The following is a 57671-nucleotide window of genomic DNA, read 5'->3' as shown; positions in this document are numbered from 1 at the left end:
CAGAAGCGTCGCCGCGAAGTTCGACAAATATTTCGAAACAGGAAAAGCAAGGCATTCAGTAGCGGTATGAGCGCCGGGCCCGGTCAGAAATGCTCGCCGACCTTGAACGGCCCGATACGGGTGCCGGCCGCGATCAGATAGGCGGTCGACCAGCCGATGAGCAGAAACCCGTTCACGCCCTCCAGCGCCGCCAGGACCCGCCACGCATGAGCGGGCACGATATCGCCATAGCCGACCGTCGAGAAGGTAATGGTGGAAAAGTACAACGCCGTTTCGAAATCGGCGAAGATATCGAGCAACCGGTATAGCCCGGCCCAGAGCCAGACCTCGGCGGTCATGACGGCAAAGAGGCCCATCACCACGCTGATCATCGCGACGATGCGGCTGCGGCGCCCGTGCATGCGAAACCGAGCGACCAGGTGTCCCATCGCGTGGGTGATGGCGATCAGACCAAACGTGTGGATCAAAACCGTCAGACTTATGACGACGGTGCCGATGAGCAGATTGATGATCATCTTCGGAAGGTAGAGATTGCCGCGGCGCCTTCCTTGCTCGAAATCAAAACCGGCAGATTTCGCCTATACGGCGCAGATCGTCGACCGCGTCAGGAACCGCTTCTCCCGTCCATTGTCGAGCGAGAACATGCCGCCGCGACCAGGCACCACGTCGATGATGAGATCGGTATGCTTCCAGGTCTCGAATTGCGACGCCCCCATGTAGAAGGGCGTGTCGCCGATGTGGCCGAGCAGCACATCCTGGTCGCCGACGAGGAAGCCGGCACGCGGATAGCACATGGGCGAAGAACCGTCGCAGCAGCCGCCGGATTGATGAAACAGCACCGGACCGTGCTCGGCGACAATCTCGGCGATCAGTTCGATGGCCGCCGGTGTTGCTGTGACCTTCGCTTGCACGGTCTCTTCCGATCTCCAATGTGGGGACGCGGCCCCTCGCGGAGCCGCGCCTGCGCGTCCAAGATACGATCAGAAGAAGCCGAGCTTCTTCGGGCTGTAGCTGACCAGCATATTCTTGGTCTGCTGATAGTGGTCGAGCATCATCTTGTGGGTCTCACGGCCGATGCCGGACTGTTTGTAGCCGCCGAAGGCCGCATGCGCGGGGTAGGCGTGGTAGCAGTTGGTCCAGACGCGGCCCGCCTGGATGGCGCGGCCGAAACGGTAGGCGCGGTTGCTGTCGCGTGTCCAGACACCGGCGCCGAGGCCGTAGAGCGTGTCGTTGGCTATGCTGAGTGCTTCGTCATCATCCTTGAAGGTCGTGACCGAAACCACCGGCCCGAAGATCTCCTCCTGGAAGATGCGCATCTTGTTGTGACCCTTGAACACCGTGGGCTGGACGTAGTAGCCGCCGGCCAGATCGCCGGGCAGGACATTGCGGGCGCCACCGGTCAGCAGCTCGGCGCCTTCCTGGCGGCCGATGTCGATGTAGGAAAGGATCTTTTCCAACTGCTCGGACGAGGCCTGGGCACCGATCATCGTCGCCGGATCGAGCGGATCGCCCTGCACGATCGCCTCGACGCGCTTGAGGGCACGTTCCATGAACCTGTCATAGATCGATTCATGGATGAGCGCGCGGCTCGGGCAGGTGCAGACCTCGCCCTGGTTCAGCGCGAACATGACGAAGCCTTCGATTGCCTTGTCGAAGAAATCGTCGTCCTCGGCCACAACGTCCTTGAAGAAGATATTGGGCGACTTGCCGCCCAGTTCCAGGGTGACGGGGATCAGGTTCTGGCTGGCATATTGCACGATCAGCCGGCCGGTCGTGGTTTCGCCGGTAAAAGCGATCTTGGCGATGCGCGGCGACGACGCCAGAGGCTTTCCGGCCTCGAGGCCGAAGCCGTTGACGATGTTGAGGACGCCTGGCGGCAGCAGATCGCCGATAAGATCGGCCCACAGCAGGATGGCGGCCGGGGTCTGCTCGGCAGGCTTCAGGACCACGCAGTTTCCGGCGGCAAGTGCGGGAGCAAGTTTCCAGCAGGCCATCAGCAGCGGGAAGTTCCACGGGATAATCTGGCCAACCACGCCGAGCGGCTCATGGAAATGATAGGCGACCGTATCGTCGTCGATCTGCGAAAGGCTGCCTTCCTGGCCACGCACGGCGCCGGCGAAATAGCGGAAATGGTCGATGGCTAAAGGCAGGTCGGCGGCGGTCGTTTCGCGGATCGGCTTGCCGTTGTCCCAGGTTTCGGCGCATGCGAGGAGATCGAGGTTTTCCTCCATGCGGTCGGCAATGCGGTTGAGGATAAGCGAGCGCTCGGCAACGCTGGTGCGCCCCCAGGCGTCCTTGGCGGCATGGGCTGCGTCCAGGGCTGCTTCGATGTCCTGGGCATCCGAGCGCGCGACTTCGCACAGCAGCTGACCGTTTACCGGCGAGAAGTTCTCGAAGTAGCGGCCGGAGCGGGGCTCGGCCCATTTGCCGCCGATGAAATTGCCGTAGCGCTTGTCGAAGGGCGCCTTGACCGGGCGCGAGAATTCTACCTTGTTCATGTGTCTTCCTCCCAAAGCTGACGTCGCGGAATGCGACGCGTCGGAAAGAGACTTGCGATCTCCCATCGCTATTGCAATGCGCGGGGGATAGTGGGCGGGCGGGGTGTGTCGCAGAATTGCGACACTCATGCGCCGGTTCGAAGGTCAGTGAGCCCTGTGGACGTCCAGGCGGTTGAGCTTGCGGTGAAGCGTGGCGCGGCTGATGCCAAGAGCGTGGGCCGCGGCCGAGACATTTCCGTCTGCCCGCGCCAGCGCCCGCTGCAGAACGCCGCGCTCCGCCTCGGCGAGGACTTCGGGGCCGCTCTCCGCCCAACCAAGAAGATCGGCCGCAGGCATCGGCCTGTCGAGACACTGTTGCGTAATTCCTAGTGCCAGGCGAGCCGAACGGGTCGCGCCGACGACGAGGTCGTCCGCATCAACCGCGATCAGCGCGCCCGAACCCTTGTCAGGCACCGGCGCCAGCAGAACGCGCGCTTTGGGGAATGCCATCTTGAAGTTCTCCGCCTCGATCCGACGCGCCGCGTCGACCACGGCCATGGAAATAAGGTTGGAGAAGACCTCGGTCAGATCAGCCCGGCAGGAAGATACGTCAAGGGCAGCCACAAGATCTCCGCGGTGATCATAGATCGGCGCCGTGGTGCAGCTCAGCCCGGTGTTGCGCGTGTGAAAATGCTGATCACGGTGGATCGTCAGGACGCGCTGTTCCACCAGACAGGTGCCAATACCATTGGTGCCTTCGCTCTGTTCGTTCCAGACTGAGCCAGTCCACAATCCCCAGGAATGAAACGTCTCATCATCCACAGGCGCCCCGCGTCGCTCGACCGGCACGCCGTCGCGATCGGCGAGCAAGACGCAGCAACCGACGCCGCCCACGGCAAGATAAAGCCGGTCGAGGCTCGACTGGGCAGCCCGGACGAGCGGTTCGATCCGTTGTCGGGCCCCATGAAGTTCGGGCTCGGTCAGGTACTGCGGCGGGTTCCGATCAGTAGGGTCAAGCCGATGCAAATTTGAAGAACGTCGCCAGGAGGCGACCAGCGCGGATTTCGCCGCCGCGTCCGAAGCAATTGCGGCCTGTATGCGATCGGCATGATGACCGGATAGATCCTCGCCCATGCTTATCCTCCCAAACCCAACTCTTTCCTTTCGGCTACCGGACTGCGGCTGTTTCAGACAAGGCACCGCGGGTGTCGTATCAGATTCCGCTTTCTATGGTCGTCTAGGCAGCAATTAGTTGAATCATCTCGCTTAGCCACCTGACTCAGTCGATCCCAAACACCCTACCAACCCGAAACCCGGACATTCATTGATCGAAAGCAAAGTTCGCGCGGATTCCCCTTGGTTCCGCCGATTGGTTGCTAATGCCGCTGGCAAGCTGAGGAGCAGTCGCTGGGGCAAAATATTGAACGCTGTCATACAACTCGCGCGGCGTGAGGCGGTCCGATGGTTTCGGGGACTCTCATCGCCGGATATGACGCAAGAGCCCCGAAGCCCTCGAAATTGCGATGCAACTCAGGCCGCCATCGTCAGCATTTCTATCCCGTGCTGCTGCATTGCCGCGCCGATCCGCGCGAAGTCGGGCTGCGTCTGCGGCTCGGCCGTGCCGATGTCGCGGAAGAAGACGACCATAGAAGATTCTATGAGCACGAGCATCCGCACCGGGTGGCTGCTGTCGTTCGAGTAGTTATGCGGCTCTCTGGCCCCGATGCGCACCGAAGTTCCGGGGCCCGCGATCGTCACCTCGGGCGGGCCGCCCGCGGCAAAGTGGCGGACCGTAAGTTCGCCGTCGATTACATAGAACTGTTCGGGCGACGCGTGGCTGTGCGGCGGGGTGCCGGAGCCCGGCGGGACTTCGACCTCGACGAGTTCGAGGTTCGAGCCCACGAGGCCGCCCAGGAAGCGGATGCGATCGGCGACGACCCAGAGGGTCTGGCCGTCGTTGGGGTTGGTGACGTCAATCTTCATTGCGTGTCTCTTTCATTTGCGATGCAACGTCCGCGGGAGAGTGGCCCGAGGTGACTGCGGACAGAATCACCTCAAGCGCCCAAGATGCGGTCTCGCCAGCTTCGGTTCCGGTGAGACCGCCGTAGTCTTTCAGGACCTCCCAGGCAGAGGCCGAGAAGAGAAGATGGGCAAGCGACTTGATCTTCTCGGCCTCGGCGGGCGGAAGGGAGGCGGTGACGGGAGCGAGTGCGCGAGCGAAATTGGCACGCCGCTTCGCAACCGTACCTGTCCGCATCTCGCGGCCGGTCCGGGAATGTAGCGAGGAGCGGATCGCCGCTTCGTGCGTGTCGAACTTTGGGAAGGCTTGTCGTGGGCCATCGACGATCTCCTTCAGGTTCTCAGGTGTCGCGGAGACTCCTATCCGGGCATTCAGCCAAGGCCAGAAGGTGGCCAACAGATCGTCCTTGGTCGCGAAGTGGCGAAACACGGTCCGCCGCTGCACTCCGGCCCTCAACGCGATGGCTTCCATGCTGATCTCGTCAGCGGCGCTCGCCGAATCCATGAGTTCAAACAGTGCGGTTAGGATCCCCTCGCGTGTCTCACGCGCTTTTTCTTCGCGCACGGGGCTGTTGTAGGCACGGACACTAGACATGCGGCTCGTTCCAAATTTCACGACACTATCTGTGTCACGAAATTCGACCGCCGTCAATTGGCGTCACCATAAGTGTCCCTAAATATCGCAGTAGTACGTGAGACCTTCGGTCGAACGCGGTTGATCAGCGCTGCGCACCATTCTGTCAGCCCCTTAAGGTTGACCGAAAACTTCGCTGCCGACCGCACGCGGGATGATCCGGAGCGCAAGGCAAGCGCCAGCGATATTCAACCTCGGGGACCACCACTCTTTGAATTCACGCCCTCAAGCAAGGCGAGCAGGCCTTTCAGAATTTCGACTGGCGGTGGCGGGCACCCCGGAATGTGCAGGTCGACAGGCAGAACCTCCGACACGCCGCGCATCACGGCATAGCTACCGGCGAAGCAGCCGCCATTCCTGGCACAATCTCCGAGTGCGACCACCCATTTGGGATTGGGAGTTGCATCGTAGGTTCGCTTCAATGCCTCTCGCATGTTCTTGGTCACCGGCCCGGTGACGAGCAGTACATCGGCATGGCGCGGCGATGCGACGAAGCGGATTCCAAAACGCTCGATGTCGTAGAAAGCGTTGCCGAGCGCGTTCATCTCAAGCTCGCAGCCATTGCAGGAACCGGCATCGACTGCCCGGATCGACAGGCTTCGCCCCAATCGTTTGTGAGCAGCGCCATCAAGGGCACGCGCGAGCTCATCGAGGGCCGTGTCGCTCGCCACCGGCGGACGCTCTGTGAGCGGGGGATGTATCAGGCTTTCAAAAAGCAGCTTGCGCATGACAGCGTTCCCTCAGAGATCATGGCCCGAATAGGAGCAGTTGAAGGATTTGTTGCACAGCGGGAAGTCGGCGACGATGTTTCCCTCGATCGCAGCTTCAAGGAGGGGCCACTGAAACCATGACGGATCGCGCAGGTGACAGCGCTCGACCAAGCCGCTTTTGCCAATGCGCAGCCAGGCCAGAATATCGCCCCGGAAACCTTCGACGAGGGCCATGCCCTCGCGCGGCCCGTCTGCCACGACGAGATCAACGCGGATCGGACCGCCGGGCAGCCGCTCCAGGATTTGCTCGATGAGCGACAGACTCTGTTCGACCTCGCGGATGCGGATCCAGACGCGGGCGTTCACATCGCCCTCCTTAAGGACAGCTACGTCGAAAGTGAGTTCATCGTAAGGGGGGTAGCTCGGACTGCGCCGCGCGTCGAACTCGCGACCAGAGGCGCGGCCGACATAGCCGCCGGCTGCGTATTGCCGAGCGAGTTCCACCTTCAGTCGGCCGGTTCCGACGGTCCGGTCCTGCAGCGACGCGGTGTTGTCGTAGAGTTCAATCAGGTGAGGAAAGCGTTGCCTGATTTCCGCGATCACCGACCGAACCGAGCGCTCTCCCTCCTCGCGTAAATCGCTTGCCAGCCCTCCGGGTACGATAAGGTCACGCATCAAACGGTGGCCGAAAGCAGCATCGCTCGCCCGCAATACACGCTCACGCAGCACCCCGCAGTGGGCATGCATGAGCGCGAATGCAGCATCATTGCAGATGGCGCCGATGTCGCCCAGATGATTGGCCAGGCGCTCCAACTCGGCCATGAGCGCTCGCAACCAGACCGTGCGTGATGGAACCTCGATACCCAGCGCCGCTTCGACCGCGCGGGCAAAACCAAGGGAGTATGCCACGGTGCTGTCGCCCGAGATTCTGCCCGCCAGCTTGGCGGCGCGATCGATGTCGGACCCCGCCATCAGACCTTCTATGCCCTTGTGGGTGTATCCGAGGCGCTCCTCGAGCCGGACGACCGTTTCGCCGCTCGCCGTGAACCGGAAATGCCCCGGCTCTATGATGCCGGCATGCACGGGCCCGACAGGGATCTGATGCAGGCTTTCCCCCTCGGTAGGAAGGAAGGGGTAGGCGGACGCTGTCAGGGCAGATGTCCGGACGCGGGTGCCCAATGGATAGCTGACACCCCAGTGGCCATGATCAAGCCACCGTCGTGTATCGGGCGCGCCTTGTGGCAAGAGCCCAAACAGGTCAGCGGCCGCGCGTTCGAGGCGCAACGCGGGCGGATGAAGCCGGCCGACCGACGGGTAGCGGCCATCCGCGCATTCCAGGCTGACAACGCCGACGTCCTTGGCATTTTCATCGAGCAGCGCCATGTGGACGGTGCTTGGCTCACCCCAGAGACCCAGCAAGCTCCAGTGACCCTCGACCAGTTGCTCAACGGCAAAGCTCCATTTTCTCGCAGTCACCACAGCACGAGGCCACGGCGCATGATCTTCGACGCGTTGGCCAGCGAGGATGAAGTCGATCAGTGCGAGCATGCTCTTTTTCCCGTCCGGCTCATCCCAGGATACTTGCGACATGCTGGAACCATGTGACCAGTGGGGGTGGCAGATAGATGCCGGCGGCAAACACCAACGCCAAATGGGAATACATCGGAATGTAGGACGCCTTGGCTGGCGCCGTGCTGCCGCGCGGTTCGCCGAAAGCGACGCCGGTCAACCGAAGCAGCAAGGCTCCGAAAGCGAGCAGAATCCCGAATACCAACGGCATCGCCAAAAGGGGGTGTCTCGCGAATGTCGAACTCACGACCAGGAATTCGCTCATGAAGATGCCGAGCGGGGGGAGGCCGGCGATGGCGACGACGCCGATGACGAGCGCCCAGCCAAGCCCTGGATGCGTCTCCGTCAGTCCCCGGATCTCCGCTATGTTTTGCGTTCCCTTGACCTGCGCAATGTGTCCGACGGTGAAAAAGATCGCCGACTTGGTCAGGCTGTGCATGACCATGTGCAGCAGGCCGGCAAAGTTGGCGAGCGGACCACCCATGCCGAAAGCGAACACGATGATGCCCATGTGCTCGATCGAGGAGTACGCGAACAGGCGTTTGATGTCGCGGCGGCGGTAGAGCATGAAGGCCGCGAAAACGAGCGACGTCAGCCCCATCGTGATCATCAGTGGCCCAGGCGCGATCGCTTCGGGGCTTGCCGCGAGCAGCAGCTTGAAACGCAGCACGGCATAGAGCGCCACGTTCAACAGCAAGCCCGACAGCACCGCGGAAATCGGTGTCGGACCCTCCGCGTGCGCGTCGGGCAGCCAGGCATGCAAAGGCGCAAGGCCAACCTTCGTCCCATAGCCGAGCAGCAGGAAGACGAAGGCGACATTCAGCAAAGCCGGGTCGAAATGCGCCGCGTGCTCGATAAGCACTGTCCAGACCATGGCATTGGTGCCCTCGCCGACAACTGGCTGTGCGGCCATGTAGACGAGGATGGTGCCGAAGAGCGCGAGTGCTATGCCGACGCTTCCCAGAATGAAATATTTCCAGGCGGCCTCCAGTGCTTCATGCGTGCGATAAATGCCGACCATGAGCACGGTGGTCAGCGTGGCAAGCTCCACCGCCACCCACATCAAACCGATATTGTTCGATACGAAGGCGAGGTTCATGCCGAACATCATGATCTGGTACATTGCGTGGTAGAACCGCAAATTCGGCGCGGTCAGTCGTCCGGTGTGCAGTTCGTGCGCAATGTAGGAGGCGCTGAAGACGCTGGTCGTGAAAGCTACGAACGTGTTGAGCACGATGAATACGATGTTGAGATCGTCGACGAGCAGATACTGGCCAGGCTCTGGCCGATCCATCATGAACAGTGACAGCGCGGCAAGTAAGGTCAGGAAGCTCGCAGCGACATTCAGGCCGGCCGTTAGCCGATAGTTCGGCAGCGCCGCGAGAAGCCCGGCCGCGACGACTGGTATCACCAAAATGGCGGCCACGGCATCGAAGGAAAACGCGGTCATCGACGTTCGCCCCGGTAGTCGTCGAGCGCGCCGACATCCACGGAGTCAAACCTTTCGCGGATGCGGAACAAGAAGACGCCGATGACGATGAAGGCGATTAGGATCGAGAAGGCGACACTTATCTCGACAACCAGCGGCATGCCCTTGGCTCCCGTGGCGGCCAGCACCAGACCGTTCTCGAGCGACATGAAGCCGACAACCTGGCTGACGGCATTGCGGCGGGTGACCATCACCAGGAGCCCCAACAATATGATGGACAGGGCGAAGGCCAGGTCCTCACGGGCGAGGGGGTCAGCCTCGGGAGTGACCCGCAGCATCAGGACCATAGAGAGCGTCACCAGGCCTATTCCGGCAAGCATGGTCGGACCGATGCCGACGGCGGTCTCGATGTCGCGATGGATGCCAAGCCGCTGAATGATGCGATGAAGCCCAACGGGAATTACGATCGCCTTGAAAACGAGAGCGATCGCCGCAGTGACATAGAGATGATGGGCGTCCTGAATGTATGCCTGCCAGGCCACGGACATGGCGAGGACGATCGCATGAAGCGCAAAAACGTTGATCAGTGCAAAGAGGCGATCCTGATAGAGCATCATGAAACTGACCAGCACCAGACCGCCGGCGAGCAGGTGGGCGATGTCGAATGTGAGGCTGTGCATCACAGGCTCCGCGAGACGAACAGCAGAAGCGTGCCGAGCAGGGCCAGCATCAAAGCGGCGCCCAGGAAATCCGGGACGCGGAAGACTCGCATCTTGGCAATGGCAGTCTCAAACAGGGCGAGGAGAGTGCCGCTCACGGCAAGTTTGCCGATATAGAAAACGACGCCCAGAACATAAGATCCCGGTTCGGCTCGGGCGGTCACCAGCCCCCAAGGCAGGAAGACGCAGGAAATCAGCGACATATAAAGCAGAAGTTTGAGGGAGGCCGCGAACTCGATCATCGCCAGATGGCGACCGGAATATTCTAGCACCATGGCCTCATGAACCATGGTGAGTTCGAGGTGGGTCGATGGGTTGTCCACCGGTATGCGGGCGTTTTCGGCGATCGCCACCATCACGAGAGCCATGAGCGACATCCCGAGCGATACCCGCAGGCCAACCTGCGGCGAGCCCATGAAGGCAGCGACTGTGGATAGCTGCGTGGCGCCGGCGACGAGCGCCAGGCTGAACACGATCAGCAGCATGGCGGGCTCGGCCAGGGAAGCGATCATCACCTCGCGGCTTGCGCCGATGCCGCCAAAGCTCGTGCCGACATCCAACCCCGCCAGCGCCAGGAAGAACCGTGCGCTTCCAAGCAGTGCGACGATGGCTATGAGATCGGCCGTCCAACTGAATGTGAGGCCGGTGGCGAATGTCGGGATGAGTGCGGCGGCGACCCAGGTAGCGGCAAAGATCAGATAGGGTGTCACGCGAAACAGCCAGGATGCATTGTCCGCCAGAACGACTTCCTTGCGCATCAACCGCAGGAGATCGCGGTAGGGTTGGATGAGGGAGGGCCCCTGGCGGCGCAACAGTCGTGCCTTTGCCTTGCGCACGAAGCCGGTCAGGAGCGGTGCGAGCAAAAGCACCAGCGCCATCTGCGCACCTTGAACGCCCAACTCAAGGATCAGGGCCATAATGCGAGCACCAGAAGCAAGGCCACGAGAAAAAGAAAGACGAGCGTCAGGTAACGCCTGATCGTCAGGAACTGCAGATGGTTGAGGTGGTCGGTCGCAAAGTCGATGCCCCTGGCGATAGGCTGATAGACCACCTCCCAGATCACATCATGCATTTCGACATTCAAACGAGCTGGGCCGATCTCGCCAGGGGTCGGCATTTCGACCGTTTCCCTCGCCCGGAATACGAATGTACCGAAGACGCGGCGGATAGGCTGTGCGAAGCTGACGGCCGTGTATTGCGAGCTTGGAATCACATCCGGAAAACCACAACCCCAGGCCGGCCCCCGGCGGACTGCATGCGACGCGAAGCGATGGATCACATATGCCGCGGCGGAGGCGGAAAAGGCGATGAACAGGAACACCAGCAGGCCGTTGTAGGAACTGCGGCTCGCCGCAATCGGCACTATCGACAGCCAGGCCTGCGCCATCTGCACAGGCATTCGGCTGCCAACCAGCGGGAGCGTCACCGACGAGAGGCCGTCTATGACAAGACCTGGAAGTATTCCTGCAAACAGGCAAAGTGCCGCGAGGGCGAACATTGCCGCCAGCGAGTACCGATCGACCTCGTGCGCGCGTTCAACTGCGGCCGAGCGTGGCCTGCCGAGGAAAGTGATCCCGAACGCCTTCACGAAACAGGCCGCGGCCAGCGCCGCCGAGAGTGCCAGCAGACCACCAACGGCAGGCACCATGACTTTCAGCCCCCATTGTGGCAGATCGGGGCTCTGCAATATGGCCTGGAAGGCCAGCCACTCGGAGACGAACCCGTTGAAAGGTGGAAGTGCCGAGATGGCGACGCAGCCGACAAGAAAGGCAAAACTTGTTAGGGGCATGCGATGTATGAGGCCGCCAAGCTTCTCCATGTCCCGCTCGCCGGTTGCCGTCAGCACGGCGCCCGCACCGAAAAACAGCAGGCTCTTGAAAAAGGAATGGTTGAGGACGTGGAACAGCGCGGCGGTGAGGGCCAACGCTGCTGCCGATGGCATCGCGTTCGCCTTAAAGGCCAGTGCCAGACCAAGGCTTACGAAGATCACGCCGACGTTTTCGATGGTGCTATAGGCAAGAAGCCGCTTCAGGTCCTTTTCCATCAAGGCGTAAAGGATGCCGAGAACCGCCGTCAGGCCTCCCAGAAAAAGCACTGCAACGCCCGACCACCATGCCGGCTCACCGAGCAGATCGAAGGTAACGCGTATGAAGCCATAGATGGCGACCTTCGTCATGACGCCGCTCATCAGAGCCGAGACGTGGCTTGGCGCGGCCGGGTGAGCGAGCGGGAGCCAGACGTGTAACGGGACTAGTCCCGCCTTGGAGCCCGCGCCCAGCAACATGAGAGCCAGGACGAAAGCTGCGACGAACGGGGTGGGAGCGGCAGCGCGCATCGCTTCGAACGTGTAGTTCCCGCCAGGGCCTGACAGGAGGCCGAACGCAAGCAGCAGCGCGAGTGTGCCGAAGCTCGCCATCACGAGATATATGTACCCCGCCCGCGCATTGTCCTGTTCGCGATGGTGCGCCATTACGAGCGCCCAGGAGGCGAGTGACATGAATTCCCAGGAAAGCAGGAAGGTGAAGGCATCATCGGCCAACACGACAAGATTCATTCCTGCGAGGAAAGCCGGGAAGAACGGCAACACCCGATGTGGCGCGGATTCATGCGTGCCGTATCCGAGGCCGTAGAGACTGGCCATGGCGCCGCCGAAGTTGACGACTGCGAGGAAAAAGGTGGAGAGCGCATCCAAACGGAAATGAGCGCCGATCCATGGCAACCCAAGAGGCAACGCGGCAGTCGACGGGGTGACGGGATCATCGATGATGCGGCTGGCGAGAACCAGGAGCGCAGCCGCCGAAATACCGAGCGTTAAGCTGTAGATCAGGCGTGTTCCCGAGCCCGACCTGCGGCTTTCCGCAATCGCAAGCACCGCAGTCCCCAGGAGCGCAGCAACGCTCCACAGGAGGACCGCGGCCCCCGAAATCACGCCACGCTCCTCACGGGAATTTTGGCGCCCGCATCGACCCCGCCCAGAACCTTGGCAGGATCGAAGTCTGCCTTCAGCCGCACGCCACGCCCGCCCATCTGGCTAGAGGCGCCTTCAGCGATCAATTCGACGCCGGCGAGATCGAGTGCCCCGATCAGTTTCATGAGGGAATCGACATTGCCTCGGATAATCGACTCGCTGGCTTCCATGCGTTGAATTGTCGGCACGGAAAGGCCGGACAATTCGGCAAGCCTGCGCTGATCGATGCCAAGGAGCGCCCTCGCGGCACGCAACTGTGGAGCAGTTATCACGGTCGCATCCCCTTTTAACCAGCTTGAGATATTATCTCTCCGAGTTGCAGCGTATATTAAAATGTGAAGCATTCAAATAATGATGCGTGACGCATCTATCTTGCCGCTGCACGGGCTTTGCTCATTGGGTGCCTAGCCTGTGCGAAGCGGCACATGACGAGGGCCCCCTCCAGGTGCTCGGAGAAAGAAAGTTCGTGAAGCTGGTGGAGCAGCGCTGCCAAATCTGGCGCACGGCAAAATCCGGCGTGTGGCAGAGGTCTGTCGAACTACCGCCAGAGCCGCCTCACGCGAACGGACACATCCTCCAGGACGGGCATGGAGGCAAGCACCAGCAGAATGGCTGCGAGAAACAGCGTCGCCGCAAAGCCGACGTGTTTGAAACCCACAGCGCCGATGACGCCGCCGATGAAGAACAACGCAACAAGCGACGCAAGCAGTCTCAGTTTCCTTCGATCGGCCTTCACGAACAGTTCGTTCGAGTCGTTGCCTGAGATGTTCCAATAAAGCAGCTTGCCAAGTTCGATGCCCATGTCAGTCACCAGGCCAGTGACATGCGTCGTTCGAATTCTGGCTTCCGACAGCTTGGTGATGATGGCGTTCTGCAAGCCCATGATGAAGCAAAGCAGTATCACCGTCATTGGCACGAATAGGGCTTCGTGGCGCGCAAGATGGCTGCCGAGCAGACCGAAGCAGATCAACAGGATCGCTTCCAGGACCAGCGGAAACGCATATTCGCCCTGCAGACTCTGCCGCCTTCCCCAATTGACCAGGACTGCCGAACAGGCCGCACCTGCGACGAACGAAGACAAGGCCCCCAACCCGGAAAGCGCCAGTTCGACGTTGCCGAGCGCCAAATGATCAGCCATCGACGAAACGATGCCGGACATGTGGGACGTGTATTGCTGAACCGCCAGAAAGCCGCCGGCATTGGCAGCCCCTGCGACAAAGGTCAGGAAACGGGCGAGATGCCGATCGGCTCTTTCGCTTCGTTCCTTTCCGGTCAATCGGCGCAGATACATGATCATGGGCGAACCTTGCCTTTCCAAGCGGAAAGGCGGGACCGCAAGCTGACGTGCCGGGAGAGGCTCATTGGGTGTTTCTGGAAGAAAGGAGGACGAAGGACGGCGAATGCGTGGCGCCAAGGGCTTTGTATGATCTAGTTTGGCCTGCCCAACCGCGTATCTGCGTGCCGGAACCTGACGCCGCCGCTATCGCCGCTGCACACACGTTCTCTGAGAAGTTCGATGCCGGCGCGGTTCAGCGCGTTGATCACTTTCATCAAGCGATCAACAACGCCTCGCATGCCCTGGCTGGCTTCCATTCGTTGGATGGTCGGCAGCGAGACACCTGCCATTTCAACGAGAGTTTTCTGGGCGATGTCGAGAAGGGCGCGCGCGGCACGAAGCTGGGAAGCAGTGATCATTGAGGTATCAGCGGCTGAATATGATAAATGACATTCCTCATGGTATCATTGACGTTTGAAACATCAATACAAAACGAAAAATAGTGATCCGTCCTGGCATAGGGAACCTCGGCGATCGTGTCCGGACGACTCGACGCTACGAACCTTGTCACGAGCTGACTGGCACCACACAGGCGTTGGACGAGGAACAAAGGTCGGGGCCGCTGCCCGGCCATCTCGCATGCTTGGGCCTGTGGTCTCATCCTAGTCGGATGAAGTCTTCGGATGAAGTCTGGGGAGAAAGCTCCTGGCAGCAGAGCGGGCACCCCTGAGCGGCCGGCTTCGGCATTTCGAGAACGCAAAAAGCGGCGCGGAATGTTGCAGAGCAAATCTTCGCAGCACGGTCGCCAAAGCGCGTGGTAAGACCGCGACGGCCCAACCAGCGGAGTCTGATTTGACCATGCCTTCTTCTACCGCCACGTAGCCCGGGCAGCGAAGCTCCTCGAAGATAATGATCTGCGTCAGCAACTCACGCTGCGGCTTGGCCACATTCATCGACAGCAGCGGGTCCAGCTTCTCTCGCCAGGCGGAACTCGTCTCATCCGATCGCAGCGCCAGGATGCTTCAACTTGCGCCGAGTTTCGCAAATCACATTGCATCGGGGTTAGCGTTCGAAGGGTTCGCCGAGCGAGGCGACGCCGTTTAGCCTGAGCAGGCGGCGGTCCGCCGAGATGACACCGAGCACGATGATCGTAACGAGATAGGGAAGGCTGGAAAGCAGTTGCGACGACACGTCCAGGCCGGTCGCCTGGGCGGCGAGGCTCATCAGCGAAACCGCGCCGAAGAGGCAGGCACCCAGGAAGATGCGGCCAGCGAGCCAGGTACCAAAGACAACGAGTGCGATCGCGATCCAGCCACGTCCGGCAATCATACCGTCCGCCCAAAGCGGTGTGTACACCGCCGCCGCATAGGCGCCGGCAAAACCCGCCATCATGCCACCAAAGGCTATCGCCGCGACACGGATGGCGATGACCGGATAACCGATGGCGTGGGCAGCCTTGGGATTCTCGCCGATTGCCCTCACGACAAGGCCGACCCTCGTATAGGCAAACATCGCCCAGATCGCGAACGTCACGGCAAGGGAAAGCCATACGACGATGTCTTCGACAAACAGCCTGCCGACTACCGGGATTCCGAGAGGCCGGGAAAGGCAAGTTTCGGGAGCCCCTTGACCGTGAGGCTCTCGTAGCTGCCGAACAGCGCCGAAAGGCCCTGGCCGAGGATGCCGATCGCAAGGCCCGTGGCGACCTGGTTTGCCCGGAATCCGAGTGCCAGCACTGCAAAGACGAGGGACAGGACGGCGCTGCCGAGGCCGGCGGCAACAAAGCCCAGCAGGTGTCCACCGCCGTGGTAGACGACGATGAACGCAAGCACCGCGCCGAGGGCCATCAGGCCCTCCACGCCGAGGTTAAGGACACCGGCGCGCTCGACCACCAGCTCGCCGAGCGCGGCAAGGAGAAAGGGGGTTGCGGCTGCGAGCATGCCCGAAATGATGAACTCGACGGCGTTCATGGCTGGCTCCGGTGATGGGGGCGGCGCCACTCGACGCGGTAGCGCACGAAGGCCACAGCGGCGAGGTAAGCGAGCAGCAAGCTGCCTTGGAAGACGCGGACGGCGGCGATCGGCAAGTTTGCCGACACCATCGCATTGTCGCCGCCGATGTAGAGAACAGCCATAAAGAGCGCGGAAAAGATTATGCCGATCGGATGCAGGCCGCCGAGATAGGCGACAATGATGGCCGCATAACCGTAGCCGGTCGAGATCGAGCGGTGTCAACGGCTGCATTGGTGACCTGTTGCGGTGTTGGTGGATTCAAAACTACTTCCCAGAGGTGGCCTCGGGCACGTTTAGTGGGGCGGCCGATCTGGTTCTTGGACCGCTTCGGATCAGAACGGAACGACCGCTTTGGACCAATTGCTCCCAATAGTCGACAGTCAGCTTCCGGCCTCAGAATGTGCGAGTCTGCAAGGCGCCTCATGTCGGCCGTAGAATAAGTTCCAATCCGCAATGGTCAGTCCGCGTTCGGCCCGATGCGATAAGCCAGGATGGCTTCTCGTGGCCAGATACGGTCGAAATCTTCGAATAAGGCCAGGTTCAGCGGCTTCCGACACCGGCTCGATCACCTGCTCGGAGCCGCAGCGGCCGTCCGGTATCTGTCGTCGTCGTGATGCGCTTCAGGATTTCGGCAGGGGCCGATCCGAGAAGGTGATGTCGGTCGAATTCTTCGAGGCTTTCGCCGATCTTCGCGACTGCTCTATCCAAGCTCTCGTCGGTGCGTCCTATGAGGAACGACGTCGATATGGAAGCTGTGAAGCCTTCGGCGATTCATGCCCGGTAACCCCTTTGCCGATGACGGCGACCGTCTTCAAAGGAAGAATGCTGGAACCTCCCATACCCATCTGAGACCTGCGATGGGCTTGGTCTTGAATGTCGCAGGGGGCCCAGGCAGCCCTCTCGGGGTGGCCGAAAGGGCTGCCTTATCGGTAGACTACTCGATGACGCGAGCTTCGCCGACATTGGCGGCCGAGGGGTCGAGACCGTATGCCTTCAGCGCTTCGGCTATGGCGCCGTCCTTGCGGTAGGCTTCGACGGATTCATCTACTGCCTTCACGAGCCCTTCGTTGCTTTTGTCGAGCAGGAACGCGGTCTGAGAAGGATTCAGTGTAGCCTCGATCCGGGGATCCTGCTTCAGGACCTGGACCTTGTATTTCTGGCCCTCGTTCTGGATGACTGCGGAACCGAAGCCGTCAAGCCCGGCCTCGATGCGACCCGCATGAAGGTCCTGCGCCAGGTTGAGCGAAGACGGGTAAGTCTTGGAGCCTTCGTAGAGCTTCTCCATGTCCTGGACCCAAAGGTAGCCCTCCACGGTGCCGACCTTCTTGCCAAGGAGGCCGTCGACCGTGTCGATGCCGTCCGCGGAAGTGACCGAAAGTTGGTCGAGGTAGACCGGGGTCGATAGGGCAACAACCTTGCCGCGGGCGGCCGTGCGGTAGAACCCGCCGATGGCGATGTCGGCACGACGGGACTGAACGGCCGAGACGGCACCCGGATACGTGAATATCTCGTAGGTGATCTCGATGCAGTTCTCCTTCGCGAAGCGCTTCACGAGATCCCCGTCGATTCCGGCGACTCCGCCGTTCTTCTCGAGGGAGTAGGGGGCGGTGTTCGTCAGGGCAACTGTGAGCTTGCCAGCGGACACGGTCTCGAAAGTGTGCTGGGGCTTGCAGTCCTGTGCGGACGCGGCGCCGAGGCTCAGTGCCGTAGCAACGGCGGCTGCCGAAGTGATCTTGTACCAGTTGTTCATTATGCTCTCCTCTGATGCGAATTGATTTTGATCGCCGTTCAGCCGAGATGGCTGCCCAGCCTACGTTCGGTGTACGAGACCAGCCATCCGAACGGGACGGTGATGGCGAGGTAGAACAAGCCCGCCAGAATCAGGACATCGAGGTAGAGGTAGGTGGCGGCACCCACTCGGTAGGCGCGCGCCAGAAGCTCGGGAATGGCGATGGTGTAGGTCAGTGCCGTCGCCTGGAAGATCAGGATCGCGAAGCCCATCAGGGCAGGGACTGCGAACAGGATGCCCTGCGGTATCACCACGAAACGAAGGATATCGTTGTAGGTCATGCCAAGCGCCCGGCCCGCCTCGATCTCGCGATGAGGTACGGCGTTCAGTCCGGCGCGGAGGATTTCGCTCGAATAAGCGCCCGTCGTCAGCGCAAGTGCGATCGCGCCGGACGTAAAGGCGCTGACCGTCATGCCGGAGGCCGGGAGGCCGTAGTAAACCATCTGCAGGACGACCAGTGCAGGCGCACCGCGCCCGATCTCCACCAGGACAACTGCGAAGTATCGGAAAAGCCTGTTCTTGCTGGAAGAAACGAGGGCGAGGACCAGGCCAAAAGGCAGGCCGAAGAGCAACGCCAGACCCGCCAGTCGAAGGCTCACAAGAAGTCCCTGGAAAAGCTGAGGCGACCAGTCGACCCAGTTGGAGAGCATCTCGTTCATCTCGCCCCCCTCGCGCGCAGTCTCTCGTCCATTGCGCGCGCAAGCACGGCGACGGGTATGGAGAGGGCGATGTAGAGCAGGGCCGCAAAGATGAACGGCGCGAAACTGCCGCCTCCGCCCTGGGCATGCTGAGACGCGTACATCATGACGTCGCGCACGCCTATCGTAGACGCGACCGTCGTGTCCTTGAGCAGACTGACCATGAAGGTCGCCATCGGCGGGACCGACACGCGCAGCACCTGTGGCGCCAGGACATAGCGAAGAGTGTCGACGCGGGTCATTCCCAGCGCATTCGACGCCTCGCCCTGTCCCTTCGAAACGGAAAGGAAGCCGCCTCTATAGATTTCCGCGAGGTAGGCCGTCGAAACCAGGCCCATTCCGATGATGGCAGCCTGATAAGAGCTGAGGACAAGCAGTCCGCTGCCCAAGCCGAAGAAGATGATGAAGAGCCAGACGATGGGCGGTATGCCGCGAACGACATCGATGTAGATGCGAGCCGGAATCTTGAGGAGGGGCGAATGAGAGCGCCGCATCAGCACCAGCGGGACCGCCGCGAACGCGCCGACCGCGAACGCGCCTGCCGTAACCGTCAGCGTCGCCGGAATGCCCTTCATGAGCGCGACAAGCAGGTCGATCATTTGCGATCCACTACCGCTCGGAAGAATTGTTGGGTCCGCGGCGACGAAGGATTGCGGATCACGGCGTCAGGCGAACCCTGCTCGATGATCTCGCCGTTTGCCATCACGATCACGCGGTCGGCGACGTCTGCGGCGAAAGCAATCTCGTGCGTGACGATGATCATCGTCATGCCTTCGTCGGCCAGCTCCCGCATCACTGCGAGCACCTCGAGTCCGAGTTCTGGATCGAGAGCGCTGGTGGGCTCGTCGAACAGCATGACCTTTGGGTCCAAGGCCAGCGCGCGGGCGATCGCGATGCGCTGCTGCTGACCGCCCGATAGATGTGCGGGATACGAATGCGCCTTGTCGGCGAGGTGTACGCGTTCGAGCAGCTGTGCCGTGCGCGTATACGCCTGGGCCTTGGGACGTCCCAGCACCCGCATCTGCGGCAGCGAGATATTGCGCTGTACCGTCATGTGGGGAAAAAGATTGAAGGACTGGAAAACCATACCCGTCGACCTGCGGAGCTTGAGAAGCTCGCCGGCGGTCAGCCTATTGTCGACGGCAAAACTGAACGCACCGACCTCGATCGTGCCGGACGAGGGCTGCTCCAGCATGTTGATCGCGCGCAGCAGCGTGCTCTTGCCAGCTCCGCTCGGTCCAACGATCGCGACGACTTCGCCGCGACTGACATCAAGGGAGACGTTCTTGACGGCGTATTGACCACCGTAGGTGACATTGATGTTTTTGATACGGACGATGGTCTCTGATTCAGGCACGGCTCGGTGTCCTTGCGCTAGCGCCTTGTGGATGGAGCGCGGGGTTACGCGGCTGCTGCATGGCCGGCCGAGACGTTCCGGTCCGGTGTGGGCGCCAGCTTGTGCGAATACGGAACAGTGTTTGGCGTACCTCTCAGCACCCAGTCCGCTGTGATCAAGCCGATGACAGGGGCCAGCTGAATCCCATAGCCACCAGCGCCTGCAGCCGAGATCAAGCGGGGTTCCGATGGATCGATCGGCCCGACATATGGACGATGGTCTGCTGTAACGGGATAAAGGCCAGCCCAGCCGCGGCCGAGCCGGGCACCCGGAAGATCGGGAACGCGCTCAAGCAGCATCTCGGCGAGCGAGACCTTGGAATCTTCGTCACATTGATCGTTGAAATCGTCCGGGTTTTCGGGAACGGTGGATTTCACCTTGTGGATCTCGGCGATGAGTTCGTCCGCCTTCTCGTGACGGAAATTGAGACCCGTCCCTTCACCGTTCACGAGATCCATCACCATCGGCATCGTGTAGGGCAGGGGTTCGTCCAGTCGGATCACCAGCGCCTCGTGACGCTCGGGGCGGACGTGGAGTTCTTGTCCGAACATTGTCGCGACCAGAGGTGCCCATGCGCCTGCGGCATTGACCACGAAGTCACACTCGAGAGTGCCGCGTCCGGTTTCCAGTCGATATCCGTCGCGAGTTTTATCGACGCCGAGGAGAGCGCAAAACTGGAGGACTTTGGAGCCCAGCCCTTTCAACTCCGCTGCCAGCAGTGCGCACATCTCATGAGGGTCTAGGAAGCCGTCGTCCGGGCCGAAGATGCCGCCCGCCAGACCATCGCTACTGATATGCGGGACAAGTTGCGTCAGCTCGTCCGCCTGATAGACGCGGGATCTGAACCCGGCCTCGCGCTGGATTTCGACCGACTTGGCAAAGAGGTCCATCTGGGCAGACGTGCGTGCAAGACGCAGGTATCCGATGTGATTGAAGTTGAGGCCCAGCCGCTCCTCCCAATTCCGGATACGGCGCACGGACTGGACACGAAGCTGGATCTCGAACGGATCGGTCAACTGTGTCCCGACCACGCCGACCGAGCGCCCGCTTGAACCCGATGCGACCGAGTTCGCATCGATGACGGTGACCCGTGCACCCTGTTCCGCAAGAGCATGCGCCGAGCAAATGCCGAGCGTTCCTGCTCCGATAACGACGACACGTGGTGAGGCTGTCATTTGAATTCCGATTGCTCCATGGCTGTCATTCGATGCCTATCACTGGCACGAGGCGATGGCGGCGCTACTTCCTGGAGACCACCTCGAGCGCCGCGTCGATGGCTGTCAGGACTTCGTCCGTGTCGCCGTCGGTCATCGAAGTGGACAGGGCGAATAGGCCGTAGCTCGCTGAAAGCACGCCCCGGTCGAGCAACTCCTTGTGGAGCAAGTCAAGCTTCTTGCGCTCGGCCGCACCCGGATAGACCGAGCGGTAGTCCGTTATCGACAGAGAGGTGAAGTGGATCTTGAACAGCGAACCAAGGCCCACGCACTGACCGTCGAGGCCGTGGCGCCTCAGCGATGCCGTGATCCCGTCCCGCAGCTTCTTACCGATCCTATCCAGGTGATCGAAGTTCGCCGGGGTGAGTGCGCGCATCGCCGCCAGGCCCGCCCGCATCGTGATCGGGTTTGCGGTGAACGTGCCGCCATGGGGCAGGGCGGGCTTCCCGCGCGTGGGATCGAAGACCGCCATGACCTCGGCGCGGCCGCCGACCGCGCCAACAGGAAAACCGCCGCCGATGATCTTTCCGAGTGCGGTCAGGTCCGGCTTGATGTCCCAGAGGCCTTGCGCCCCGGAATGGCCCAGCCGGAACGAGATCACCTCGTCGAAGATGACCAGCGATCCGGCGGCGTGCGCGATCTCCACCATCGCAACGAGATAGTCCTTGCGAGCGGGGATCAGTCCAGCGCGGTTGGGCATCGGATCGATCAGGACACCAGCGATCGTCTCGCCGTGAGCGCCAAAGACGGCTCGAAGCGCTTCGATGTCGTTGAACGGAACGGCGATGACATCGTCCAGGACGCCACGTGGAGTGCCCTTGGCGTAGGCGGTCGAGGCTGGGAGATCACCCCAGTTACTCGGCGAGCTGTCGAGGCTGACCTCCGCGAAGTCATATGAACCGTGGTAGGCACCCTCGATTTTGACGATCTTTGACCTGTCAGTGAAAGCCCGGGCGGCCTTGATCGCCATCATGACACCTTCGGTGCCGGAGTTGGCGAAACGGACCTGCTCGACGGAGGGAAGTCGCTCGACAAGCAGTTCGGCCAGCTCCAGCTCGCTTTCGGTCGGAGCGCCGAACGCTGTGCCGTGCGACATCTGGTCGATGACCGCGGCCGTCACGTCTGGGTGCGAGTACCCGTCGATCATCGCGGTGAAATTGTTGATGCAATCGTAGTAGACGTTTCCGTCTACGTCCCACACACGGCAGCCTTCTCCGCGTTGCGCGTAGATCGGGAACGGATCGATGAAGACGGTCGTCCGGGTGTTGCCGCCCGGCATGACCTTGCGGGCCCGCTCGAACATCTCGCGGGATTTGGGCATGGACTCTGGATAATGGCGCATGATTTGCGAAACCTTTGCTGGGGTGGCCCGGGTCGCGAAGAGCCGCGATCCGCAGTCCGATCACCTGGTCATGATGGTGTGGCTCTGCTCGCGCAGGTACTGCGGCAGGAACCAGGAGCCGAGCCCGCCCTTGCCACTGACGCCAGTTCCCTTCCAGCCACAGAACGGCTGCGCGCCTGGCCATGCGCCCGTGGTGGCTCCGCTTGCGCGGTTGGCATAGAGAACGCCAGCTTCCGCCGCATCCAGGAACCGCTGCAGCTCGGCTTTGTCCTCGGTGAAGATGCCAGCCGAAAGGCCGTACGCTATGTCGTTGCCTTCCTCGATCGCGGCGTCGAGGCTTTCGAAGCCGCGCACCACGACAAAGGGCATGAAGAGTTCTTCGCGGGTCAGGCGACCGGGCCCGTCCAGTTCGGCAATGGTCGGCAGGACGTAGTTCTCCGCGAATCCTTGACCGAGAGCGGCGCCGCCAAAATGGACCTTGCCAGTCGTTCCGGCTTCGAGGACGGCGGCCTTGAAACGCTCGACCGTTGCATCGCCGTAGATCGGACCCATGAAGGTCTCCTTCTTGCGCGGATCACCCACGACAAGCTTGCTGGAAAACGCGACGAGCTTATCGATGAACTCGGCTTTGACCTTCTCGTCGACGTATACGACCGAGCACGCTGAGCACTTCTGTCCCTGCAGTCCGAAGGCCGACCGGGCGACGCCCTGGGCCGCGCGCTCGAGATCCGCTTTGCTTGTCACGTATGCCGGATTCTTGCCGCCCATCTCAGCGATGACAGGCTTCATATGCGGTAACGTCGCCATATGGCGCAAAATGCTCATTCCGGTCTTGTGCGATCCGGTGAAAGCAACGCCATCGATACCTTCGTGCGTCGCCAGGAAACGACCGACTTCTCCGTCGCCGACAACGATGTTGAACACGCCTTCAGGAAGACCAGCTTCCCTCAGCGTCTCGGCGATGATGAGTCCGGTCAGCGAACAGCCCGGGGACGGCTTGTAGACGACGGCATTGCCGGTCAACAGAGCGCCGGAAACCATGCCGATGGACAAGGCGAGCGGGAAATTGAACGGCGCTATGACCCCGAACACGCCGTACGGCTTCATGAAGCTGGTGGCAGTCTCGTTCTCCACCAGTTCGTTCATCGGTCGCACGAAGCCGTTGTTCGCCCTCAGTTCGGAGGCGTAGTAGTCGACCATGTCGACGCATTCTTCGGCCTCGCCGATCGCTTCGATGCGGGACTTGCCGATCTCGTAGAGCGCGGCGAGGCCGAGATCGTACTTCCGGGTGGCAAGTGCTTCCCGCCAGCGTGCTCCGAATGCAAGGCGCTGATCGAGGGACGAGCGGTTCCAGATCTTGGCCCCGGTCCGGGCAGCCTTGATCGCCGACTCCACATCAGCGGTCGTGGAGACCGGAAACTGGCCCAGTGAAAGCCTCGCATCGATCGGACTCGCCAAAGAACTTCTCGCACCGGTGGCGAAGGGCGTCGACCATTCCCGTCCCAACACGTCACGCTCGAATCCAGGAATGAGTGCGTCGAGGTGGGAGTGCACGGGCGAGAAATCGACGCCGATGTTCGAATAGGTGACACGTGGAATTGCTGGCATTCAAATTCTCCGAAAATCGGTCTATGACCCGATTAACAGGATTTAAAAGCGAGTCAATTGCAGATGCCGTAAATCGGTACTTAATCCGGATTTCGGTCTTATTTTTCGTTTGCATGGCAGGACGCTTTATCGACCGATTTCGTCGGGAAGCCTTGCCCGCCTACCTTGCGTCGCACGATAAGGTTCCCGTAGTTGTGTACTGAATTCTGTGGATGGTGGCTTTGAACACGAAATCGAACAACCAAGGCTTCAAGGACAGTCCGCTCGAGCGGTACATTTCGATCATGGAAACGGTGGCGCCGTTCGAACACGGTCTGACGGCCGTGGAACTTGAGACGGCACTCGGATTGCCGAAGACCACGATCAACAGGTTGCTGAACGCACTGGTCGAAAGCGGTATGGTCAACGCAGACACGGTCCGCAACCGTACGTATCGCCTTGGCGACCGTGTCCTCAAGCTCTTGCAAATGTCGCCGGACAGCAGTTGGCTCGTGGCTTTGGCAAACAAGCCGCTGCAGGACGTAGCCGATGCGACAGGGCAGTCCGCCTTCCTGTCGAAATTCGATGGCAACGAAGTTCACTCGATCACCTGCGTCGCGCCCGACACTCCCGTGCGCACCTACGTGATGCCGGGCATGGCGATGCCGGTGAACGCGACCGCTTCGGCCAAAGCTATCCTGGCGTATCACCCGAACGAGATCGTGAAGAAGATCCTCGCGACGGAGTCGCGTACATACACCGACAAAACCAAGACCAAGATCGCGGAGCTTATGAAGGAACTGGCCGAGGTCCGTGCTCGCGGTTACGCCACCGATCTTGCGGAACACGTTCCCGGTCTCGGTTCGATAGCTTTCCCGATCCGTCCGGCCAACGGGAAAGTCACCTATGCCGTTGGTCTGACAGGGCCATATGGCCAGATCATCGACCGCAACTTCGATAAGCATTGCGCTGCGCTTGCTGACGCTGCGCAACGGATAGCGAAGCTGGTTCAGATGCGTAGCCCGTCGTCGAGCGAGGTCTAGCGACCTATCCGACCGCCCCGGCAGCGGTGACATCGTCGTCGACATTCCCCTTCGATGACCTCGAACGGCCTGCTGCCGCCAGCAAGAATGACGCGGTGGGACGTTCGAGTTCATCCTGGGTCGGTCTCCTGTCGCGCTGATTGCCTTTACCAACGAGGCCAAGCCTCCTTAGGGCAATACGCTCGAGATCGACTGGTTCGACCTTGACGGGCAGACCGTGCACCGCAGCGGCATGAGCCAGAATAAGTTTTACAAAGCCGATGTCGATGCCGAGAGTCATCGGTCCGCCACCTTGGGCGGCCCGGTCGCGATCAAAACAAATGAGCCGTTCGCGATCGAGAGCCGCGATGTTGCACTTCCCCAAATGTCTAATGGAGCATATCGAGGGCTGCGGCCTTGGAGCGGCGAGGGGGCTTGCCTACATCGCACATATCGTCGATATGAAGTCGATGAGTTCGCCGAAAGTTTTCAGGCGCGCTATACGGGACTTGGTCGGCGTCTCACCGCGATCGATTTGGCGCTCGGTTTCGGTTGCCCAGCGTCGTCTCAGCGCAGGAAGGTCTCGCTGACGTAGCGACCTTTGCGACGAACTTGATCATGCCAGGTTCTAACGATTTGATGTTAAAGAAAAAATGCTGAAAAAACAAGGTCATAGAGTGGCCGTGGCGCCTATGATGGACTGGACGGACTAGAGGCTGCGTGCCTTGCGTTGCAAGGATTTCAGCGGTGCTACAAAACCTCCGTAGCATATCCGTAGCATTTTATCACGCCGCTCTGGTGTTCCATGCGGCAACGGCGGCAGCCTCCCCGGGCTTGTATAAAACAGCCAGTGCGCTGGGCAACCCTCGTTCGAGCAGCCGAGGGTGAAGTAGTCCCCATGATGGTCGCCCTTCCGCTCAAGGCGGGCGGGCTGGCCGTCGAAGGGGCATGGCAGGAGGGACGGATCTTCGGTCACCACTGCCCCTCCACCTCGAACCGCGCAATCTGATTGACCACGGATTCTTCCAGCATGCTGTAGTTGAACTCGATCCGGTACCATTCTCCCGGTGCGGTATTGTGAGCATGGTCATACTGCTGGTCTTTCCTTGGAGTTCGTGGAACTCCGCAGCTTCTGAGCGCCCCATGTGCCGCCTCCTGTTGTCCCAAGGAAAGCGTTGTCGCCGGCGACGAGATCAACAAGCCTTCCACCCGTATGCGGCCCCGTGGACAACCTTCCGCTGGGGTAGACAGCCGGGCCGGGCTGCATCCAAAATGGCGGGTTGGAGGCTTGGTGATTCGCGCGATGTCCGTTTACCCCCGGCTGGAATACTGCATGAAGGACGTCCGTGCGGCCGGGGTCAGGCTGGCGGGCAAGGTCCATTTCGACGGCCACAACCTCGCCGAGGCCGTCGACATCTTCACCGTCGCCAACTCCTTTCGGGACTCGCACATCCTCCCCATGCGCAGCGTCCGCGCGTCGGTGCGCAGCCACATGCGGCAGGCCTCGATAACGGGGGACATGGCCTCCCGACCCAAGCGCATGTCCTCTATCCGGCGGAAGCTGGCGGAGACCACCATCAGGCTCGACCAGATGCAGGACCTCGGAGGGTGCAGGGCGATCCTCAACGACATCGACGGCGTGAACAGGCTCGTGGACCGCGTCCGCGAGCGCTTCCCGCACGCGATCCGCCGGGAGTGGGACTACATCGAAACCCCGAAGGAAGATGGCTACCGCAGCCACCACTTCTCGCTCGAGTTCAAGCCTGGCCAGAGGGGAGACGAGTCCTACGCAGGACGGCGTATCGAACTGCAGGTGAGGACCCGGCTTCAGCACTCGTGGGCGACCGCGATCGAGGCTGTCAGCCTCTACAGGAACCAGGACCTGAAGCATCACAAGGGAGACGCGAACTGGCTGCGCCTGTTCGCGCTATCCTCCGCCGAGTTCGCGCACGTCGAGCGCCGTCCGCTCCCGGAGGGCGTGCCCGACCGCGCGGAGCGCCTTCGGGAGCTGAAGGACCTGAACACCCGGCTGGGCGCGGTGAGCATGCTCGAGAACATCAAGGCGGCCACGCACTTCGCCGAGAACTTCACCTACGACCGCGGCCATTATTACCTCCTGCGCTACAGGCCCGACCACACGGTCAAGATCGAGACGTACGGCGACATGTTCGCCGCCACCAGCGCGCTGGGTCTCGCCGAGAGGGCGATCGAGGCAGGCGAGAGCCAGGAGTCGGTCGTCCTCGTCGAAGTCGACAAGATCGACAAGCTGGTCTCGACCTACCCCAACTACTTCGGCGACGTCAGCCTGTTCATCCGGAACCTCCAGCTGGCATGCAACGGAAGGCCGGGCATCGAATACACCGTGGCGCCGCAGGACGTCGTTCGGCCGCAGGAAGTCGAGAAGCCTGACTTCGGCGCGCTCTTCAGGCGATACACCCGGTGGATCGAACCTCGGCGCTGAAGGAGCAGGTTTGATGATGGCCGAAAAAATTCCTCGCGCCGCAGAGCTGCTCCCAGACATCTTGCTGATGACGAGCGATCGACCATTCTCGAAGACCCTGATCCCGGCTGTAGCCGAGATGCATGGCTTTCCCCGGGACATGCTGGATGTGGCGAACCCGCCAGGGACGAACTGCACTTTCAGGGCAAAGGCAGATGCGGCCATGGCCTACCTGCATCGCTCCGGATTGGTCGTCCGGGACGGGAAGAAGGGCCCGCTCATCATCACCGATGACGGTTTCGATTTCTTGCGAGAACTCACTCCCAAGGCCATCCGGAAGCTGTCGGCAGAGATTGAGCCCAAGATCAAACGCATAAAAGGGAAGACGAAGCCAACGCCAAAGAAGCCGGTCATCACCCCACAGCAGCCCCAGCAGCGGGACGTCACGAAGACACCCGCCGTGAGGTCGCTGGAAGATCGCATCGAAGAAGCCAAGCGACTGGCCGATGGAAGGCCTACCCCGGGACAGAGGGCGACGAGGAGGGCCGCGAAGGCAGCAGCTAATTTCCACGATATGCCGCTCGACAAGCTGCACATCGTCTGGACCAACGCTCAGGATAAGCTGTCGCACCCCAAGGAGGAGTTACGGCTGGCCGCGAAGGAGGTTCTGACAGCCATCGAAAACGAAAGAGAGCGGAGGCGACCAAATGCGTCATCCCCGCTGCCCGGCGGTGGATACTTCCGGTGGCCAACGACGGTGGCCGAGAGCGGCAAGGGCCAATTGAGTTTCGAGGCCGATGCGTTCGGCGTTCTGGCGGAGACAGGGTACAGGGTAGGACGCACGCGGGGAGAGCCAGAGACTGCCAGACGCAGGACGCTGGCACGGCTTTTCATGGTGGAGGTTCTCGATGCTCCAACCAGCCTCGAATGGGCTGCGCCAGGCACCGACGGCCGTTTAAGGAAGATGGCCTACACGATCGCCGCGCTTACCAGAAACGCCAAGAGGCGGGGCATACTCATGGAGTACGCCGTGGCTGATTGGGAGAGCGATCTCAATTACCTGCACGACACCTACTACGTGGGGCGGTTCGATTTCCCCTGGCCGGAGACCGGAGCAGGGGGGATCACCCGATCCGGCCGTTGAGCTTCCTGCAGTCCTCGTAGGCAGCTTCCTTCAGCGCGTCGATGTAGTCGGCCAGGTGCTGGATGTGCACGCCGCGGGCAGCCTTCTGCGAGCCTTCAAGCTTGACGACAGGAATGGCGATGTCGCCGGCGCCGACCTTCCGCAGGAACTTCTCCGGGGTCAGGTGGCTGAAGTAGTCCCGGCAAACCTGCTCGACGGGAATGATCGCGACGGCGCCGTATTGGGCCATCAACAAGAATTGGGTACTGAGGCGCGCTGCGGCGTTCATGACGGGTCCTGTCGCAGCCCAGAAGGACTGCTCTCGTAAGATGCTGTCTGTGAAACCTTTGAGCGTCGAGCGCCCTGTGCCGCCGCAGCGGCCCCGGCATGCCGGGAGGTTGACAGCCCCACTAACCAGACCGCATTCGCGATAGGCTCAGGACGTCGATGGACAGTGAAATAGCCGGCACGAAGGGGTCGCGCAAGTGAAAACGACGCCGCGATCAAGAACTTAAACCTTGTTTCTTACAGAATGCTCACATGTCCCTGGCGGTCGCGAACGCTTGCCTGAAGATTTCAGTCCTTGGATTTTCGCCGGCGGAATCGACGTCAGCCGAACGAAGGATTGAACTCGGAACATGTGGATGGCCGGCCTACGCCGGATCCTCACGTCAGATCGGCACGCGGTTGATCTTGATTGCCACGAGGCGTCGATGCGCAAGCCGACCGCTTCACGCCGGTCGGCACAAAGGCCTCGACCTCGAGCCTGCCATGGTCATTGCCGTTCTCGCACTTGATCCGGAAAGCGAGGGAGTCGACGTCGCCGAAGATCTGGATGAGATCGGAAGGCGCATAATTGTGCAGCCGCTTGCAGTACCGGCATCGCACGCGCACCAAGCGCATCGTGTCGTTCAGCTTGGATAGCGGAAAGTCGCGGTCCTTCGGCGCGTAGGTCTCGGGCATACCCTGAAATGAGGAACATATTCCTGTTGGTCAAGGGCTCTTGGTTCTATTGTTCTCTTTTGTTCACTGTCGGCAAAATTGGAGACATAGCTAAGAGTCCAATGCGAAAAGGACTCGCTCGAAATCGTGCAAGGATCGAAACCTTCCAGATCGGAAGGATCAAAGCTGTGCATAACTTTGGGGTGGCGCTCCCACCGCTTGCGCGAAAGTCAAAAACCCACGTGCGGCGGCTGGTTCACAGCGTCTGATGATTCGGTTTCGAATGCAAGGGCCGGAAATTAGACCGTCATGTCCTCAAGAAATTCCGATCCAGGCGCGATTCCAGAGACGAACAGCCTGTCCCGACCCCTGGTGGCGGCGACATAGAGAAGCTGCCGTTCCGTGGCGATGACCTCGTCGAGTTCGAACTCGTCGGCCACGTCCGCCACCCGGGCAGCGAGTGGCAGAATACCTTCGTCGCAGGCAACTACAAGGACGGCCCGGAACTCCATTCCCTTGGCCATGTGCATGGTCCCGACCAGCGCCGCTGCGTCTTCGCCAGGTTTTCCGGAGGAGATCGTCCGGTACGGCAACGCTGCAGCCTCGGCGATGGCACGAGCGCGCGGAAGCTCGGCGGCCGAACGGACGAAAATAGCGATCTGATCCGCCGTCATGCCGTCTTCGAGCGCCTCGCGGATGAAGGCGGTAGCCGCCTTCCGCTCTGAATCTTGATCATTGGCGATGACGACCGTCGGCTCCAGCCCTTCGAAGACGGATACCGTGCCCCGGCGGTCTTCCTCGAACCCATCGATATCGCGGATCGTCTTCGGGATGAGCCGATCGGCCATCGCTCGGATCTGATGCGATGTGCGGTAGTTGACCTTCAACGTGGATGAGCGGCCGCGCAAGTCGATTCCCAGGCCTTTCCAAGAAAACGGCTGCTGGAAGATCCGCTGGCCGATGTCGCCGGCAAAGAAGAGCGCGTCAGGCTTGTCGGGTGCGATAGCCGCGAGGAAGCGTAGTTCCGGCACGCCGAGATCCTGTGCTTCGTCGACGACAATGTGGGTGAAGGGTTGTTCGGTTCTCGCGGAATAGGTCTCGGTCACGGCGGCGAACAGCGAAGCTGGAGTGAATAGCGCCTGCTGCCCGAGGGCATCACGGATGCGGGAGAAGACCTGCCACAGCGCGTTGCGTTGCTTCCGACCCAGGCGGTTCTTGCGACCCATGCGCGGCACCGCGGCGTAGGCATCGGCACTATCGATCCGCCAGGCGTCGATAACGTTCTCCCATTCGGAGATCAGGAACCGAGCGGAAAAGTCTCGCACTCCCGCATCGTCCGCCGCTTTTTCGATCATCCCGCGTACTGTATCGCGCTTCGCAATATGCGCCTTGCGCCCGGTAGTTAGCGCAAACAGTTCCTCTGCGATCCTGCGGAAGGATGCGACGGTGACGCGGTCGTCAATTTCGGCGCGGCCGCCGGAGAGCACCGCCAGCTTACGCTGGAGCGCAGCTGCCAGCGGATCGGAGAAGGTGGTCAAGAGCAGGCGAGCATCTGGATCGAGGCGAAGAATCCGCATTACTCGGTGAAGCGCGACGACCGTCTTGCCCGTGCCGGCCGATCCGGCGACGCGCGCTGGGCCGGAATAGTCGTGCTCGACGACGCCGCGCTGGAGAGGGTGCAGGAAAACCGCCCACCTCTCGAACGGCGCGTCGAGGGCGGCCTGCAGTTCCTGGAGCCCTTCGAGAACGCGGAAGCGGCGCATCGTGTCCGGATGCGCCATCGGGTCTTCGACGGGCGCCGCTGCAGGCTTCAAGGTTCCAGTCGCGGCGTATTCGAGTAGTGCCTCCGCCGCCTCTTGCGGCAGACGGGCAGCAAGCGCGAAGAAGGAATCTTCGGTCGCCTCGGCGACGTCGGAAAGCCAGTCCGTGGGAACGCCGACAGAGAGCAGGTCGTCCTGCGCCAGTTTCGCGAAGATCGGTGCGGCTGAAACAGGCGGCTCCTCTTCTGTAGGGGCGACATCGAACGGCAGGTCGGCCTGTTTGAACGCGGTCGTCGCCGGCAGCGCGATCTCCTCGACCAGTTCCCGCACCTCGACGATCTGCATTGCACCAGTCGTCGGGTGTGCCTCGATGCGCCGCCGTACCGCCCAGGAGTAGGCGTCATCGTGATGGCCGACATAGGCGAGCATCAGGCTTCCGCCCGCCTTGTGCACGATGATGCGGATGTCGCGGGAAACCCGGACCGACCAGAAATTTGGATCCTTGGACTTGTCGATACGGTGAAACTGCAGCCCAGGCTGATCGGGATTCGCCTGCAGATCGAATGCCGTCAGCTTCGCCTGCTTCTGCTCGTCATTGGCGAGTTTTGCGAGAGCGGCGGTGAAGCTGTCGGCGAGGATAGTGGGCATTGCGGTCTATCGCGCGCTGCTGTCATCGGGTTCGTATTCGGCGCGCCGAACCCGGACCACAAGGCGGTCAAATCTCAGCCGGTCGATCTCCTGCCTGAGGAGTCTTCCGGGACTTGTTAGATCTGCTCCTATGCCGTTGCCCGGGCGAACAACCGTTATATGTGGTTGGAAATGCCGCGCCCCGAATGCATTGCGCATCCGGTTGCTCGGCTCTCGCACGCCGAGCACTTCGGGTGTTTCGAACCTGTAAAATCGTGCTCGGACCTCTTCGATGGGTTTCGTCGCGCCACCAGCGCGTCGCACCCGCAAGCCGACGGGCAAACCGTTTGGATCAAATTCTGGCCGGGGATTCTCGCCACCAGGTGCCATTACCATCAATCTCAACTCGGAGGACGAGACCTCGATGTCGCAAGATTCTTCGATATCTTGTAATCCAGCAAGATACCGTCGCGAATGATAAACTGTTAGGTGCATCCGCCTGATGATTTTATTGCGCCTGATTTTAAGCGTATCGCCGAAAAAACTTCGTAGCTCGCCTTCAGATCGATCCGAGAGCATTAGCATCGCCCAAACGCTATCACGATGCCTGAATGTTGACGTACTTGGCGATGCCAGGGAGGCACCGAGGGGAACGGACTGCTCGTTCTCATCGTCCTGACGTCTCGACAGAGCAGCGCGAAGCTTTTCTCCAATACGGCCCGACATCATGCGCGGAGGAGCCCTTCCGTCAGCCACTTGTCAGAGTCCGGATAGCGGGTGCCGAGGAGGTATAGGCCACTGTGTACATCCAGAAGGTCCCACCCGGCGCAGCCTTTGGCTAGATCCTCCATCAGGCCGGTGTTCGCGTGAATAGCCCCGGGTTCGAAGGACTCGTCATCGAGCTCACTCCCCTCGGGCTTTCTCGACAGAATGTGTGTCTGATGCAACATCGTAAGCGCCAAATGGATCGGGCCTCCCGGCGGAAGCATGACTTCGGCGGTCGTCATCGCACTCTTCAATGCGTCGTTGGACATGAGCGCTACCATGAACATGGCCGTTGCATTCCAACTCCCAATGTATTTGGGGCGGTCCTTTGAGAGGATACGACCGAGCCAGCGCTCCTGTGCCGATCGCATCCCTTTGAGGCTGGACGGCAGGGTGTCGGGGAATGCAATAGTGGAGAAGATCTGATAGCCGCCCTTGAGGGATTGCTCAACGGGCAGCGCGCCTCGTTCATAGTGGTAGGCTCTGGCGATCTTGAGATCTTCGTCGTTGAGGTTTTCGAGACAGTTGACTGCAGCGACTAGGTAATCGTCGTTCAACATGGCCAAATGACCCCAGGCTACTCCGACCGCAAAACAAACGTGCCACGGGTTGCGGTCTGAGCAGACATCTAGCGCCTGATCTATTTCTTCCTTTGCCAGCTTATTTAGCTGTTGACCGCTATCCTTAAGCAGCTCCTGAACCCGAGTGCGAGCGGGACCACCCTTGATGCCACCGCCTTTGGTACAAAGTTCTGCGAACACCCTTTGAGTGTGGTTGAGCGGTTTCGGAAGAGAGAACTTGCCCATATCACACCCCAAACACCTTCAGCACTTCATCGCCGAAATGATTGATCACCTTGACCGCGATCCTGCCCGTGCTCGGCCTCTGAAACGGTCGGGAGATGTCGGAATAGAGTGTTTGCCAGGCTTCCTCGTCGATCTCGGCCTTCAGTGCCGTCTTCAGCGATTTGTAGGGATCGTTGGCGCCGAGGAAATAGGCGTGGCGGACGAAGAAGCTCTCCTCGTTGTAGTCGGTGTCGATGAACCAGGCAGCGATGCCCTTCACGTCGTCGGAGCGGATCTCGCCCGTCGAGGGATCGAATATGTCGACGCCGTTGACCTTCACCCGCAATTCGCCCTGCGCCGTTTCGATCAGGTCGACATCCGGCTCGCCGAAGACGACGAAGAGGTTGCCCTTGCCCGTGTTCTTCAAATCCTCAGCCATGTGCAGGTCGGGATTCATGCGCGCCTTCAGGACGGCCAGCGGACCGAGCCTGTTCAGGTCACTTGCCTGGGCTTCGAAGTTGAAGGCGCAGGCGATCAACGCGTCGAAGCGGGCATCGGAAGCCTCGCGGGCGGCGGCCGTGATCTGGCTACGCGTCAGCGTGCCGAATTCCGGACCGATCAGGATTCCTGCGCGTTTTTCCCGGCCGTCCCCGTCATTGTAGCGGCCTTCCGCGGCAAGGAAATTGCCCGGCCAGGGTTCGACCGAATTGAAATGGATCGTGTCGCGTTTCTCCTGTTGATGCACCCCGGCGCTGCGCAGATGGTCGAGCACCATCTGGCCGAAGTCGATCTCCGGCACGTTTTTCGGGTCGGGTTGCATGCCACCTTCTCCGGCGCGGATTTCGCTGGCCAGCGTGTCGTCGCGCGCGGTGACAACGCGGTGCGGCGACAGGCTCTCGACCGTGAACGGTCCGGCGACGCGCACCTTCGACTTGTCCTCATAGGGGCGGTCGTAGAGCATCTCGACATCGGCGGCGCGGGCAATCGAGGCATCGATCTCCCTCTGGCGCGCGATGCGGCCTTCCCACCAACCCTTGTGGAGGTCGCGCACGCGGGCGCTGACCAGCCCGGACTTGGTGGCGCCTTCCTTGCCGTCCAGCCACTGGTCGAGATCACGCGGGATTTGCCACTCCTCGAATCCTGAAGCGAGCTTCTCGTTTAGCTCCTGCCGCAGCGGCTCCAGCACACCCTGCCAACGTTCCCAGATCACGTCGATCTCGGCGTTGTTGGCGATGGATTTGAGCGTGATGTGCGGCGCGCGCTCGTAGATGAATCCCTGGCGGATATCGCGGGACATTGGCGCTTGCGTCTGGATTTTTCCCGATACCTTCTGTTCCTGCGCGTGGCCTTCGGGGCTGTCGGCGAGAAAATAAAAGGGATAACGGGCCGACATCAGCCTTGTTCGGGCGAGCGCTAGCGCCACTCGGCTTGTGTCGATGGTGATCCAGCGCCGGCCCCATTGCTCGGCAACGGTCGCCGTTGTACCGGAGCCGCAGGTCGGGTCGAGCACGAGATCGCCCGGATCGGTGGTCATCAGGATGCAGCGTTGGATCAAAAGTTCCGAGGATTGTACAACGTAAGTTTTATCCTCTCTGCGGCTCGAAAACTTAACGTCGTCCCAAACGTTGTTCACTGGGAACACAGGATAGTCTTTGAAGAACCGGACATAGCGCAGCCCTGAACCACGCGGCTCTAGACGGCTCGCTTTGAGAAGTCGCGAAAAGCCCAATTCACCTGTCTTCCAATATCCATTTCCGGGTGTGTAAGGCTTGCCTTGAAAGTGTACAGGAAAGGAGCCGGGAGGGCGGTTGGAGGTCGTATTGTCCTTGGCGAAAATCCGGAACTGATCATTTAAGACACGCCATTCGGCCTGCGTCGTTGCACGGGGTATGGAAACCCTTTCCAGCTTGTCGTCCTGATAGGAGGCGTACTCCCCCATCATGCTGGCGGTGGGTTGCTTTTCCTCCAGTGGCTGCCGGAATTTTGCAGCGCGACGACTCCTCGCATAGTAAATGACATAATCCGTACTTGAGGAGAGAAGCTCTGCGGTTTGGGCACTCGTCTTCTCCACGGTGATTAGTGCGACGAAGTTCTCCTCTCCAAAGACCTCGTCCATCAGCGCCCGAACCAGGTGGACGTTTTCATCTCCGATTTGCAAGAAGATGCTCCCACTCTCCGTCAGCAATTCCCGCGCGACCATGAGCCGGTCGCGCAAATAGGTGAGGTAGGAGTGGATGCCGTCCTTCCAGGTGTCGCGGAACGCCTTCACCTGTTCCGGCTCGCGGGAAACGTCCTCCTTCTTGCCGTCCTTGACGTCGCGCGATTGGGTCGAAACCTGCCAATTCGAGTTGAACCTAATGCCGTAGGGCGGGTCGAAATAGATGCACTGCACCTTGCCCCGCATCGCCTCGCGCTCGGCCAGGCTCGCCATCACCTGCAAGGAATCGCCGAGGACAAAACGGTTCGTCCAGTGCTGCGAATGTTGGTAGAACTCCGCGCGCGCTTCCGCATCGGTGATGCCGTTGAAATCGGAAAAGAAGCTTGGTTCGTCGGTCTTCTCTTCACGCGCCTTGTCGGACCTGCGCCGCAGATCGTCTATCACGTGCCTCGGGTGAATCGCTTCCTGCCGATAGATTGGCGGCGCGTTGACGACGAGGTCGGACCAGTCCTGCGAATCCTTGCCTTTCCAGACGAGTTGGGCGTCGCCAATCTCGATCTCACCGGTCTCGGCAAGCTTGCGCATCTGGTCCTTGGTGATCCTGATCTTCACGCCGTTCCAGACAATCTGTGGGTCGAGGTCGCCGTCGCGTTCGCGCGTGGTGCCTGCCGCCAGCGGCCGCGCGCGCGCTAGCGAAATGGAATGATCCACGCTGCCCAGGATCTCTTCCTGCTGCTCGAACAGCGAGGCCATTTCGGCGGTCGGATTGTTGATCCGCCGCGCCTGATCGTGGGTAAGCGCGTCGATATTCTTCTGCGTCGGCGTCTTTGCCATAGGGCAGTCCAATCAAGGTCGTCAGAGAAATTTCTTTATGAGGAAGTGATAGACGGCAACGATCTCGTCGTCGCGCTCACGCTCGATGCCCTTGATGGTGAAGTCCGTGACTTTGCGAATGATCGAGCCGCTTCCCTTGCTCGACCCATTTCTGACCACGCCATCCTTGATGTTGCCGTTCCTGCGCCTCGCGATGAGCCGGTCCGGATCACGCCGTCCTTGACATTGCCCAGCGCCGCGCCGGATCCAGGCGACGATCCCTTGCGGATGATCCCATTCTTACCCAGCGCGGTGCCGGAACCGATGGATGAGCCGTCACGGATCACGCCGTCCTTGTAGTTTGCCATATTCCCCCCCCATGTGGTCCATCTGAATATTTAGATCACCAGTCCCGTCAATGTCGAAGTTGGTATTTATGCGCCATTAGGTAGCAACCGCCACCAACGAGCCTTGGGGCCCTGTGCAGGTGCAAACCATGTCCTAGTTGTCGCTGGATTTTGAAATGCGCCAGTTTTCGTGGCGCGACGGTTTGAAAAAATGAACAAACTTGTCGCTTTGGGTGACTATTCGCACGCTTGAAACTTCAGGAATCTCTTTGGTAAAGAACGCTCCAATTTCTGGCAAAGAAGGTATATCGTCGGTGTTGATCAACAACATCGCATGCGGGGGCATTAATCCCCATATGATCGCCTTACAGCTAAAACTACTTTTGAACTCATCATTCCAATCCATAGCCATGCTCCATTACCAGAACCAACCTAGTGATATCATGGTTAGGATCCTGTAGTCCGTCAGCTTCTTTTGCCGGAGGAAGCACCGGACGCGCTTACTGACCATGCATCATAGGCAACCTCGAAAGCTTGCCATGATAGCTGCATCGCCGCCCGGTGCGATGATGCGACCTCCCATCAGCACGCCGGAGGCCGTATAGCTGTTTACTACCACCATCGCGTTACCGCTCCCGACAGCACGAGCTACATTGGGATCAAGGATGAGAGAGGCCAACAGCCTTGCTTCCGGATAAAGCTTTATCCGGTCACTGCCATATTCGAAGTTTCCGAAGTCAGTGTCGATCCTGAAGCCGTCTATGTGGGTGGTCGAGGAAGATGCCATTTCTGGCTTCAGTCCTTGTCCATCGCTGGCGGCGTAACGATTGATGATCGGTAACTGCTTCCAGCAAAGCGTTTCGATTTCGTAGACCTTCTCAAGCGGACCCGGATTTCGTTCGTCCGTTGCGGTAGCAACGATCAGGCCATCTTTCGGCATGAGCCGGAAGTCGTGAAAACCAAGCTGTGGAACGATGTTCAGTGCCGCGATTTCATCGCGTGTCGGAACGAACATCTTGTCCGGCGAGGTTCCCGACAGGAGTTCGAACAGCTCTGGCTTTGCTCCCATGTCACGGAGATAGCCTGCAATCAGTGCCGAGATATGCTGGGTAAGCTCCATTGCCTCATCGGCCGAAGAGTCGCCGCCACCATAGAACTGATGGAAGCCAATCGTCCCGCTCTCCGGAACGTCACGTTGGACACCGCCCATGAACGCAAGCGCGCAAGCTGAATAGCATTCTGCGCCAGGCAGTTCTTCTGAATAGCGGCCCGGAACGGCGGGTGAATAGCGTCGCACTTCTGTGTCCGCTCCGACTTTGCGGAGGAAACGCCCGATTTCGATTCCGTCCATAAGGTTTCCGCCCGGGCTGTCCAGCGACACAATGAAATTCCACGAGTCGTAGGCGTTCTTCTCCCAGTAGGCCTTGAACCGCTCGGCGTCGCCATGCCCGATGAGGCCGGTAACAAGGATCTTCGACGTGGCATTGCCCCTCTCCATGGAAATCTCGATCGCCTCCGCATGGGGCGCAATCAAAGCTACGAGCGCTGCAAACAACATGGGGAGGATATTGTTCATCTTGAACTCGCATTCGCTGTTAGGCCTAGTGAGGTACGATCTCACATCCAGCATTTGTGGAGGAGCTGGCCGGGTCGGCCAGGAAGGCGTAGCGGCTGGAGAGATATTTCGCCCAGACGTCGTCTGTCGGCCCATCGGCGATAAGCGGCAAAAAAAGGGATTCAGTCGAGCGGCTGATGAAGTTGTCGGGTTCGATCAGCAGCGAGCGGTAAATCTTGAAGGCGTTATCGCCAAGCGGACGCATTGCGGGTGAGGTGACACGAGTCAGTCGTCTGTTTGCTGCGGGAGCGATGTGAAGCACCCGGACACGCTCCGCGCCGTCCTCTTGGGTGGCTTGCATGCGAGACGCCAGCATTTGCTGACGGAAAAGCTGATAGAACGGTTCCCAGAACAGGTCGGTGAGTTTGAGGCCGGCATCGCTGCGGACAGGGCCGAACGGCGCGAAGGCAATGTTCTGGTATCGGCGAAGACGTTCCGTTTCGCGCTTCGGTTCGGGCGGAGCACCGTAGGATTCGGTGTACTTCCACTCGATCAGCAAGGTCTCAACCCGACCTCCCCACCGAAAGCGCAAAATGGCATCTGCGCTTGTGACATTGGCGCCGCGTTTTGGCGATCCGGTTCGAGGCCATTCGTTGAGGTAATCCTTACGGCCGATCCATTCGAAGCCGACGAACCAGGGTTCGCCGTCCGGTCCTTTATCGACCTCGAGCATTTCCGGCAGGTCGCCACCAAGCGCGCTCTGGACGAGACGCGCCAACATCTCCGGACGCGTCGCGAGAGGCATCAGGAAATTCAGGCAGCAAACCTGTGACGAGAGGCCGTGAGCCGCATGCTGATGCCAGGCGATGGCGTTGTCAGAGAAATAGCGGGCGGCGATGTCGCGAATCTCGGGGTTGAGGTTCGAAAGGCGGTTCGCAGGAGCAAGGCGATAGGCACTGCCCTCGAAGCCGCCTTCGCCGGGAAGATGAGCTTCAAAGAAAGTCGATTGACAGGCGCGTTCCTGTGTCACGAAGTGGGGCTCGCGCGGGTCGGTCATGCTTCGGTCCCACCCAGAGTTTCGCGCAGGGCCTTTTCATAGCGCTGTGAGGTGTCCCACAGGAAATCGGCCGCGGCGTCCCAATTGCCTTCGTCGTTCATGTCGAGATCAAGCCTGCTTGAGAAGAACCTGTCGCTCTCGCCTGGGCTTTTCAACGGAGCGCCAAGTTCTGGAAGCAGCTCGTCCTGCCAGTGTGTCAGGCGCTCGCGCAGCTTCGACGCTTTCCCGCCTTCCATCGTGCGGACGAAGACGCGGACGAAGTCGATGCCAGTGGTGATGCTGATTGCCAGACCCAGTTCCGGCATGGCGTGCCAGCGCGCGCCGACTGGCTGTGCCTTCCCATACAGCATCTCACCCTTGTGACGGCCGAACATATGCAGCCAAAAGCGCTTGATCACATCTGTCTTGAGGTCGTTGTAAACCATTGCCCCTCACTCCGCCGCGATGGTCATCTCGGCTTCGATGCCGTCGTCGTCGCGCTCGTCGTCCTCACCTTCCTCGGGAACGTCGCCCTTGTAGGCTTCTTTCCCCATTGCGCTTTCGATCAAGGCGAGAAGGCGCTTCTGGCGGTCGGCCATGAAGGAGTCGAACGCGTCGGCTCGGAGCAGGGACGGGTCGATCAAGTGGGATTCGAGATACGCGTCGAGGTTCAAGCCATTGATCGCCGGCGTCGAAGCGTTCCCGTTTTGGAGCTTTGCCAGATAGGAGGAGGGGGCTTCTCCTCCGATGATACGGTTCGTGCGGTAGGAGAGCGGCGTCTTGTTGATGATGGAGTCATAGACCTCCGGCTTCAATCCCTTCGTTCGGCACCATGCCTGCGGGAAGATGTGATGGATGTCCACATTCTCGCCGAAGAAGACGGTGTGCCCAAAACCCTGGCCGGAACGGAAATCTTGCGCTCCCTCCTTCATCAAGAGCGCATTCACGCCCTTGTATGCTGCTGACAGACGCATGCGCATCGTTTTGAGCCGGTCGGCGCGGAAGATAGTTTCACTCACAGTCGTCGGCGGCGACTTCCCCGCGATCCAGGCGGGAACTTCCATGAAATCCTTCGCAATGCGTGTGTCGACAGCCGAACCATAAAGCTCGCCGAAGACGCCGTTCCAGTACCACTGAACCAGCTTCGCCCGGACCGCCTCGTGCTCCCAGGCATCTCCAATATCCGCGAGAATTGCTGCCAGCGGGATGATCTGCGACTGGTAGGGCAAGTCGTAGATTCGGTAGATATGTTGCATCTGCAGGAATTTGGCAGCAGTCAGAAAGCCACTCTCGGCTTGGGCCTGATACTTCTTGTAGGCTGTGAGTGGCAGATTGAGCAGTGCTTGACGGTTGCCTGTAACCTGGGGCAGCTCCTTGCCTTGCTTGCCCTCGACCTCCGCCTGCCTGCGCTTCTCGCGAGTATGAAACAGAGAAACAACTTGCAGGAAATCGGTGTTGCCGACTCCGGCCAGGATTCCCTTTTCCGCGTCCGAAAGGCGTAGCGCCGATGCGAACCGTCTGTGGCGCCCAGCACTGGCGTGGCCATCGCCATACCAGTCCTTGCGCAGCTCGTGTCCGTCGGCAGCGTACATGGCTGTGACAAGTTCGAAGGCGTCGAGCGGCTTGCCGCCGGTGTTGACCTTCTCGAAAACCACGCAGACCGCTTCCTTCGAAGTGGAACGATCCAGCGCGATTACTGGAACGCGGTAGTATTTGAAATTCTCGAGAACCTCACGTTTGAAATCACGGAATTCCTCACGGACACGTTCGTTTTCGTCGCCGCGCCAATGCTTGTCGAATCCATCCTGCCAGCGGTCCCAATCGAACACCTTGGTGATGGGATACATAAGCGCGGCATACTCCTTCTCTGGCGATGATAGATCGAGCGTCTGTTCGCGTCCGAAATTGCTGCGGACGATTCGATCTTCCGGAACGCCAATGATGGCTTCCTCCCGATCCGTTGACGGGTCGAGCGCTTTGCGAACGTCGATATAGAACCAGCGTCTCACCTTCTTCTTTTTCAGCGTCACCGTTTCCACGACCTGGTCGCGAAGAGTCACCTGATACAACGAGGTCATGCGTTGCTGGCCGTCGAGCAGAAGGGATAGTGGAGAAGCTGCTTTCGCAGAAGACGGGGCGCCTTCGACTGGGCGCGGCTTGAAATCGACTTTCCCACCCGTGTCGAGTGTCATCAGCGCGCCAACCGGAAACGCGCGCGAAATCGATGCGATCAGGCTCTTGATCCTATCCTCGTCCCAGACCCAGCTCCGCTGAAAGTCAGGCAACTGCATGCTACCGCGGTGGCAGTCCTCGAGAAGCTTGTTGAGGTCGAAAGGATTCGTCTGGAATGTCGATCCGGCCATAATTAATGCGTCTCCATCGCGAATGCTTGTACTGGACGTGCTTGTGTCAGTTTCGCCATGAGCCGATTGTATTCCTCCTGGATTGCGAAGGCGTCGCGGAACTCGGCGAACGCCCAGCGGCCGAACGTCTTGAGATTGTTTACACCCGGCACCCACAGCGTTTCCATGGTCTGGGCCTTCAACTGCTCGTCGAGACCGCGAAACCCTTTGATCTCGACCACGAGATTAAGTGGGTCGTCGACGCCATGCCCATCATCGATCTGGACGATGAAATCGGGCAGATAGCGGCGAGTGACGGAGCCACTGAGATACGGCACCTCAAAGCCCAGCGCCTGGTTCTTCACATAGGAGAGCGTCGACGCATGGCTCTCGGCTACGCGGGCGAACTCCGCCTCCCAGTCGCTGTCGCAGACGACATAGTTGATGTGGCTCTTCAGGGGCGACGTCGTCCAGAGATTCGTCTTGGTCGTGTTGAAGGCCACGTGGTTCGTCGAGCCGTGCGGATTGTAGGGGTCGAGCATAGCCTTGACGATCGGCGAACCATCAGCGCTCGCCTCGCGTACGATCGCCTTGTAGACAAGGCCGGCCGCCTTTTCGGCCATCTCGGCATAGGTCAGCATGCCGATTTTGGTGCCGCCAGTGGTTCTTAGATGGTTCTGGATCCAGCGCCGGGTAATCGGCTGGATGAGATTGTAGAGGTGGTAGGGCGGGTCCTGATCACCATCACGGAAATAGCGCTCGACCAGCCGCTTGGTCAGATGCACGGCAACCGTGTTCGGCCGCATGTCGTCGAGGGCGTCGGGCGAAATGTCGTGGCCCTCGCCAACCAGTCCTTCCAGGCGTGTCTCACAGGGACCGACGAGCTCTGGCGTCAGCGTCAGCGTCGAATCCTGTGTGAAGGTTGCGGAGATGCGGTCTGGCGGCAGTTCGCTCCGATAACCGGCAACCCGGGGGAAGCGGATGCCGAGGCGCTCGCGCTCCCGAACGGCGGCGACGCGCGTGACGGGCTTGGGCGGGTTCTTCTTTACCTGCTGCGGTTCGGTCGCAAAGTCGAACGGGATGCCGAGGATGTCGGCGTACTCGGTATCGAACAGTCGATTTCCAACGGGATCAGTATTGTCGCCGAGGTCGTAGGATTGGCGCCTTAGGCCGCGGCCGATCACCTGCTCACACAGAAGCTGGGTTCCGAAGGCGCGGACGCCGAGAATGTGCGTGACGGTATTGGCGTCCCAGCCTTCGGTCAGCATGGAGACGGAAACGACACAGCGAATCTGTTCGCCGAGGCGACCCTTTTGGCCAACCGTGTTCATCACTTCGCGCAGGAGTTCACTATCGGAAATGTTTCCGGCGGCCGCTCCATCGCGCTCCTGCTTCTCGCGGCGGAACTGCTCAATCTCGCCCGCAGCCATTTCGCGGAAGCCGGGGTCCAGCGCCTCGCCGGATTCGATCTGCTGGGAATCGATGAGCAGCGTGTTCATGCGAAGCAGCGGCTCGCCTGTGTTTTTGTCGTAATTGCTGAACAGATCGAGATGCCCATGGTGGATAGTCTGCATCTGGCCCTCGCGTTCACGCTGCCATCCGGAGACCCATTCGTAGACCAGCTTCGAACTGGCCGTGTTGTTGCAGACGACGATGAAGACCGGCGGCACTGGAATGGGCACGCGCTGCCATTCTTCATATTCGGTCTTGTAGTGGCTGTAGAGGGAGATCAGCGCGGTCTGGAGTTGGGCGGGGATCGAAAGCGGGTCGAGTTCGCCGGACTTGCCTGCCCCCTTTTTCGGCATAGCCTTGCCGATGTGGTCCCACAAATTGCGGTAGACTGGCGCCTCGGCGTTGACAGCGTTGTCCGAGACCGGCACGCGCGGCAGCTTGACGATGCCGCATTCGATCGCGTCGACGAGGCTGAAGTCCGACACCACCCATGGAAACAACGTGCCTTCCTCGTAGCCCGAACCGCGCAGGAAGAAGGGCGTGGCGGAAAGATCATAGACGGCGCGCAGACCGACCTTGCGTTTCAGCGCCTCCAGCCCGGAAATCCAAAGCCGCGCGGCCTCGTTGTTCTTCTTTGCCTCTTCCTTGTCCTCGCCCTTCGCCTCTGACTCCTCGTCCGTGCCCGGCCGCTCGCGGTAGCAATGGTGCGCCTCGTCGTTGATGACGACGATGTTCTTCAGGTGAAGGAGCTCACCGCAAGCTCGGGCGAGCATTTCGCCTTCGCTTTCCTGCTTCTCGATCGGCTGGCCTGTGCGCCCCTGCATCAGCCGTTCGCCGACAGGATTGAGGTCGTGCGCCTTGCGGCGCTGAAAGGCATGATAGTTGGTGATGACGATCTTGGCCTTGCCGAGGTCGGTCATCAGCTCGGCTGGAACCAGCTCGCGCGTGCGGTAGTAATTGTCCGTGTCTGAAGGATTCAGCACGCGCAGTCGATCCTTGATGGTGATGCCTGGCGCGACGAGCAGGAACCCTCGCGAGAAGAGCGACGAGTTCGGCTGCCGTGCGGCATTGATCGCCTGCCAGGCGATCAGCATGGCCATGACCGTCGTCTTGCCTGCGCCCGTCGCCAACTTCAGCGCGAGCCTAAACAGTTCCGGATTGGCGTCGCGGTTCGCCTCCTGCAGGTGACGGAAGATGTGCGCATATTGCTTGCGCCCGCGGGCAACCTCCGCCAGCCAGATCGCCGTCTCGACCGCTTCGATCTGGCAGAAGAACGGCTGCTGGTTGGAAAACTCGTGATGCCGCCAATGCTGCAGCAGACGCTGGGTCACCGGCGTCACGCCCCAGTCGTTGGGATTCGGCAGTGCGCGCCAGGATTCGATGTGGCCTCGGATCTCGTTGATGATCGGTGTGGGGTTGTAGCCGCTTTCGCTGGTTTCCTCGGCATCGAAGCCGAGCGAGGTCTGGCCTCGCGCCGAACCCGACTTCGAGCGCCGCGCCTTCGGCACCGGCGTCACATATTTCGATCGTCTCCGCCCTTCGATCGGCGGATGTTCCAGCGGCTGACCGTCATCCCCCAGCGAGTGATGCCGCGTGGGCGGCAAGTATGGAGAATTAAGGATTGGCTCCGCGTAAAAAGGTTTTGTCATGGCCGCCCCCCAAGAGCGAATCTTGCGTATCTTGTACGGGATGGAATTCGTTTATCAACCTTGAGGTGGTGGTTATTCCGATATGTCGTTTGCCAATGGGCAAATGGATGGAAGGCAGCCGATTGACGAAGGCAGTGAAAATCCTTTGCTGACCCTCACGAATTACCGAATTGGCGAAAAAGAGACGTTCCAATGAGCCAGTGAATTGCAGCCCAGAAAGCCAGTGGGCCAGGGTCCTGCACTACGCGATCAAATTTCGTGTCTCCACTCCCAGCACGGCAAGGTAATCTAGAACTTCTGAAGAGAGGGGTGTATTGACAGGCGAAGGGCTCGGGGATTCAAATGTCTATTTTCGCATCGAAGCTGCTGTGGAACGGCGCCATCCGCTTTATCTTTTTTTGGGCCATTGTTGCGGCTGTATTATGGAAGCTTGCCTCCACATTCGCCTGGTTAGATGTTGATCTGATTTGGGCGACCCTCATAGAAGTGGGAAACAGAGACCTGAAGGGCGTGAGCACTCAAGGTTTCGCGTTCGCCATAGCTAGCAGTTTGGTGGCGTTCGCAGCGGCCTTGGCTATCGCTTTCACTGTCATGCACACGATTTTGATTTCACTTTCTATCTTCGGGATAAGGCGCCGCGTACAGAAAACGAAGGATATGGTCGACTTCGCCAAGGCCTATCCCTCAATGCAAAAGCGGCTGGAACTGCACCCGTTATTGGGTCACGCCTGGAAAGAGTTCGACGAGACGCTTGTTCCGCCAAAGGAAGAGGGTGGCGTCTATCGCAACACCGTACGTCCACAAGCCTTCGTCAACATGTCGGTCGCGCGAGAACATCTGCTCGGGTTGAAGCTCGTCGGCAGCATCCCCGGGTATTTTGTCGGCATAGGCTTGCTGTTGACTTTTGTGGGTTTGGTGCTCGCACTCAACAAGGCTGCAACTGCCGTCAACAGCGTGGATGCAGAAGGCATGCAGGTAGCGACGCGCGAGTTGCTCCAGGTTGCGACATTCAAATTTTCGACTTCGATCGCGGGTCTTGGCGCGTCGATTTTCTTATCCTTCTGGTTCAAGCTCAATCTTTCAGTCATCGAATCGGTTTTCGACAAATTCTGCAAAGCGGTGGAGCGAAAACTTCGTTACACCGCGCCTCAGGCCATCACTGCGGAGATGAACGAAACGCTGGCGGGGCAACTCACGGAGTTGAAACAGATTAATTCCGCTGACTTCTTCGCTCGCATGGGCGAAAACCTCTCGCCGCAGATCCAGACTGCCTTTGCGAGCGCCATGGCGCCTGTGACGGCAAGCATCGATCAGGCTGTTGGAAAGCTCTCCACTAATAGCCAATCTGGCGTCGCAGAACTCGTCACTCGGTTCAGCGAGAGCGTGCAAGGGGGCGCCGGAACTGAACTACGCGAATTGGCTTCCACACTCCAGTCGATGCAAGGCGCGCTGGTCGAGGCGCAGCGCGGAATCCACGGCAGCGGCGCCGACTTCGGCCGAAGGCTGTCGGAGGCAGCTGAGAACCTCAATCGGCTCGTCTCGGATGCCGGTGACAAGCTCGGTTCAAGTTCCGAACAGAGCCGTGTCGCAATGGTCGAGGTCGTTGCTGCGCTGCGAGAGACGATGGAGCAGGCGAACCGCAAGGTCGACGAGAGCCTTGGCCAAGCGGCATCCGGCGCATCGGCACGGCTCGAAGAAGCAATGGGGAGAGTATTCGAACGGCTGGAAGCACAGGTATCGACGTTCAACAACGGGCTCGGTGGCTTCCAGGATGGATTGTCGAAACAGCTCGAGGAAACGCGCGAGCGCGTCGCGGCGGCTCAGGCAGGTGCAGCTGAAGCTATTGGCGGCGCATCCGCAGAAGCCGCCAAGGCGTTCCGCGACGGGCTGGGAGGAGCCCTTGCCACCATCCGCGAAGAGATCGAGCGCTTTGCTGTGGCAATGCGTGGAACCGAAACAACGCTTGTCGCTCAGGGAAATGCAATGCGGGAGACGACCGACCAATCTCGCGCCGTGGCCGACGCTTTTCAGCGTACTGCCCAAGAAGTTCGCACGGCTTCCGCACCATTGCTCCAGTCCGGCGAGCGCATCGCGGGCGCGACCGACAAAATGGCAGAGGCGGTTACGTCCGCGGTCGCTGCTCTGCAGGCGGGCCAGACTGCGTCGCGCTCGTTGGCTGATGCACTAACGCAACACCACAACCATCTAGCAACGGCTTGGTCGTCCTACGCGGAGCGCTTCGAAGGCGTAGACAAGAGCCTTGCCGGTGCTGTCGAAGGCTTGGCCAAGGCTGCCCAGGACCAAGGTGAGGTCATTGCGCAGCGGGTGCAGCAAATCGACGCCGGCTTCGCGAGCGCCATCGACAAGCTAAACCCGCTCCTGACAGACATGAACGACAACACCACTGCGTTGAGTGAGGAAGTTGATCGACTGCGGGCGGCGTTGCTGCCGCAGGCCGCCGAATAGGACGCCGCGTGAATGATTACCGAGGAAGATTCTCACGCAGCCGCGGAAGAAGGCGAAAATTATTTCGTTTCGATGACCGACATGATGGTCGGCGTCCTGTTCATTTTCATCATTATGCTCATGGTGTTCGCCCTCGATTTCCGGACGAAGACGGACACGCAGCAGATTGCCCTGGAAGCGGCGAGGCAGGCGGCGAAAAAGGTCGCGGCGTTGCAGATCGAGGTTCGCCAACACATCGCAGCGATGGACGAAGCGGCGGTAGCACGACGCACCTTGCTGGAGCGGATCCGGGACCAGCTTGCCAGTCGAAATATTGACGTGGTGATCAGTCCTAAAAGTGATGTCCTGCGGATAACCGAAAATGCTGTCCAGTTTGGCTCAGATGAGTCGACACTAAAGGGTCAGGCTGAACGAAATGTGGAGACGATCGCACAAATCCTTCGGGAGGTGCTTGTCGACTATGTTGCATGCAAAGTGGAAGATGGTATGCGCACGTGTCGCGATACCAACGCACCCGCCATTGAGACCGTTTTCATCGAAGGGCACACCGACAGCACCGGCATCGACCAGAACAATTGGCGGCTATCAACCGCCCGCGCTTCGGAAACATTCAAGCAAATGATCGCAAGTGCTCCTGAGCTGAGAACGTTTTCGAACCACAATGATCAGGAAATCCTATCTGTCTCCGGTTACTCCTCGACGCGCCCTGCAGACAAATCAGATACGACCGAAGCTCGGGCTGCCAACAGACGCATCGACTTGCGTTTCGTTATGGAAAGCGACAATCGCGAACGGTTGGAGCAGTTGCGCAAGCAGACGGACGACATGCAGGGAGAAATCAAGATCCTGATAGACGCGATCGGAGGTGCACCGTGAGCCATCTGAAGGGAGTAATTCAGCAGTTGAAGGCGCGCCCGCTCACCTCCCCGAAACTCCGGGATGTTCCGGCCGTGGTGGCGGCAGCCGAGCGTGTCAGTGGCATTGATGGGCAAGCCTTCCGTCGTGAGGCGAAGGATTACAACGAGCTGGCACGGACATTTCTCAATCGCCTGAGCGTCGGGTCGGACGTAACCATGCGTGAACTTCGTGATGCAGCGTGGTGCCTTTGGATGACCACTCCCGCCCTTTCCGATCACAGCGAGATCCTCAAAGGCACGCTTGCTCGTATTGAAAACTGTGGCCGCAAGCCGCCCGGCCGTGCCTTAGCGTCGTCTTTCCTCTCAGCCTTCGCACCTGGTCGTAACGGAATGGCGGAAGCGTCCGCCGCGCTCGGCCGGCTTGCAAGCGGATTGGGTCGGCCATGGTCCGACCTTCACGACGAACATGACCTGTTCGATTGGCGGACCGGACCGCGCAATATTAGCCGCCGCGCGCTGACAGATGGCGTCTCGCCTACAGTCGTCTTGCAGAAGGGCGGACTTGGCGCCCTCGACTCGCGATCGGGTTATGCGCGTGCCTGCGCCACGGAAGCGCTGTCACAGCTTGCTGTTGACACCGGGCTTCACGCCGACACCCGACTGGCAATCGTGAAGAACCTTGCGCTTGACCGAAATGAGGGACTCATCTTCGAGGAGCATGCGCCTCTCGTAGCGAACGCACTGGTGCTCCCCTTTGGTGCGGTGCTGCCCGCCAAACAGGTTCGAGACCAATACCTTTCGCTGCTCCTCGAACTGTTCAAGGATCCGCGGCTGCCGGGCGCGCGATGGTCGCGGATGCCTGAAGCGGCTGACATCGTTCGCCGATGGTTGACCGAGCAGTCGCTACGACAGTTCCTTGACATCGTCGACGAGGTCGCGCTCGAACGGATGTGGGTCTACCGGCGAGCCTTCTGGGAAGCTGTCTACAGGGCCGAACTTATCTCCGAAGCTTGGGTTATCTTTGACGCATCGGGTGCCCGGGCGGCCCGACGGGCTTTTGGAAAAGAGGTTTCCTTCGCCACTTTTGATGGCTCTGTTCAATCAGGTCATGCCGTTCTGCTCTTGCGTATTGGACGCGGAGTAGTTGCTGAATGGAGTCACAACGGAAAATGCCACATATGGAATGACGCAGAGGATCGCACAGCCCCAAGACTTTACGGGCGTTCGTATGTTCCGGACGCAGTTCGGTCATATGGCAACGATTCTCTCCAGCGTTCCATCTTCGCCGTAACTCACTGGCCGCACGACGGCGCGAATAGCTGGCAATCAAAGGTGGCCAACAAGATCCACCAGATGACTGGCATTCGAATCCCCTCGTCAAGCTACAAGGTAAGGGGATGAGGATTGTTTTCCGTACGCGCGTTGCGCCGGACGGCGTCCATGTAGAAGCGCAGCAGAAGGGATTGCTTGGACGAAGGAATGTCCCGCCGGCGCAGTGGGAAACCTTCAGCGGCGCTGAGTCCGTCGCGGCGCGCATGATCTTGTCGGCGGCGGCCAGACAGGAGGCTCGCGAAGAGCCGGCTTCGGTGGTGTTGTCCCACGCTGCCGTGACTGAATTGCCGGCATCGATTGCCAGCACGCTTGGAATAGCTCCGTTGGCCCATCTCTCGGCAACGCTCTCTTTCGAGGACAGGATTGATTCGGCGACCGGACGAATCCGCGTTCGCTGGTACGACGCGAATACCCGCCCCGTTCTCGGAATCCGCACCGGAGCTTTCGTGACGGTCGGTGAGGACATGGGGAGGCTGACCGGTGCATTGTTCCGGCTGACAGAGGCCATTGAATCCTACAATGCGAGCGCAGGGCAACCGATCGAAGTTCGCATCGGTCTGTGGCAACCGGTACAGGAAGCGTTGCGCGAGAGCACGGGACTTGAGGTCAAATCCGACCAATATCTCTCCAGCCTTACGATCTATCAGGCAGGGTCCTTCGCGCTCGATGTCAGGGAAACGTCAAACGGCCCCGACTTTACGCCCGTCCTGATGAGCCGAGGCAAGGCGGCAACCCTCGAGGATGTGGCGCCCGCCGTCGAAGGTGATGAGGACGAACCAACGGGGAAGCTTCGCGACGAAATTGCCGACGCGCTTCTGCCGCCGGAACTGCAACAGAAATTTGTTTCCGAGCGCTACGAGGCCAACGGCCACACCCACAATGCCTATGTCCTTGGGCGCAATGTCTTCGTCGTCCTTGATCCTGATCTGAAGCAGGCGCTGGATGTGGTCCGAAAGATGCGCTCCGCTCCACGGGAAGCGCGACGGGCCTTTATCCGCAACCCTCGACCGGCGCTCTCGGAAGCGCTGGGCGGGGAGGCGGCCGATGCCGTCGCCGCGTCGCTTTTTGTCGAGACACAACAATATTCCGAACGCGTTCTCGGCCTTGGCGTGTGGGAAAGGCCAGCGCTTCCCTGGTTGCAGAATAAGGCGGGTCAGTGGCTGCCAGAAGGTTTCGCGCTGAAGTTGCGCGACAAGACCCTCATCTTCAGCCAGGAGGGCGTGGAGCAGCTGTCGCACGAGGTTCAGGCCGCCAAGGTCGAAGGACACGAGACCGTCGCCGTTATGGGGACGGACTATTCCGTATCCGGGGTCGAGGGCGCGCTTGCTCACATTGCGCCAGTTGATTCTGCTCCGGTCGGCATCGACCAAACGGGGGAAGAACCCGGCCAGACCGCAAGCGATGAGGTACTGACACAAGACGACAGGCAAGTCCTTCTCATCAGGCAGAATCTGGAAGACGCCGACTATGTGCTTGCTGCTCCTAGGCGGATTGCATCCATTCCGCTGGAAGTGCCATCAGCACTGATGGGGAGCACCAGGGCAAAGCCGCACCAGCAAACGGGATTGTCATGGTTGCTCAATGCATGGGTGGCGGGGCGACCGGGTGTGCTATTGGCCGACGACATGGGTTTGGGAAAAACGTTTCAGGCTTTGGGCTTTCTGGCCTGGACCAGGGCGAACCGGAAATCTCAAGCAGCATCGCTGACGCCGCTGCAGCGAGGCCCGATCCTGATTGTTGCACCGACGGCGCTTCTGAACAACTGGATCGCCGAGGCAGAACAGCATCTTGCGCCGGATGCGCTGGGAGACAGGATGGATGCGTTCGGACCGGGATTGAAGAGGCTGAAGCGGCCACGATCGGAATCCTGGTCTCCCGAGGACTCCCTCGACACAGACGCCTTGAAGCGCGCCGATTGGGTCCTGACCACATACGAAACCCTTGCCGACAATCATCGCGCTTTCGCGCGGGTTGGCTATTCGGTCGCGGTGTTCGACGAAATGCAAAAGGTGAAGGATCCACGCACTATCAATACTCATGCCGCCAAGGCGATGAACGCCGATTTCGTGTTGGGGCTGACGGGAACGCCCATCGAGAACCGGCTCGAGGATCTGTGGTGTATCATGGATAGAGTGGCGCCCGGATTTCTAGGCGACCTCAAGAGATTTTCCGAGGCTCATACCGAGGACCAGCCGGATAATCTCAGGGCGCTCAAGCACAAGCTCGACGAGCCGCAGGCCAACGGGCCACCAATGATGCTTCGTAGAATGAAGGAAAACCACATAGAGGGGCTGCCTGAAAAGAAGATCATGTCCTACGAGACGCACATGCCCGGTGCACAAGCGGAGGCCTATATGGAGGCCGTTCGCTCCGCCCAGGCAGGCGAGCGCTCGCATGGAGCGATGCTCAAGGCGATTCACGCGTTGCGCGGGATTTCCCTGCATCCCGAAGGAGCCAGGGAGGTCGATCCTTATGACAGCCAATCGGCAGCGACTTGGCTCGGTCAGTCCGCACGGCTGACACGGGCGATCGAAATCTTGCGGCAAGTCAAATCAGCGGGCGATAAGGCGCTGATCTTCATCGAAGACCGTGCCGTTCAGAAAGCCTTCGCTGGAGTTGTCGTCACTCTCTTCGATCTGCACGCCGAACCGACAATCATCAACGGTGAAGTGCCCGGCCATCGGCGACAGGAATATGTCAAACGGTTTCAGGAGGCGCAAAAGGGCTTCGATCTACTGGTGCTGTCCCCGAAGGCGGCCGGAATTGGCCTCACCATCACGGCGGCGAACCACGTCATTCATCTTAGCCGCTGGTGGAATCCGGCGGTTGAGGATCAGTGCAATGACCGTTGCTATCGCATCGGGCAGGACAAGCCGGTGACTATCCATCTGCCGATAGCGATTCATCCAGTATTGGGCGACGCGTCCTTCGACGTCACGCTGGACCGCCTCCTGAGCCGAAAGCGTTCGCTTTCGCGCAACATGCTGGCGCCGCCCGTGTCGGATGGAGATTTGGGCGCTCTATTCGGGGCCACCATCTCGACGCATTGATCCATCCGATCCCTCACATCAGAGTAAGCAAATGAAAGCGCTCATCGTTCGAGAGCCATGGATCGATCTGATCCTGGATGGCCACAAGACGTGGGAGCTGCGAACCCAGCCCACCTCGATCCGCGGGAGGATCGCACTCATTCGTAAAGGCAGCCGAGAAATCGAAGGCGTAGTTAAACTCGTCGACGTCCTGCCGCAATTGTCAGCGTCCGGCTTGGCAGATTCCATCGAGTTTCACGGTGTCCCGTCGAGCAGACTTCAAGAGGTGACGCAAGCTGGCTGGTTGACACCATGGGTACTGGTAGACGCCCACCGGTTTTCTGCGCCCGTTCCTTTCACACGTCCCTCCGGGCCCGTTACTTGGGTCGATCTGGATGTCGAAACCATGCGTGCCGTGCAACAGCATTCGGCTATCTTAAATCGGTCGAACGCCGCGACAGTGCAGGCGGTGTCCGTTGCATTGCCCCCTTCAGCGTCTCGCCGATATGCAGAGGAGAAATTCGATTCTTCTCCCAGGTCATCTGGCAAGGAACCGCAAATATCCCCCTCCCTCGAATCCAAGCTCGTGCTAAAGGCTGAAGAGCTCGGCTTCGCCGTCAAGCCGCGCAGAAGTCCGCAGACCAAGATGCTTGAACTGTCGGTCACTACACGGAGGGGCAAGCGCTTTGTCTTCGTCGACCGGATGCCGAAGTCCGAGCCGCAATTCAGGGTATTCCTCCCGCCGGAGGTGGACAAGAAGGCTGAAACCGCAATCGATGGAATTCCTGGCGTTGAGCGATTCAGGAATGGTAGATCGGGCCATTATGTGTTCAGACACAGCGCTTTTCGCGCATTCGCCCCATATGAGGGTCAGGAGCCTGAAGCGCATGGCTGGTTTGTGTCCGCGCTCCGAGCGGAATCCGCATTCGGAGCCATCCTTCAAGCCGTTGAGGTCGCTTGAACGCGGAGCGCTACAAGAGACCCGCTTCCGTCAGATACGGCGACGGGTTGGCGGGTTGGTCTCCAATCCTTCCACTAAGCGTAATCATGAGACGGCGCTTTGGTCTTGTCATGGCCACATAGAACAAGCGTCGCTCACTCTCCTTGGCTTCTGCCGTTTCCGCCCGGCGCAAGGGCCAGATGCCATCATTGGCATCAAGTATGACGACGGTATCGTATTCCTTGCCCTTCGCGCGCAACGCTGTCATCAGATGAACTGGTCGGCGCCACAGTTCGTCGGCAGCGCCTGAAGCGTCCTCCTCGCCCGGCAGCCGAGCAAGCGTATCGCGTGCGCTGTCAAGATCATCAATAAAACGCTGGAAGTCGTCCTCATAGCGTCCCGCAAATTCCGCCAAGTAGAGGAAGGGCGGGTCGGTGTAGAATATGTCTTCCTGCGATTTGCCATAATCCTGGTTGAGCCCCGCAAAGCCCGCACCCAATGCCGCGATTGCATCCCTTACCGTCGGCGCATCCAAGAGGTCGCGCAGCACCCGGCAGAAAACGAGGCCGGCGGCCCCATCCTCGTTGAGGCCTTTCAATGATCCGCGGTAGGCTGCTATCGCATCGAGCGCGTCGCTGTAGCTTTTTGGTCGGCTCGTGCGCAAATGGGCGGCCAATGCTTCTCGTTCCGCCTTTTTCAACGGATACCGTTTCACCAGGTCGCAAAGCTTGACAATGTCGTCCACAAGCGCAGGCGGCCTGAAATTGGCTCGCGCCATTGCACATGTCTGCAGTGCATGCCGCAGCTTTTCAAAGGCACCACTCATGAAAATCTGAAGATCCTCAGCTGCACAAAAGGGCAAATCCTCGCTCGCCATCAAAACCTGATACGGGATAAGTTGCGCGCGTTTGCGGGAAAGAATGGCAAGCTTCGCATTTGGTCTGTTGCTTGCGAGGAAAGACCGCACTTCATCCATCACAGCATCGATGGATTCGACGAACCTGTCGCTCCTCACGATTTGGACCTCTGCATCTGCCGTTTGCATCGCAACGACGCGCTTATCTTCTCGACGCTTGTTGTTAACGATCAGCTTTTGTGACGCCGCTACAAGATTTCTGGGGCAACGATAATTTCGTTCCAGGATGTGGGTCGAAAATTCACGATCGAAATGTTGATCAGGTTGCAGGATGTAGTGAGGCGTCGCCCCCCGCCACTCGAAGATGGCTTGGTCATCATCCCCCACGATCGTCAAGTCAGCCTTGTGCAGATCGACGATTTTTCGGACGAGGTTGAGGTCAAGCGGATTGATGTCCTGGAATTCATCCACGAGTACCTGTGTGTACCGCGAACCGCCGGTGGGAAAGCGATCCTCCGCAATCTGCCGGCGCAGATCCAGGAACGCGACATATTTCTGATCTTCCAATGAAAAAAGAGCCTGCCCAATCATCGTCTGACAACTGTCGACCCAAAACGGCAGCACATCTTCGATAAAGGATTCAAGGCGTTTGTCGGCCAGTATCTCGCATTCGGCCAACTGGTCGATTAGATTTTGGATTTGCCAAAGCAAGCCCAGACGCATGAGGTAGTCCATCTGGTCGTGGGCCGCCCAAATGCTCGGAGCTTCATGGTCAAAGCCTAATGATTTCAGTCGTTCAATCAGGCCGTTCAGAATCTTGTCAACAACGTAGGGCTGCGCCTCCATAGCCTTCTCAATCCGTGGGAATTTGCGCCAGACGGGCTGCAATGTATTTCGCACGCAACCTGACTTTTCGAATTCGCTTACCAGCAGGCGCGGGCTGTGATGATTGGCGCGTAGCCTTTTGAAGCCCCAGCCGTTCAGAGTCACCACCTCGACAGCACCCGCCATAAACGCGAAATCGGGGTTTGAAAGTCGTGCGCGAAGTTCGTCACGCGCGGCTCGCGTGAAAGTCACGACAAGGAAACGTCCTTTCGAATCCGCTCGGCGATACAGCTCTGCACACCGCCATAAGAGAGATTGTGTCTTACCGCTGCCAGCAGGAGCAAGGAGGCGCAGATTGCCCCCGGGGGCCTTACAGAACCGCTGCTGAAATTCGTCAAGTTGCTGATCGGAGACGTCAATTGGCCTGGTCGGAATAGCTTGTGCGTCAGCCATGTTAGTGTTCCCAAACTGAGGCGATGGTCTACAGAATCTATTGACTTCAGCTTGCAGTCTGCCCCGTGGACCGCAGCGTGAGCAAGTTTCGAACACGGAGCGCGACAGCGCAGTTGCAAGCTCAAGCTGTGGCTCTACTCGAAGGCTAAGACCGGGAGGTCAATGCTGACGCGTCATAGGCAATGGGATTTCCGAGCACATCTCAAGATATCTGCAGAACGCGTTGGCAAGCTGGATTTGTCGTGGTGTCTTACACTCCGCTTCGAACACCTCCGGTGCCGCAACGAGGATCGACAGGCATTTGGCCCGCGATGTCGCAACGTTGAAGCGGTTCAGGCTGTAAAGGAATTCCATGCCTCGTGGAGCATCTGCGTGCGTTGACGAAGCCATCGAATAAATTGCGATCGGCGCCTCCTGACCCTGAAACTTGTCCACCGTACCGACTCTGGCGCCGGGCAAGCGCTGCTGGAGTTCGAAGACCTGCGCATTGTAGGGCGTGATGATCAGGATATCGTTGAGGGTGATGGGCGCTTCTTTGCCTTCCCTGTTGATCCAACGCGTATCAGACCGCAGCACGTGATCGACGAGACGATGAATGGCCTCTGCCTCTTCAGGTGAGGAATTCTGATTTCCCCGGTGGGCGATAGGTAAGTACCTGAGGCCGGATCCGTTTATCGGACCGCTTGAGATGATCTGGCCCTCAAGACCATGTCTCGACCTCAGCTTGCCCTCATAAAACAGTTCCGACGTGAATGCGCAGAGATCCGGATGGAGCCGCCATGTCTCTTCGAGGAAGAGACCCTGGTTGGCGGCAATCGTTTTCTCGCCATCAAGGATATGGTTCAGCGCCGACACATCGGTTCCGTCCGGGTGACTTCCCTGCATCGGCTGATCCAGCTGCTGAGGATCGCCAAGCAGGACAACCGTGTGAGCTGCCTGCGAAATCGCCAGCACATTTGCCAGCGACATCTGAGCCGCTTCGTCCACGACGAGGACATCGACTGATGCAAATGCATCGGCCCGCGACCAGAGGAAGCTCGTCCCCCCGGCGACCTTGCATGACCCGCTCAACGCGCCATACACGTCAGCATTGCTCTTCGCGAAAACCAAGCGATGCTGATTGGATTCCATTTCCTTCGGCTTGACGATGCAGGTCAGGTCGACGCCATGCTCGTCGGCTGCCTCGATGACCTTGTCGATCAGGTTCCTGATGACCTTGTGGCTGTTTGCGGTGATTCCGACAGTCTTACCTTCGCGAACTAGCGCGCATACCATCCGCGCGCCAGTGAACGATTTTCCGGTGCCGGGAGGACCTTGTATTGGGAAGATGCCGCCATCGAAGAGCGTGGCAACCCGCATCGCTGCGGCCAAGCTTGTCTCCCCATCAATCTTGATCGGCTCACCCCGCAGGCGGGGAGCCAGGCGCAGCAGCAGATCGCGCGCCGCACAAAATGGCCCATCGCCAGCCAGCCCGTGGTCCACCACGTATTCGCCGATGCGCACGAGGGAATTGGCCTGTTCATCAGAGCCGAAAGTCTTGGAGCCGTAGACCGCCTGGGGATGAACACCAGCGGACTTGCCCGTCTTTTTTATGTCGATCGTACGGTTCTCCTGCGATACGGCAACGGTGGTTCCAATCTTGTCGCCGCCGACGTTGTGCAGGTCGTCCTCGACGCGAATGTCTGTTTCCTGCGGAATGAATGAATAGCGGTGCGTCGGCAGCTTTCCGGCCCCGGGGACCTCGCCGACGAAGGTGAGGCCCGACAGGCCGCTGCGTTCGTCCGTCAAGTCTTCGGCCGACAGATCGCGAAGGCGAAAGAACGCCCACCAAGTCGCCTTTGCCTCGCGCCGATGCCAATCAAGAATGTTGGCGAGTATCCATCGCGCTTGCTGGTCATGGTCGCGTTCCTCCGGATCGGCCGATACATCTGCCGTTAGCCGCTCAATCAGCGGGCCGATCTTTGCGAGCCATGCCGTGACGTTTTCGCTTGCGACGTCGTCGCCGGGCTGGGGCCGGGCAATGTTTTCACCAGCAGCAATCGCCTGAGCGCGGAGCATTTCCAACCAGTCGCGAAGACACTGCGTCGATACGCAGTCGTCGCGGTTGTAGCTCTCGACCACCGATCGGTCTTGTTCGCGAATTTTGTCCGGGTGTTCTAGGGGCTGTTGAGAATCATCGAGAATTGATGACGGCAGCGCATGCGTAGATCATCGCGGAGAAGTTGCGATCGGTTTTCTCGCTGCGCATTGCGATGCCT

46 protein-coding genes and 3 pseudogenes (1 of these 49 running past the window's edge) are annotated in these 57671 nt (G+C 59.9%); 10 read left to right on the top strand and 39 right to left on the bottom strand.

Annotated features, from left to right (window positions below):
- On the top strand, nucleotides 1-70 hold the final stretch of the coding sequence (gene hemN, locus NKI49_RS25020; protein ID WP_352605152.1) for an oxygen-independent coproporphyrinogen III oxidase. It extends 1280 nt beyond the left edge of the window; only the last 70 of its 1350 coding nucleotides appear in the window; its start codon lies beyond the left edge, outside the window; the stop codon is at nucleotides 68-70.
- Nucleotides 71-83: 13 nt separating this feature from the next.
- On the opposite strand, the gene NKI49_RS25015 is transcribed toward hemN, so the two are convergent.
- From NKI49_RS25015 to NKI49_RS24935, 17 genes and pseudogenes are all read right to left on the bottom strand, one after another.
- Nucleotides 84-515: a potassium channel family protein gene (locus NKI49_RS25015; RefSeq protein ID WP_352605114.1), complete on the bottom strand. Its 432-nt coding sequence runs from the start codon at nucleotides 513-515 to the stop codon at nucleotides 84-86.
- Nucleotides 516-578: 63 nt separating this feature from the next.
- Entirely contained in the window at nucleotides 579-911 is a 333-nt protein-coding gene (locus NKI49_RS25010) for a DUF779 domain-containing protein (RefSeq protein WP_352605112.1), read from the bottom strand.
- A gap of 69 nt (nucleotides 912-980) precedes the next feature.
- On the bottom strand, nucleotides 981-2498 hold the full coding sequence (gene adh / locus NKI49_RS25005; protein ID WP_352605110.1) for an aldehyde dehydrogenase: 1518 nt from the start codon (nucleotides 2496-2498) through the stop codon (nucleotides 981-983).
- A 144-nt stretch (nucleotides 2499-2642) separates the two neighbouring features.
- A complete protein-coding gene (locus NKI49_RS25000) occupies nucleotides 2643-3611 on the bottom strand; it encodes a helix-turn-helix domain-containing protein (RefSeq protein WP_352605108.1) in 969 nt (322 codons plus the stop codon).
- A gap of 396 nt (nucleotides 3612-4007) precedes the next feature.
- The gene (locus NKI49_RS24995; RefSeq protein ID WP_352605106.1) at nucleotides 4008-4460 is read right to left on the bottom strand and encodes a cupin domain-containing protein; all 453 of its coding nucleotides are present in this window, start codon (nucleotides 4458-4460) and stop codon (nucleotides 4008-4010) included.
- On the bottom strand, nucleotides 4450-5148 hold the full coding sequence (locus NKI49_RS24990; RefSeq protein ID WP_352605104.1) for a TetR/AcrR family transcriptional regulator: 699 nt from the start codon (nucleotides 5146-5148) through the stop codon (nucleotides 4450-4452). Before NKI49_RS24990 ends, NKI49_RS24995 begins: the two co-directional genes overlap by 11 nt.
- A 170-nt stretch (nucleotides 5149-5318) precedes the next feature.
- Entirely contained in the window at nucleotides 5319-5858 is a 540-nt protein-coding gene (locus NKI49_RS24985; protein WP_352605102.1) for an NADH-quinone oxidoreductase subunit B family protein, read from the bottom strand.
- 12 nt (nucleotides 5859-5870) lie between these two features.
- Complete coding sequence (locus tag NKI49_RS24980) at nucleotides 5871-7388, bottom strand: hydrogenase large subunit (protein WP_352605100.1); 1518 nt, start codon at nucleotides 7386-7388, stop codon at nucleotides 5871-5873.
- A 19-nt stretch (nucleotides 7389-7407) separates the two neighbouring features.
- The gene (locus NKI49_RS24975) at nucleotides 7408-8859 is read right to left on the bottom strand and encodes a hydrogenase 4 subunit F (protein WP_352605098.1); all 1452 of its coding nucleotides are present in this window, start codon (nucleotides 8857-8859) and stop codon (nucleotides 7408-7410) included.
- A complete protein-coding gene (locus NKI49_RS24970; RefSeq protein ID WP_023758337.1) occupies nucleotides 8856-9518 on the bottom strand; it encodes a hydrogenase-4 component E in 663 nt (220 codons plus the stop codon). The genes NKI49_RS24975 and NKI49_RS24970 overlap by 4 nt, the downstream gene beginning before the upstream one ends.
- Complete coding sequence (locus tag NKI49_RS24965) at nucleotides 9518-10474, bottom strand: respiratory chain complex I subunit 1 family protein (RefSeq protein WP_352605096.1); 957 nt, start codon at nucleotides 10472-10474, stop codon at nucleotides 9518-9520. The genes NKI49_RS24970 and NKI49_RS24965 overlap by 1 nt, the downstream gene beginning before the upstream one ends.
- The gene (hyfB, locus tag NKI49_RS24960; protein ID WP_502899566.1) at nucleotides 10465-12486 is read right to left on the bottom strand and encodes a hydrogenase 4 subunit B; all 2022 of its coding nucleotides are present in this window, start codon (nucleotides 12484-12486) and stop codon (nucleotides 10465-10467) included. Before hyfB ends, NKI49_RS24965 begins: the two co-directional genes overlap by 10 nt.
- Nucleotides 12483-12797, bottom strand: coding sequence for a helix-turn-helix domain-containing protein (locus tag NKI49_RS24955; protein ID WP_352605094.1), 315 nt, complete (start codon nucleotides 12795-12797; stop codon nucleotides 12483-12485). The genes hyfB and NKI49_RS24955 overlap by 4 nt, the downstream gene beginning before the upstream one ends.
- Nucleotides 12798-13066: 269 nt before the next feature.
- Nucleotides 13067-13822: pseudogene (locus tag NKI49_RS24950) on the bottom strand (YoaK family protein); the annotation flags it as partial.
- Between the two features lie 131 nt (nucleotides 13823-13953).
- On the bottom strand, nucleotides 13954-14220 hold the full coding sequence (locus NKI49_RS24945) for a helix-turn-helix domain-containing protein (RefSeq protein WP_352605092.1): 267 nt from the start codon (nucleotides 14218-14220) through the stop codon (nucleotides 13954-13956).
- A gap of 643 nt (nucleotides 14221-14863) precedes the next feature.
- Nucleotides 14864-15771: pseudogene (locus NKI49_RS24940) on the bottom strand (ABC transporter permease).
- Nucleotides 15768-16028, bottom strand: a pseudogene (locus NKI49_RS24935) (ABC transporter permease); the annotation flags it as partial. The pseudogenes NKI49_RS24935 and NKI49_RS24940, both read right to left, overlap by 4 nt.
- 439 nt (nucleotides 16029-16467) lie before the next feature.
- Between NKI49_RS24935 and NKI49_RS24930 the strand changes: the two are divergent.
- Nucleotides 16468-16662 (top strand): hypothetical protein, encoded by a 195-nt coding sequence (locus tag NKI49_RS24930; protein ID WP_352695802.1) that lies wholly within the window; start codon nucleotides 16468-16470, stop codon nucleotides 16660-16662.
- A gap of 85 nt (nucleotides 16663-16747) precedes the next feature.
- On the opposite strand, the gene NKI49_RS24925 is transcribed toward NKI49_RS24930, so the two are convergent.
- From NKI49_RS24925 to NKI49_RS24895, 7 genes are all read right to left on the bottom strand, one after another.
- On the bottom strand, nucleotides 16748-17563 hold the full coding sequence (locus NKI49_RS24925; protein WP_352605088.1) for a substrate-binding periplasmic protein: 816 nt from the start codon (nucleotides 17561-17563) through the stop codon (nucleotides 16748-16750).
- 38 nt (nucleotides 17564-17601) lie between these two features.
- A complete protein-coding gene (locus NKI49_RS24920) occupies nucleotides 17602-18261 on the bottom strand; it encodes an amino acid ABC transporter permease (RefSeq protein WP_352605086.1) in 660 nt (219 codons plus the stop codon).
- Nucleotides 18258-18899: an amino acid ABC transporter permease gene (locus tag NKI49_RS24915; protein WP_352605084.1), complete on the bottom strand. Its 642-nt coding sequence runs from the start codon at nucleotides 18897-18899 to the stop codon at nucleotides 18258-18260. The genes NKI49_RS24920 and NKI49_RS24915 overlap by 4 nt, the downstream gene beginning before the upstream one ends.
- Nucleotides 18896-19657, bottom strand: coding sequence for an amino acid ABC transporter ATP-binding protein (locus tag NKI49_RS24910; protein WP_352605082.1), 762 nt, complete (start codon nucleotides 19655-19657; stop codon nucleotides 18896-18898). Before NKI49_RS24910 ends, NKI49_RS24915 begins: the two co-directional genes overlap by 4 nt.
- A 44-nt stretch (nucleotides 19658-19701) precedes the next feature.
- Nucleotides 19702-20871 (bottom strand): NAD(P)/FAD-dependent oxidoreductase, encoded by a 1170-nt coding sequence (locus NKI49_RS24905; RefSeq protein WP_352605080.1) that lies wholly within the window; start codon nucleotides 20869-20871, stop codon nucleotides 19702-19704.
- A gap of 64 nt (nucleotides 20872-20935) precedes the next feature.
- Nucleotides 20936-22252, bottom strand: a complete 1317-nt coding sequence (locus tag NKI49_RS24900) for an aspartate aminotransferase family protein (protein WP_352605078.1) — start codon at nucleotides 22250-22252, stop codon at nucleotides 20936-20938.
- 60 nt (nucleotides 22253-22312) lie between these two features.
- The gene (locus tag NKI49_RS24895; RefSeq protein ID WP_352605076.1) at nucleotides 22313-23860 is read right to left on the bottom strand and encodes an aldehyde dehydrogenase family protein; all 1548 of its coding nucleotides are present in this window, start codon (nucleotides 23858-23860) and stop codon (nucleotides 22313-22315) included.
- 221 nt (nucleotides 23861-24081) lie between these two features.
- Between NKI49_RS24895 and NKI49_RS24890 the strand changes: the two genes are divergently transcribed.
- On the top strand, nucleotides 24082-24882 hold the full coding sequence (locus NKI49_RS24890) for an IclR family transcriptional regulator (RefSeq protein WP_352605074.1): 801 nt from the start codon (nucleotides 24082-24084) through the stop codon (nucleotides 24880-24882).
- A 4-nt stretch (nucleotides 24883-24886) separates the two neighbouring features.
- Here the strand turns inward: NKI49_RS24890 and NKI49_RS24885 are convergent, their stop codons facing one another.
- On the bottom strand, nucleotides 24887-25162 hold the full coding sequence (locus NKI49_RS24885) for a hypothetical protein (RefSeq protein ID WP_352605072.1): 276 nt from the start codon (nucleotides 25160-25162) through the stop codon (nucleotides 24887-24889).
- Nucleotides 25163-26194: 1032 nt separating this feature from the next.
- On the opposite strand from NKI49_RS24885, the gene NKI49_RS24880 reads away from it, so the two are divergent.
- A complete protein-coding gene (locus NKI49_RS24880) occupies nucleotides 26195-27322 on the top strand; it encodes a RelA/SpoT domain-containing protein (RefSeq protein WP_352605070.1) in 1128 nt (375 codons plus the stop codon).
- Nucleotides 27323-27335: 13 nt separating this feature from the next.
- On the top strand, nucleotides 27336-28445 hold the full coding sequence (locus NKI49_RS24875) for a hypothetical protein (RefSeq protein WP_352605068.1): 1110 nt from the start codon (nucleotides 27336-27338) through the stop codon (nucleotides 28443-28445).
- Here NKI49_RS24875 and NKI49_RS24870 read toward each other — a convergent pair.
- From NKI49_RS24870 to NKI49_RS24815, 12 genes are all read right to left on the bottom strand, one after another.
- Nucleotides 28426-28713, bottom strand: coding sequence for a pyocin activator PrtN family protein (locus NKI49_RS24870; protein WP_352605066.1), 288 nt, complete (start codon nucleotides 28711-28713; stop codon nucleotides 28426-28428). The genes NKI49_RS24875 and NKI49_RS24870 overlap by 20 nt on opposite strands.
- A gap of 377 nt (nucleotides 28714-29090) precedes the next feature.
- Nucleotides 29091-29387 carry a hypothetical protein gene (locus tag NKI49_RS24865; RefSeq protein ID WP_352605064.1) on the bottom strand — a complete coding sequence of 99 codons (297 nt, stop codon included), beginning with the start codon at nucleotides 29385-29387 and terminating at the stop codon, nucleotides 29091-29093.
- A 278-nt stretch (nucleotides 29388-29665) separates the two neighbouring features.
- Complete coding sequence (locus tag NKI49_RS24860) at nucleotides 29666-31774, bottom strand: 3'-5' exonuclease (protein WP_352695800.1); 2109 nt, start codon at nucleotides 31772-31774, stop codon at nucleotides 29666-29668.
- 704 nt (nucleotides 31775-32478) lie between these two features.
- The gene (locus NKI49_RS24855; RefSeq protein ID WP_352605060.1) at nucleotides 32479-33324 is read right to left on the bottom strand and encodes a hypothetical protein; all 846 of its coding nucleotides are present in this window, start codon (nucleotides 33322-33324) and stop codon (nucleotides 32479-32481) included.
- Nucleotide 33325: 1 nt separating this feature from the next.
- On the bottom strand, nucleotides 33326-36295 hold the full coding sequence (locus NKI49_RS24850) for a site-specific DNA-methyltransferase (RefSeq protein ID WP_352605059.1): 2970 nt from the start codon (nucleotides 36293-36295) through the stop codon (nucleotides 33326-33328).
- 21 nt (nucleotides 36296-36316) lie between these two features.
- On the bottom strand, nucleotides 36317-36454 hold the full coding sequence (locus NKI49_RS24845) for a hypothetical protein (protein WP_352605057.1): 138 nt from the start codon (nucleotides 36452-36454) through the stop codon (nucleotides 36317-36319).
- A 321-nt stretch (nucleotides 36455-36775) separates the two neighbouring features.
- Nucleotides 36776-37027: a hypothetical protein gene (locus NKI49_RS24840; protein ID WP_352605055.1), complete on the bottom strand. Its 252-nt coding sequence runs from the start codon at nucleotides 37025-37027 to the stop codon at nucleotides 36776-36778.
- 108 nt (nucleotides 37028-37135) lie between these two features.
- Nucleotides 37136-38197, bottom strand: a complete 1062-nt coding sequence (locus NKI49_RS24835) for a COG3904 family protein (protein ID WP_352605053.1) — start codon at nucleotides 38195-38197, stop codon at nucleotides 37136-37138.
- 25 nt (nucleotides 38198-38222) lie between these two features.
- Nucleotides 38223-39233, bottom strand: coding sequence for a PGN_0703 family putative restriction endonuclease (locus tag NKI49_RS24830; protein ID WP_352605051.1), 1011 nt, complete (start codon nucleotides 39231-39233; stop codon nucleotides 38223-38225).
- Nucleotides 39230-39658: a hypothetical protein gene (locus NKI49_RS24825; protein ID WP_352605049.1), complete on the bottom strand. Its 429-nt coding sequence runs from the start codon at nucleotides 39656-39658 to the stop codon at nucleotides 39230-39232. Before NKI49_RS24825 ends, NKI49_RS24830 begins: the two co-directional genes overlap by 4 nt.
- Before the next feature lie 6 nt (nucleotides 39659-39664).
- Nucleotides 39665-41575, bottom strand: a complete 1911-nt coding sequence (locus tag NKI49_RS24820; protein ID WP_352605047.1) for a GmrSD restriction endonuclease domain-containing protein — start codon at nucleotides 41573-41575, stop codon at nucleotides 39665-39667.
- 2 nt (nucleotides 41576-41577) lie between these two features.
- Nucleotides 41578-44655, bottom strand: a complete 3078-nt coding sequence (locus NKI49_RS24815; protein ID WP_352605045.1) for a BPTD_3080 family restriction endonuclease — start codon at nucleotides 44653-44655, stop codon at nucleotides 41578-41580.
- A 342-nt stretch (nucleotides 44656-44997) separates the two neighbouring features.
- Here NKI49_RS24815 and zorA point away from each other — a divergent pair, with 342 nt between their 5' ends.
- Genes zorA through NKI49_RS24790 form a run of 5 tightly spaced genes read left to right on the top strand, consistent with a single transcriptional unit; the run spans nucleotide 44998 to nucleotide 53300 of the window.
- The gene (zorA, locus tag NKI49_RS24810; RefSeq protein ID WP_352605043.1) at nucleotides 44998-47121 is read left to right on the top strand and encodes an anti-phage ZorAB system protein ZorA; all 2124 of its coding nucleotides are present in this window, start codon (nucleotides 44998-45000) and stop codon (nucleotides 47119-47121) included.
- A gap of 12 nt (nucleotides 47122-47133) precedes the next feature.
- Nucleotides 47134-47997, top strand: coding sequence for an OmpA/MotB family protein (locus NKI49_RS24805; RefSeq protein ID WP_352605041.1), 864 nt, complete (start codon nucleotides 47134-47136; stop codon nucleotides 47995-47997).
- On the top strand, nucleotides 47994-49379 hold the full coding sequence (locus NKI49_RS24800) for an EH signature domain-containing protein (RefSeq protein ID WP_352605039.1): 1386 nt from the start codon (nucleotides 47994-47996) through the stop codon (nucleotides 49377-49379). The genes NKI49_RS24805 and NKI49_RS24800 overlap by 4 nt, the downstream gene beginning before the upstream one ends.
- A complete protein-coding gene (locus NKI49_RS24795; protein ID WP_352605037.1) occupies nucleotides 49376-52360 on the top strand; it encodes a DEAD/DEAH box helicase in 2985 nt (994 codons plus the stop codon). The genes NKI49_RS24800 and NKI49_RS24795 overlap by 4 nt, the downstream gene beginning before the upstream one ends.
- A gap of 31 nt (nucleotides 52361-52391) precedes the next feature.
- A complete protein-coding gene (locus NKI49_RS24790) occupies nucleotides 52392-53300 on the top strand; it encodes an ASCH domain-containing protein (protein ID WP_352605035.1) in 909 nt (302 codons plus the stop codon).
- Between the two features lie 10 nt (nucleotides 53301-53310).
- Here NKI49_RS24790 and NKI49_RS24785 read toward each other — a convergent pair whose 3' ends face one another.
- On the bottom strand, nucleotides 53311-55413 hold the full coding sequence (locus tag NKI49_RS24785) for a UvrD-helicase domain-containing protein (RefSeq protein WP_352605033.1): 2103 nt from the start codon (nucleotides 55411-55413) through the stop codon (nucleotides 53311-53313).
- A gap of 159 nt (nucleotides 55414-55572) precedes the next feature.
- The gene (locus NKI49_RS24780; protein ID WP_352605031.1) at nucleotides 55573-57534 is read right to left on the bottom strand and encodes a DEAD/DEAH box helicase; all 1962 of its coding nucleotides are present in this window, start codon (nucleotides 57532-57534) and stop codon (nucleotides 55573-55575) included.
- Between the last annotated feature and the right edge of the window lie 137 nt (nucleotides 57535-57671).

Source organism: Mesorhizobium sp. M0587 (assembly GCF_040320945.1).
GTDB lineage: Bacteria > Pseudomonadota > Alphaproteobacteria > Rhizobiales > Rhizobiaceae > Mesorhizobium.
This window is presented reverse-complemented; position numbering and strand designations above follow the sequence as displayed.

What these genes read in the sequence shown, in the direction of transcription:
- NKI49_RS24860 (WP_352695800.1), bottom strand. Translation starts at nt 31,774, where the DNA reads ATGCCCACTATCCTCGCCGACAGCTTCACCGCCGCTCTCGCAAAACTC.
- NKI49_RS24920 (WP_352605086.1), bottom strand. Translation starts at nt 18,261, where the DNA reads ATGAACGAGATGCTCTCCAACTGGGTCGACTGGTCGCCTCAGCTTTTC.
- NKI49_RS24985 (WP_352605102.1), bottom strand. Translation starts at nt 5,858, where the DNA reads ATGCGCAAGCTGCTTTTTGAAAGCCTGATACATCCCCCGCTCACAGAG.
- NKI49_RS24980 (WP_352605100.1), bottom strand. Translation starts at nt 7,388, where the DNA reads ATGCTCGCACTGATCGACTTCATCCTCGCTGGCCAACGCGTCGAAGAT.
- NKI49_RS24900 (WP_352605078.1), bottom strand. Translation starts at nt 22,252, where the DNA reads ATGCGCCATTATCCAGAGTCCATGCCCAAATCCCGCGAGATGTTCGAG.
- NKI49_RS24825 (WP_352605049.1), bottom strand. Translation starts at nt 39,658, where the DNA reads ATGGTTTACAACGACCTCAAGACAGATGTGATCAAGCGCTTTTGGCTG.
- zorA (WP_352605043.1), top strand. Translation starts at nt 44,998, where the DNA reads ATGTCTATTTTCGCATCGAAGCTGCTGTGGAACGGCGCCATCCGCTTT.
- NKI49_RS24855 (WP_352605060.1), bottom strand. Translation starts at nt 33,324, where the DNA reads ATGGGCAAGTTCTCTCTTCCGAAACCGCTCAACCACACTCAAAGGGTG.
- NKI49_RS24965 (WP_352605096.1), bottom strand. Translation starts at nt 10,474, where the DNA reads ATGGCCCTGATCCTTGAGTTGGGCGTTCAAGGTGCGCAGATGGCGCTG.
- adh (WP_352605110.1), bottom strand. Translation starts at nt 2,498, where the DNA reads ATGAACAAGGTAGAATTCTCGCGCCCGGTCAAGGCGCCCTTCGACAAG.
- NKI49_RS24995 (WP_352605106.1), bottom strand. Translation starts at nt 4,460, where the DNA reads ATGAAGATTGACGTCACCAACCCCAACGACGGCCAGACCCTCTGGGTC.
- NKI49_RS25000 (WP_352605108.1), bottom strand. Translation starts at nt 3,611, where the DNA reads ATGGGCGAGGATCTATCCGGTCATCATGCCGATCGCATACAGGCCGCA.
- NKI49_RS24840 (WP_352605055.1), bottom strand. Translation starts at nt 37,027, where the DNA reads ATGGATTGGAATGATGAGTTCAAAAGTAGTTTTAGCTGTAAGGCGATC.
- NKI49_RS24930 (WP_352695802.1), top strand. Translation starts at nt 16,468, where the DNA reads ATGTCGGTCGAATTCTTCGAGGCTTTCGCCGATCTTCGCGACTGCTCT.
- NKI49_RS24875 (WP_352605068.1), top strand. Translation starts at nt 27,336, where the DNA reads ATGATGGCCGAAAAAATTCCTCGCGCCGCAGAGCTGCTCCCAGACATC.
- NKI49_RS24975 (WP_352605098.1), bottom strand. Translation starts at nt 8,859, where the DNA reads ATGACCGCGTTTTCCTTCGATGCCGTGGCCGCCATTTTGGTGATACCA.
- NKI49_RS24880 (WP_352605070.1), top strand. Translation starts at nt 26,195, where the DNA reads ATGAAGGACGTCCGTGCGGCCGGGGTCAGGCTGGCGGGCAAGGTCCAT.
- NKI49_RS25015 (WP_352605114.1), bottom strand. Translation starts at nt 515, where the DNA reads ATGATCATCAATCTGCTCATCGGCACCGTCGTCATAAGTCTGACGGTT.
- NKI49_RS24970 (WP_023758337.1), bottom strand. Translation starts at nt 9,518, where the DNA reads ATGCACAGCCTCACATTCGACATCGCCCACCTGCTCGCCGGCGGTCTG.
- NKI49_RS24885 (WP_352605072.1), bottom strand. Translation starts at nt 25,162, where the DNA reads ATGACTCTCGGCATCGACATCGGCTTTGTAAAACTTATTCTGGCTCAT.
- NKI49_RS24790 (WP_352605035.1), top strand. Translation starts at nt 52,392, where the DNA reads ATGAAAGCGCTCATCGTTCGAGAGCCATGGATCGATCTGATCCTGGAT.
- NKI49_RS24945 (WP_352605092.1), bottom strand. Translation starts at nt 14,220, where the DNA reads ATGATCACTGCTTCCCAGCTTCGTGCCGCGCGCGCCCTTCTCGACATC.
- NKI49_RS24905 (WP_352605080.1), bottom strand. Translation starts at nt 20,871, where the DNA reads ATGACAGCCTCACCACGTGTCGTCGTTATCGGAGCAGGAACGCTCGGC.
- NKI49_RS24830 (WP_352605051.1), bottom strand. Translation starts at nt 39,233, where the DNA reads ATGACCGACCCGCGCGAGCCCCACTTCGTGACACAGGAACGCGCCTGT.
- NKI49_RS24835 (WP_352605053.1), bottom strand. Translation starts at nt 38,197, where the DNA reads ATGAACAATATCCTCCCCATGTTGTTTGCAGCGCTCGTAGCTTTGATT.
- NKI49_RS24925 (WP_352605088.1), bottom strand. Translation starts at nt 17,563, where the DNA reads ATGAACAACTGGTACAAGATCACTTCGGCAGCCGCCGTTGCTACGGCA.
- NKI49_RS24870 (WP_352605066.1), bottom strand. Translation starts at nt 28,713, where the DNA reads ATGAACGCCGCAGCGCGCCTCAGTACCCAATTCTTGTTGATGGCCCAA.
- NKI49_RS24915 (WP_352605084.1), bottom strand. Translation starts at nt 18,899, where the DNA reads ATGATCGACCTGCTTGTCGCGCTCATGAAGGGCATTCCGGCGACGCTG.
- NKI49_RS24815 (WP_352605045.1), bottom strand. Translation starts at nt 44,655, where the DNA reads ATGACAAAACCTTTTTACGCGGAGCCAATCCTTAATTCTCCATACTTG.
- NKI49_RS24805 (WP_352605041.1), top strand. Translation starts at nt 47,134, where the DNA reads ATGATTACCGAGGAAGATTCTCACGCAGCCGCGGAAGAAGGCGAAAAT.
- NKI49_RS24795 (WP_352605037.1), top strand. Translation starts at nt 49,376, where the DNA reads ATGAGGATTGTTTTCCGTACGCGCGTTGCGCCGGACGGCGTCCATGTA.
- NKI49_RS24865 (WP_352605064.1), bottom strand. Translation starts at nt 29,387, where the DNA reads ATGCCCGAGACCTACGCGCCGAAGGACCGCGACTTTCCGCTATCCAAG.
- NKI49_RS24820 (WP_352605047.1), bottom strand. Translation starts at nt 41,575, where the DNA reads ATGGCCGGATCGACATTCCAGACGAATCCTTTCGACCTCAACAAGCTT.
- NKI49_RS24850 (WP_352605059.1), bottom strand. Translation starts at nt 36,295, where the DNA reads ATGGCAAAGACGCCGACGCAGAAGAATATCGACGCGCTTACCCACGAT.
- NKI49_RS24895 (WP_352605076.1), bottom strand. Translation starts at nt 23,860, where the DNA reads ATGCCAGCAATTCCACGTGTCACCTATTCGAACATCGGCGTCGATTTC.
- NKI49_RS24785 (WP_352605033.1), bottom strand. Translation starts at nt 55,413, where the DNA reads ATGGCTGACGCACAAGCTATTCCGACCAGGCCAATTGACGTCTCCGAT.